Below are 57,671 nucleotides of genomic sequence, written 5' to 3' on the forward strand. Positions count from 1 at the left end.
CCAAGGATGGTAGACCGCTGCCGTTTCACGTGAAACGTGGCCAGGTTGGCCGTTTCGTGCGGGGGAGAGAGACGCCAATGCCGGCGGCCGCCGGCCGTCCATCTCGGCTCTAACGCGGTCTCCGGTCTCCGGTCTCCGGTCTCCGGTCTCCGGTCTCCGGTTGCACAGCAGGCAGCGAACCTCTGTCAGGGCCGCAGCCGCCGTCGTCGCATTTTCCGGCGGCCTGAGCCCGGTGATGGTTGCCCTGAACGATCTCGGGTTTATCTGCGACGGCCTGTCGACATCGTCGCTGTTGCCATCGCCCCGCAAGGGCATGCCTTGGCTCGAGCGGGGAATGCCAGCCAGGCGCCTGGGCGCTGCCAGGCAGAGCTGGCATGTTCGGTCAGGCCGAAGGCTTCAAGCCTCCGTCCGTGTTCGCGCACGTGGCGTGAGAGGCCGGGTGGCGTGGCACGGCGCGGTGCTGGGGTTCTCAGCCGCGCCTCGCGGTACGGAAGAGTCAAAGGGAAGGCGGTCCGTGTGCTCCACTGAGGGAGCGGACCGCACGGCTGGCTAAGCGTTTCGAACTTGTACGGCAGCTCGCCATAGTGACCGCCCAGCCCCAGCTAGCGCTGCCGGAGCGGCTTGGCCGGGTGTCACCCGGACATGAACGCAGCTGGAGGCTCTTACCTCGCTGAGAGCGGCACCTCCTACGACATGAGACCTGATTCGGGCGGGCCTCAAGACCTTCAACACAGTTGACCGCGCTAGCCGATTTCCAATCGTTGCGAGCCCATCCGCCCCCATCCTGAGCCACCTTGGTTACGCGGGGCCCAGCCTGGTGGCCGCTGTAGGTGGTTCTAGGTCGTCGGGCGGCGGACCGCCCAGCACCGGGCGTCGGTTCCACGTGAAACGCGACAGAGGTGGATCGCAAGCAAAGCGGCCTGTTGGCTTACGGGCGCAGAAGCCGGTCTGCCGTCAGTCGGCGGCGCTAGCAATGGTGCGTTGCCGTTCATGCGGCTCACTTGCTCACTGAACCTGCATACGGCACCTCCTCCCGTCATGTCTCGGTTCGAACCAGCCTTAGGCCTGGCGCGCGGTACTTCGATTCCGGCCAGTATGCGTTTCACGTGGAACGCTCTCCGCTCAGGAAGGGCGTCGTCCCATGCCGACCGCTTAGGCGCGATGAAGGAATCCGCCGACCTTGGCCGGTCCTCATGCAATGGCAGCCGCAGCATCTGCAAACCTGCTTCCCGCCCAGTCGGTTGGGCCCTCCCGCCCGCGCACTCATAGGAGAAGAAGGGACCGCAAAGGGCAACACCTTCACGGCAACGGAAAATCGGGGCCGGGTATCTTGCCGCGCAAAAACGGCGAAGAGTCTTGGGCGGTTATAAACCTACGTACCTACATAGGGACGTAGCTAAAAGGGGCATTTTTAGCGTTCGGATTGCCTGGAGGTGCGGGACGCGGGGCGGGCGAAATCTCAGGAGAATGGCTCTGACAGAACCGGTTGTGGTGCTGAGGCGGGCACAAAAAAGGCCGGATCGCGCGATCGCTGTCGCGCAACCCGGCCTCCTCGGCTCGGGGGGCTACTCTTCCCCGCCGGAGCCTTCCTCGTCTACGCCGATCATTCCTACGATTCGTTCCAAGTCGTCGACTGTGGCGAACTCGATCGTGATCTTGCCTTTGTTGCGGCCGATGTCGACCTTTACTCGGGTGTCGAAGCGGTCGCTCAAACGGTCGGCCAGATCGTTGAGGGCCGGCGCGTGCACCTTCGGCCGGCGGGTGGGGGCGGCCTTCTTCGCCGGGCCGTCGGCGATCGCCAGGGACACGAGCTCCTCGGTGGCCCGTACCGACAAGCCCTCGGCCACGATGCGCAGCGCCAGCTTCTCCTGGGCCTCCGTGTCGTCCAGTCCCAGGAGCGCCCGCGCGTGTCCGGCCGACAGCACCCCGGCCGCCACTCGGCGCTGTACCGGGGTCGGCAGGTTCAGCAGACGGATCGTGTTGGAGATCTGCGGGCGACTGCGGCCGATCCGCTTGGCTAGCTCCTCGTGCGTCGCCCCGAACTCTTCGAGCAGCTGCTGGTAAGCGGCCGCCTCTTCCAGAGGGTTCAGGTTCGCCCGGTGGATGTTCTCGAGCAGCGCGTCCCGCAGCATTGCGTCGTCGCGCGTCTCACGAACGATCGCCGGGATGGTGTCGCGTCCGATGGCTTGGGCGGCCCGCCAACGCCGCTCGCCCATCACCAGTTCGTAGCGGTTGTCGCCGAGTTCGCGTACGACAATTGGCTGAAGGAAGCCGACCTCCTGGATGGAGGTCTTCAGCTCGTCCAGCGCCTCATCGTCGAAGACGTGTCGCGGCTGCTTGGCGTTCGGCTCGATCGCGCCGACCGGGAGCTCCGTGAAGCGCGCACCCGGCACAGGCGCCAGTTGCTCCTCGGCCGGGGCGACAGCGGCCGGGGCGGTAGCGGTAGCGGCCGGGGCGACAGTGGTCGGCTCCGGCGCGACCACATGCGCCGGCGGGTCCACAGGCACAGACGGCGGAGGCGCGGTGTCGACCGCTGACGGCGCCGGCTCGGCGGCCGGAGCCGTCGGAATCAGGGCGCCCAGGCCGCGGCCCAGCCCGCCCCGCGGACGGTTCTTCATGCCGTGCCTCCCGTATTGACGCCACGCATCGCGATCTCCAGGGCGGCCTCAAAGTAGCTGGTAGCGCCCCTTGATCCCGGATCGTAGGTCATCACGGACTGGCCGTAGCTAGGAGCCTCCGACACGCGCACGTTTCGGGGAATGACGGCGTTGAGCACCTTGCTGCCGAAGTGGTTCCGAACGTCCTGCTCCACCGCGTCGGCCAGCCGGGTACGGCGGTCGTACATGGTCAGCAGGATCGTGGACACGTCGAGCGTCGGGTTCAGGTGCTGGCGCACGAGATTAATGTTGTTGATCAGCTGGTTCAGCCCCTCCAGCGCGTAGTACTCGCACTGAATCGGGATCAAAACCTCCTGCGCCGCACACAGCGCGTTGACGGTCAGCAGACCAAGCGACGGCGGGCAGTCGATGAAGACGTAGTCGAACTTCTCCGGGTGAGCTGCGATGGCACGGGCCAGCCGCGATTCACGCGCCACGACGGACACCAGCTCGATCTCGGCGCCGGCCAGGTCGATGGTCGCCGGCACGCACCACAGATTCGGAATGCCCTCGACACCCTGCGCCACCTCCGACAGCGGCACATTGTCGATCAGACAGTCATAGACGTCGGGCACGCCGGCGTGGTGCGGGACATTGAGACCCGTCGAGGCATTGCCCTGCGGGTCGAGGTCGACGACGAGAACGCGGTTGCCATGCAACGCCAGGGCCACCGCGAGGTTCACGGTGGTGGTGGTCTTACCGACGCCACCCTTCTGGTTCGCGACGCAGAGCACCCTCGGGTGGTCCGGGCGCGGCATGGTGATCTCGCCGCTCGGGTTGAGGATCTGCACAGCTCGCAACGCTTCCATGGCTAGTGGCGGATCGTCCTCATCCCGGCTCGGCGTTTCACGTGAAACATGCTCGTCCGGCGCTGCGGGTACGCCCGCAGAAGGGGCAGCAGCCACCGGAGAGGACGAAACGGGCGCCGCAGAGACGGGAGACGCTGAAACGGGGGCAGCGGAAACAGGCACCGGCGACGACGCGACGGCGGGCGGCTCGGACCGGGGGGCCGGCGCCGGAGGGCGCGGCTCTTCCGGCTGCGGCGAGGACGGGTTCCCGTAGATCTGCCCGGGATACCCACCGCCGGCACGCGGAGCGGGGACGCCATCAGAGGTGTTGTATGCGCCACGCTGACTCATGTCGGACGTACGCTCGCGATCGAGAGATGACTCGGTTTCACGTGAAACACCGTACTCATGCACCGTTTTATCCCTGTTAGTGAGGAACGGGTCGAGCGGCGACACGCGCGTTCCGGCGGCAGAAGACCGGCACACACTATCGACGCCCGGCCAGCCTACGGCCGTCGGGCGAGCCTCGCCACGGCCATCCGTCCGATGAGGCACGACTGACGCCGACGCCACCTCACTCTCCGGGGCCGCATAGACCATCCTCCCGGGCACGAGCCGCAATGCCGCCCCCGCCTCACCTCTACCTTGGCGATCAACTACCGCCGCTTCGCCGCCTCTTTCCCCCACCGCTTCAACGGTTTCGCCACCGCCTTGCGCTTCTCCCAGGCCCTTGATTTCTTGGGTACGCCGGGAAGTCCGACCCACGCTCAGCTGTTCCGCGCCCGTAGTGCCATCAGCGAACGCACTGGACGCCGAATCTGACACCCCTACAGTGCCCGCAGTCGGGTCTTCGGGTCCCACCCCGACCTCGGCGACACCGGCAGTCCCCGCAGCCGCAGGGGGCCCACTCAGCCCGCTAAGCACCACGAAGGCGGCCGGCGACGAGACCGCCCCATCGGTCGGACCGATCGACAACGAGACGAGCAGCCCTCCGACAGAGACCGTGGACTCGTCGCCGAACCCGACAACCGGCCTTGAGATCCCGTCAGCGGCGGGCGACGGCACGACATGAGGGGCGTCGTCAACGCGCTCCTGGCCCTGCCTATCCGGCGACGATGACGCAGAAGGCTGGACCCCGCCCCTCTTCCCGCGCCGACGGCTCCGACGATCGGAAGAACCCGACTCGCCCCGAGATGCGGGGATCGCCCCTGTGGCCGACGTACGCCCCGGCGAAGGGACCGGCGGCATCTCCACACCACCCTTCTCGCCGTCCGTGGACCGCACCCTCAACTCACGAGCGGCCACCAAGGACAGCGATGGCAAGGCAGTAGACGTAGTCGTCGACACCCGGGCAGGTGCCGATCTCGGCGACGTCGGACAGGAAACCGAGCCCCCAGGTACGGCGGCGAGGGAATCAATAGCGGCAGCGGAACCCGGGACGGCCGAAGAGCGCGGCGCGGCAGGCACACCCGGAATGACAGAGGAGCCAGGAACGACACCGGAACTCGAAACGGCACGAGAGCCCGCAACGCCAGGAGAGCTTGAGCTATCAGGAGAGCTCGGAGCGGAAGCCGAACGCAAGGAGCGAGCGGGCGCGAAGCCCGGAGCGGGATCGGAAGCGGAGCTCGAACCAAGATGGGAGCTCGCAGCGGAACCAGAGCCGGGAGCGGTGGGATCACCGCCCCCGGCGGCTCCGGGGGAGAGCTGGTCGGGACGCTTCTCTTTCGCGTGTCGTTTGCGTGCGCCCCGCCTGGACATCTATCCCCTCCGTGGTCTCCCACGCCCGGCGTTGCGGCTGTTCGAACGGCCGCGTGCCGGGCTTGCCGCCCGGCTGGGCGGCTTCGGCCTGGACTGCACGACGACCTCCACGACCGTGGTGGGCGGGTCGATCAGGCCCTCCCCGCACAGATGGATCACCGGGTCGGCTCCGCCCAGGTCGGCGAGGGCCTTCCGGTGCTCCGCGGCCTCCTCGGCGGCCGAGGCGCCCTTGAGCGCCAGCAACCTGCCGCCGACACGGGCCAGCGGAAGGCACCAGCCGGCCAGGCGGTCGAGCGGGGCGACCGCCCGCGCGGTGACGACGTCGGCGCCGGCGGGGGGCCCGTCGACGACGTCTTCGGCGCGGCCCCGAACGACCGTGACGGCCGCGTCGAGACCCAGTGCGGTCACCGCCTCCGACAGGAACGCGGTGCGTCGTGCCAGCGGCTCGACCAGGGTGATGCGCAGGTCCGGCCGGGCCACTGCCAGCACGATACCGGGCAAACCGGCACCAGACCCCACGTCAACCACCGAAGCGCCGATAGGGATGATCTCGGACACAACGGCACAATTCACTAAGTGCCGCTCCCAAATTCGCGGCGCCTCCCGGGGCCCGATCAGCCCGCGTACGACCCCGTCGGTCACCAGCAGCCGCGCATAGGCCTCAGCCAGCCCGAGGCGATCCCCGAAAACCCGAGCCGCCACCTCAGCAATCTCCGCCGGGGGGTCGCCAGAAGGCAGCGATGAAGAGGGTTTCGTCGAAGAAGACGAGGAGGGCGCAGTCGGCAAAGAGAGCGAAGGCGCGTCCGGCAAAGCGGGCGAAGGCGCGTCCGGCAAGGCGGGCGAGGAAGAGGAAGGCACCGCGGCCGGCGAAGACGAAGACGAGGGTGAAACCGAGACGGGAGAGGTCTCAGAAGAACGGGCACCCGAGCTACCCGAAGAGGCACGCTTGCCGGGAAAGGCCAGCGGCCGCCGAGGGCCACGGCGTACTCCCGAAGGCTCCGGGAACGAAACCGGCCCGGGCGATCCCTCGCCCGGGCCGGCGTCCCCCGCGCTCGCGCGTGGGTCAGTCATCGTCAGTCCGCCACACGCACCACGATGCGACGGTTGGGCTCCACGCCCTCGGACTCGCTCTGCACGCCCGAGATGGCGTTCACCACGTCGTGCACGCACTTGCGCTCGAAGGCCGACATCGGCTCGAGCCGGACCGGGTCGCCGTGCTCCTTCACCTTTTCCACAGCGTTGCGGGCCACCGCCGCCAGCTCCTTGCGGCGCGACGCCCGGTAGCCGCCGATGTCGAGCAACAGGCGCGACGGTGAACCGGTCGCCCGGAAGATCGCCAGCCGGGTCAGCTCCTGAAGGGCTTCCAGCGTGGCGCCGCGCTGGCCGACGAGCGGCTGCAGCCGGCCGCCCACCACCTCGACCATCGGGCGCCCGGCCGACACGAGCTCGTCGATGTCGCCGTCGTAGTCGAGGATGTCCAACAGTCCCTCGACGTAGTCGGCGGCAATCTCGCTCTGGCGGAACAGGTCGCCGTCCGAGGCCACGCTCTCCGACGTTTTCGTCTCCTCGGCTGGGGACGCGGAGACTGACGATTCGGGCGTGCTGGTGTCGGTCACGGTCTCATCTCCGTACTCAATCGGGCCGGACCTGCTCGGTCCGCTGCTTCCGCGGCGAGTAGGTGGTGCCGCGGGGAGGTCTCAGTAGGGGCGCGCTCGGGCACCGCCGAAGCAGTGCCCGAGCCGCGATCATCCCTTGGGTTTGCTCGCCGGTCTGGCGCCCTTCTTCGGATTCACCGGTTTGGCGCCCGGCTTCGGGGCCAGCGCCTTGGTGTCCACCACCGGCGGCTGCGGCTCCGGCTGGTTCTTCTTGCCGAACAGGCCGCCGCTGCGGCCGGTCTGGACCGGGCTCTTCGGGGCGGTCGTGCCACCGGCGGGTTTCTTGGCCGGCGGGCCGGACGGGCGCGCCGGCGCCGAGGCGTTCTTCTTGGCCATCTGCGGCGGCGGGAACTTGCGCAGCACCCACTGCTGCTGGGCCAGAGTGAACAGGTTGTTCGTGACCCAGTAGATGATCACACCGATGGGGAACAGCGAACCGGAGACGAGCAGGGAGAGCGGGATGCCGTAGAGCATCAGCCGCTGGATCATCTTCTGCTGCGGGTCCTCGGCCCAACCGGTCTTGAGGATCATCTGACGGCTGGTGAGGTACGTCGTCGTCATCATGATCAGCACCAGGATGCCGGCGATGATCTTGACGGTGGTGCCGTTGGCGTCGAGCGCCGCGAGCTCGGTCGCGCTGGAGCCGAACTTGGCCGGGAGCGGCGCCGTGAACAGCGACGCGTGGGTCGCGCTCTCGAACTGCTCGACCGTCCACCCGTACAGCGTCTTGCCCTGGTTGTCGGGATTGAGTCGCCGCAGGACGTGGAAGAGGCCCAGGAAGACGGGGATCTGCAAGAACATCGGAAGGCAGCCCATGAGCGGGTTGGCCTTCTCGGTCTTGTACAGCTCCATCATTTCTTTCTGGAGCGTTTCCCGGTCACCCTTGTGCTTCTCCTGCAGCTCCTTGACCTTGGGCTGCAGTGCCTGCATCGCCCGCTGGCTCTTGATCTGCTTGACGAAGACCGGGAAGAGGATGACCCGGACCGTCACCACCAGGAAGACGATGGACAGCACCCAGGACCAGTTGGTGCCCAGGACCTTGCTGTCCGGGATTCCGATGAAGTCCCAGAGGTCATGCCAGCGCAGGAGGATCCACGAGATGGCGTAGTAGATCCAGTCGAGACTCAATTCAGGCTCCAGTCACATCGGCAGGACGGTGACGGATCGGGTCAGGTACCGGGTCGTACCCGCCAGGGTGGAAGGGGTGGCAGCGCAGGAGCCGCCAGACCGTCAACCCCGTCCCGCGCACAGCACCGTGCTTATGCAGTGCCTCCAGGGAGTACGCACTGCACGAGGGATAGAACCGACAGCGGGCCGGCAGCACCGGACTCACATAACGACGGTACGCGACGACCAGCGCGGTCAGCACACGGGCGAGCACGCTCATCGCGGCCTCCGCGGCCTGCGGGCCGCCGCCAGGGCGCCGTCGAGGTCATCGGCCAGAGTGTCGAAGGACGCTTCGGCGGACGGGGGCAGAGCCCTCACCACCAGCGTCGATCCACCGGGCAGACCGTCCAATCGAGGCCGGACCAGATGCCGGAGCCGGCGGCGGACCCTGTTACGGACCACCGCGTTGCCGACAGCTTTGGATACGACGAAGCCGGCGCGCGCCGCAGAGGCTTGCACCGGCTCCTCGATAAGCAGATGAACGACAACCGTCCCGCGACCGGCCCGGCGGCCACCGCGAATCGCAGCGGCGAAGTCAGAGCTACGCCGCAGACGCTGAGTCGCGGCCAGCACGACTACCTGGCCAATTTCCGGGCCGACAGGCGTGTCGGCTCAGGCCGACAGCTTGTCGCGGCCCTTGCCACGGCGAGCAGCGAGAATGGCACGCCCGGCACGGGTGCGCATGCGCAGCCGGAAGCCGTGGGTCTTGGCACGCCGGCGGTTGTTCGGCTGGTAGGTGCGCTTGCTCACGTCAAAACTCCGTCTTCGTACAACATCCAGGGGGCATCAAAGCTGCAAGACGCCACTTTAGCAGAACGCGGCGGAGCAACCGCTCGACCCTACGCAGGGCGGCCGCGCCGGTCAACCATATCCTGAATCGGCACGCCGACCACGAGATCACGGCACCGCGCGGAGGATGGGAGTCTGCGCGCGTTGTGAATCTTTTCCTGCCGTCGGGCGCTTGCTCGCCGATACGAGAGCGACACGAGAGTTGATGCTGCGGCGACCTCGCTGTTAGCGTGCCCGTTTGCTGGTCATCAGCGGTGTACGCGTACCACGACGAGTCGGCCAAAACCAGACAAGCAGGTGAATCGTTCGGCACGGTGAGCCTGCGAAACCGCGCCGTTTCAGGCTCCGGGGTCTGCCGACCATCCGGCCGGGGAAGCGACCACCGACACGTACACAGGGCTTGTGGATAACCTGTGGACAGCCGGTGGCGCCGAGCGTCTTCAGCACGTTAAATGTTGTGCTGGGTTGGGGGAGACGTCGAGTGCCTGGAGGGCAGCGACGAGCGGTAGAGCCGGACAAGGTCCACCGGGGGTCGGTGGCGATGGGGGTGGCGCGGCGGTGGCCGATCAGGTCGACCTGAGCGGTGTGTGGAAGGCGACGCTGGACGAACTGGCCGACGAGATCTCGTCGCGTCAGCAGCGTGCCTATCTGCAGCTGACCCAGCTGCGCGCCATCGTCGAGGACACCGCGCTGCTGGCCGTCCCGGACGCCTTCACCCGCGACGTCATCGAGTCCCGTCTGCGCCCCGCGATCACCGAGGCGCTGAGCCGCCGCCTCAACCGGCCGATCCAGGTCGCCGTGACCGTCAAGCCTCCGGAGGACGGCACCGGTCTACCCGGAAAGGTGTACGGCACCCCGGTCGAGGCCCAGCCGGCGGAGCCCGAGCCGCAACCGCGCCACTACGCCGACCCGCCCCGCCAGCCGGAGCCGCCGGCCTACGACCCGTACCCACCGCCCGGCTCGGCTCAGCGTCCGCCGGCCGGCGGTTACCCCCGTAACGTTCCCGCCGCCCGTGGCGGGCAGGAAGCCCTGTTCGGCGACCCACTGCCCCCACCGCCGCCGATGCCGGAGAAGCCGGAATCGAACGAGCCGCCGGCCCGCCGGATGGCCGCCGACCAGTCGCAGCTGCGCGAGAACCAGTCCGCCTTCGGCCCCGACCGCGACGACACGCTGCAGATGCGCGGCGGCGACAACGGGCCCGGCCGCGCCCAGCCCGACATCCGCCCGTCGAGCAACCCGCGCGGCACGAACGACGGCAACCGCCTCAACCCGAAGTACATGTTCGAGACGTTCGTCATCGGCTCGTCCAACCGCTTCGCACACGCGGCCGCCGTCGCCGTCGCCGAGTCGCCGGCAAAGGCGTACAACCCGCTCTTCATCTATGGCAGTTCCGGTCTCGGAAAGACCCACCTGCTGCACGCCATCGGTCATTACGCGACGACACTCGGTCACGCGAGAAGCGTCCGCTACGTCTCGACCGAGGAATTCACCAACGACTTCATCAACAGCCTGCGCGACGACAAGACCCAGGCGTTCCAGCGGCGCTACCGCGACGTCGACATCCTGCTGATCGACGACATCCAGTTCCTGGAAAACCGCGAGCGTACGCAGGAAGAGTTCTTCCACACGTTCAACACGTTGCACAACGCCAACAAGCAGATCGTCATCAGCTCCGACCGTTCGCCGCGCCAGCTGGCGACGCTCGAGGACCGCATGCGCACCCGCTTCGAGTGGGGCCTGCTCGCCGACATTCAGCCGCCCGACCTGGAAACGCGCATCGCGATCCTCCAGAAGAAGGCCGCACAGGAACGCATGTACGCGCCCGCCGACGTCCTCGAGTTCATCGCCTCACGCGTCTCCAACTCGATTCGCGAGCTCGAGGGCGCCCTCATCCGGGTGACTGCCTTCGCCAGCCTCACCCGAAGCCCGGTCCAGCTCGCCCTGGCCGAAGAGGTCCTCCGCGACTTCATGCCCGACGGCGCCGGCCCGGAAATCACCGCCGACCAGATCATGGTCTCCACCGCCGACTATTTCGGCGTCAGCCTCGAGGACCTGCGCGGCCATTCCCGCAGCCGCGTCCTGGTCAACGCACGCCAGGTCGCCATGTACCTCTGCCGCGAACTGACCGACCTCTCACTTCCACGAATCGGACAGGCCTTCGGCGGCCGCGACCACACCACGGTCATGCACGCCGACCGCAAAATCCGCCAGCACATGGCCGAGCGGCGCTCCCTCTACAACCAGATCGCCGAACTGACCAACCGCATCAAACAAAACACCTGATTCCCGCGACGCCCGCTGCTTCCTCTTTGGCAGTACGCATCCGCCTGTCCACAACCACAGGCACACCGCCCCGTCCGTAATAGCCCGGCCAGTCGGTGGTCACGCCCGCGAGGCGCCGCCGGGCTGAGCTGCCGTACCCCAGCTCATTTCCCCACAGCCCCGGCCCCCTCCACTCACCCAGGTCGAGCAGGCTTCCCACCACCTCAGCCACCCGGACCCGCCCGCCACGCCGGCCAACTCCGTCCACCGCGCGTCCCCCACGACGATCGCGTCCGCACCGCCGTCCCGCCCAGTTCCACCCGTCACGTCGCACAGCGTCTGTCCCGCTTGACCGCGGCTGCCACGCCTCTGCGCCTGTAGCGTTCCGCAGCGCCGTCGAGCCTTCCAGCGTCCGCCGCGTCCCCAACGCCGTCGAGCCCTCGCTACGCCTCTCGGGCCCCGCTACGCCCGTCGCGCCCCGCAGCGACTGCCGCACGCCGCAGCGTCTGCGGCACCTTGCTGCGACTGCCGCACATTGCTGCGACTGTCGGGCCTCGCAGCGACTGCCGCTACCCGCAGCACCTGCCGCACCCGCGACGCCTGCCGCGCCCCGCAGCACCTGTGGCAGGACCCTGCGTCCATCGCACCTAGGCACGCCCCACCGCACCTCGCCGCGCCGCGCCGCGTCCACCGCCGCCTTGCTGTGTCCACCGCACCCCGCTGGGTACGCCCCGGGCCAGCCAGCGGCCGTCCACCGTGTGAAGCAGCTGCCGTCCACCGCACAACGCTGTGTCCACAACTTCGCCAGCTCACAGAGCATGTCGTACCAAGCAGCGGCCGCCGCCCCTCGCCGGTGCCCCGGGTCGTCACCGAGCCGAGCAGGTCCGGAGGCGTCACCGACGCCGAGCAGGTTCTCGAGGCGTCACCAAGCACGCAGCATCCGGAGGCGTCACCGAGCCGACCAGCATCCCGGGCCGTCACCGAGCCGAGCGGGCACAGAGGCGTCACCGAGGCGCCCAGCTCTCGAAGGCGTCACCGACGCCGAGCAGGTTCTCGAGGCGTCACCAAGGCACGCAGCATCCGGAGGCGTCACCGAGCCGATCAGCTTCCTGGGGCGTCATCCAGGCGCGCAATTCCGCACCGCACAGGGCGTCCACCTGGGAAGTTGCGCCTGTCCACAAGCCGGCGCGTCGGTCAGGACCGGCAGTCGCCGAAGGCCACGCCCCTGTGGACAAAGCCGCCAACCCCAGCGCCCGGCCCGCGTCGGCAGTCGGGCTCCGATCGGATTCGGCGAACGCCTCGAGGACCGCCCTCCCCGAGATCATCCCCACACGAACGGGGTTATCCACACCCGATCGTGTCGCTCAGAGGGGCGATTTCCCCGTATTCCTCAGCCTTTGTCCCCAGCCTGTGCATAACTCCAGCGCCGAAATCACGGAGTTCTCCACAGGCCGGCGCAAGATCCCCCGGGCGGACCACGGGCAAACCACCGCGTCTCTCACCCATCCCCGGGGCCACTTTGTCAACGCCGGAACGGAACCGTTTCGTGCCAACGTTGTCCACACTAATCCACAGGCATCCACAGAAGTTTTCCCCAGCGGTGGAGAACTAGCCGAGCCGTTCTCCACAGATGTGGACCAAGCCTGGGGAAATCGATGTGGACAGACACAGAGCGTCACAGTTGATCTCACAGCCTGTGGAGGACTGTGGATTTCCTGTTGAAGGTTCTGGGGACGACGAGCCGGTAGCGTTGCTACGCCGTCCACAGGGCGGGGGATAAAACCCGTGGATATCCGGTGGATAAGCGGTGGACAGCGGTGGACAACCGGCCGTCGGGTCCGCGACTGTGGATGACGACCGGGGTTTGTACCCTGGTTTCCCACATGTGAATCACCGGTGGATAACTCGCTGACCTGCGAATACGCGAGTTTTCCACACTATGCACAGGCCCTATGAAGACGACTAGATATTTCTCTAAGACAACAAAAAGCAATCAACGGCGTTGTGGATGTTGTGGGTGAGCCGCTTCGAGCCGTTGCTCCACAGCTTGATCAAGCAAAACCAGCACCGGGGCCGGAGCGACAGCGCTCCGCTGCCCGCAATAAGGTTCGTGGGGGTCGAAGCTCCACTACGAAGCCCACACGAACCCCACGACATGGTCGAAGCCCCACCAACATGAGGAAGCGACGCGGAGGACAGCATGAAGTTCCGGGTGGAGCGAGACGCACTCGCCGACGCCGTGGCCTGGACCGCCAAGAGCCTGCCCAGCCGTCCGTCGGTGCCGGTTCTGGCCGGCGTCATGCTGCGCGTCACCGACAGCAGGCTCCAGGTCTCCGGCTTCGACTACGAGGTGTCCAGTCAGGTGACCGTCGAGGTGCAGGCCGACGCCGACGGCGCCGCCCTGGTCTCCGGCCGCCTGCTCGCTGAGATCACCAAGGCGCTGCCGGCCAAGCCGGTCGACATCGCCGCCGTCGGCGCCCATCTCGAGCTCGTCTGCGGCAGTGCCCGGTTCACGCTGCCGACGATGCCTGTCGAGGACTACCCGAGCCTGCCCGAGATGCCCTCCAGCGCCGGCACCGTCGACGCGGCCGCCTTCGCCGCCGCCGTCGCCCAGGTCGCCGTCGCCGCGGGCCGGGACGAGACGCTGCCGATGATGACCGGTGTGCGCATCGAGCTGAACGGCTCGACCATGGCCATGCTCGCCACCGACCGCTACCGCCTCGCCATGCGCGAGATGGAGTGGAACCCGGACGACCCCGAGATCAGCCTCAACTCGCTGGTGCCGGCGAAGACCCTCAACGACACGGCCAAGACGCTCGGCCCGCTCGGTGGCTCGGTCACCCTCGCGCTCGCGCAGGGCAACGCCGGCGAGGGCATGATCGGTTTCGCCGGTGGCACCCGGCGCACCACGAGCCGGCTGCTCGACGGGGCGAACTACCCGCCGGTGCGCTCACTGTTCCCGGCCAGCAGCAACGCGCAGGCCCAGATCAGCGTGCCCGGCCTGGTCGAGGTCGTGCGCCGGGTGGCCCTGGTCGCCGAGCGCACCACCCCGGTGCTGCTGAGCTTCAGCGAGGACGGTCTGGTGGTCGAGGCCGGTGGGACTGAGGAGGCCCGGGCCAGCGAGGCCATGGAGGCCACGTTCACCGGCGAGGCGCTGACGATCGGCTTCAACCCGCAGTATCTGATCGACGGTCTGCAGAACCTGGGCTCGTCGATCGCCGTGTTCTCGTTCGTCGACGCGTTCAAGCCCGCTGTGATCTCGCCCGCAACGGAAGAGGGCGAAATCATCCCCGGATACCGCTATCTGATCATGCCGATCAGGGTAACCCGCTGATACTGGGCCTGAGAGAAACGCACGATCTAGGGGGAACACCATGCAGCTCGGCCTTATCGGTCTCGGCCGAATGGGTGGAAACATGCGCGATCGCCTTCGCGCAGCCGGTCACGAGGTTGTCGGCTACGACCACCACCCGGAGAACAGCGACGTCGCCAACCTGGCCGAACTGGTCGAGAAGCTCGCCTCGCCGCGAGTCATCTGGACGATGGTGCCCGCGGGGAAGATCACCGAGGACACCATCAACGAGCTCGCGGACCTGCTGTCCGAGGGCGACATCATCATCGACGGCGGCAACTCGAAGTTCACCGACGACGCCCCGCGCGCCGAGCGGCTGAAGCCGAAGGGCATCCACTACCTCGATGTCGGCGTGTCCGGCGGCATCTGGGGCAAGACCAACGGCTACGCGCTGATGGTCGGCGGCGACGAGGCCGACGTCCAGCACTGCCTGCCGATCTTCCAGGCGCTCAAGCCGGAGGGTGAGTTCGGCTTCGCGCACGCCGGCACGCACGGCGCCGGCCACTACGCCAAGATGATCCACAACGGCATCGAGTACGGCATGATGCAGGCGTACGGCGAGGGCTACGAGATCCTGATGGCCTCGGAGCTCGTCCACAACGTGCCGGCCGTCATCAAGAGCTGGCGCGAGGGCAGCGTCGTCAAGTCGTGGCTGCTCGACCTGCTCGACCGGGCGCTCGACGCGGACCCGGAGCTGGCGCAGATCAAGGGCTACGTCGAGGACACCGGCGAGGGCCGCTGGACGGTGGACGAGGCGGTCCGCCTGGCCGTTCCCGCCCACGTCCTGGCCGCTTCGATCTTCACTCGGTTCGAGTCCCGTCAGGACGACTCGCCCGCGATGAAGGCCGTGGCCGCGCTGCGCAACCAGTTCGGCGGTCACGCCGTGAAGTCCGTCTGAGCAAGCTGTGTACGTACGCCGGGTCGAGCTGACCAACTTCCGCTCGTACGAGCGGGTCGCGGTTGATCTCGAACCCGGCGTGTCCGTGCTGGTCGGCCAGAACGGCATGGGCAAGACCAACCTCATCGAGGCGCTGGGTTACGTGGCCACTCTGGACAGTCACCGGGTGGCCACGGATGCCCCGCTGGTCCGCGCCGGGTCCGCCAGCGCGGTGATCCGGTGCGCCGTCGTCCACGAAGGACGGGAACTCCTGGTCGAGCTGGAGATCGTTCCCGGCAAGGCGAACCGGGCCCGGCTCAACCGTTCCCCGGTACGCCGCCCGCGGGAGACTCTGGGCGCCCTGCGCATGGTGCTGTTCGCCCCGGAAGATCTCGAGCTGGTCCGCGGCGACCCGTCGGAGCGCCGCCGCTACCTCGACGATCTTCTCGTCGCCCGCCAGCCCCGGTACGCCGGCGTCCGCGCCGACTACGACCGGGTGATCAAGCAGCGCAACGCCCTGCTGCGTACGGCGTACCTGACCCGCAAGGTCGGCGGCAACCGCGGCCAGGACCTGTCCACCCTGGCCGTCTGGGACCAACACCTGGCCCATCACGGCGCCGAGTTGCTGGCCGGCCGGCTCGAGCTGGTCGCGGCTCTCGCCCCTCATCTCACCAAGGCGTACGACGCGGTCGCGGCCGGCCGGACGGCCGCCTCGATCACGTACGCGGCGAAACTCGGCGACGGGCTCACCCCCGACCGCCCCGCCCTCGAACGGGCCCTGCTCGAGTCGCTCCAGGAGCGCCGGACGGCCGAGATCGAGCGGGGCGTCACCCTGGTCGGCCCGCACCGCGACGATCTCGCCCTGAACCTGGGCGACCTGCCGGCCAAGGGCTACGCGAGCCACGGCGAGTCCTGGTCGTTCGCTCTGGCGCTGCGCCTGGCCGCGTACGACCTGCTGCGTTCCGACGGCATCGAGCCGGTCCTGGTCCTCGACGACGTCTTCGCCGAGCTCGACGGCGGCCGCCGTGACCGGCTCGCCGCCCTGGTCTCCGACGCCGCCCAGCTTCTGGTCACCTGCGCCGTCCCCGAGGACGTGCCGGCGGCCCTGCGCGGCGCCCGCTTCGACGTCACGACGGGATCGGTGAGCCGTGCCGGATGACCACCGCAACGACGATGACGACCCCACCCAGCGGGACGACCGGACCCGCCACGACGACCTGGTCCGCGAGCGGAGCCGGCACGACGACCTGCGCCGCGAGCACCGCCCGCCCGCGCACGGCGACCGTCCCCAGCCGCCGTCCACAGCCGAGCGGTTTTATCCACAGGCCCGTCCCGACGCGCTGACCCGGGAGGAGCTCGGTGTGGCCGACGACGGCTGGTACGCCGCCGAGACCGCGGCCACTTCCACCCCCGAACCAGCTCGGTGGCGCTCAGAAGGCGCGGAAGGCCCCGACGCTGGGTCCACCCAGGGTGAGGCGTCTTCCGGGGCGCAGGAGGGCACTGAGGGCGTTTCCGGCCCCGATCTCGCCCGGGCCGTGCTCGACGCCGCCCTCGCACGGCGCCGGGAGAACGCCGCCCGTAAGCCCCGGCGCGGCACGACCGGCGCCAAGGGCGAGAAACGGCTCCGCGGTTACTCCGGGTCCGGGCCCGACCCGCGGGACCCCGCACTCTTCGGTGACGTGCTCCAGCGGCTCATGAAAGCGCGGGGCTGGGAGCGCCCGAAAGCGGAGGCCACCGTCTTCGGCGCCTGGGAGAAGGTGGTCGGCCCGGAGATCGCCTCGCACAGCCGCCCGGTCAAGCTCGACGGCGGTGTGCTGACCGTCGAGGCCGAGTCGACGGCCTGGGCGACGCAGCTGCGCCTGCTCGCGGCCACTCTGCTGCGCAACATCGCCGGCGAGGTCGGCCACAACGTGGTCACCAAGCTCAACATCCACGGACCGGCCGCGCCGTCCTGGAGCAAGGGCCCCCGCCGCGTGCAAGGCAGGGGCCCCCGGGACACGTACGGCTGAACAAGGTTTTTTCAGTAGTCGGCGAAGACCGCGAAGCCGCGCTCGGCGCAGCGGCGGTAGAAGCCGGCCAGAATCGCCAGTTCGGAGCGGGCGAAGCTCCAGTGCGGCGCGTTGCCCGCCTCGTCGCGCAGGGCGGCCAGGCGCTGATCGAGCCAGCGCAGCTGCTGCTCGGCCAGCCGTCCGGCCGAGACCGCGTTGCGCATCACCTCGGCCACGCTGTCGAAGGTGACGAGGTCGCCGTACTTCTCGTGACCCTCGACGAACCGCTCCAGACCGCCGGCGATCCACGCGCAGCCGTCGGGGTCGATGACCGGGTCCTCGTCCTCGGCGGCGGCCTCGGTGGCGTACAGCACGCCGTTGAGACCGAGAAGCAGATCGACCAGCTCGGTGTACGCCGTGGCGCGCACCGTGCCGGTCTTGGCGATGTGCAGTGCCAGCGCTCCCGTGGGCGCGGCGATCTCGGGGGCGTCGGCGATCGCCCCGAAGTCGACGAACTCGGCGGGAGCTACCGGGTCGTAGTACTGGTTGGTCCGCGGCCAATGCACCGCGACGTTCTCCAGCCCCTTGTCGTGCGCCATTGGGGGCCCCATCCCTCCTAGACCATTCGCGGCCGTCCGGCCAAGCACCGGCCCGCGCGGGGAGGTTACGACACAAACCCTCGCCGCTGGGAGGCAGTGTGGCAGCGCGCGGCGGCGGGGGCCGGAAGGCGCGCCCCGGACAGCGGCGCCCGGATCACTTGCCGTTGCCGCCGGGTGCCGGTTCCGTGTAGGGGAGGACTTAGGAGGCGCCCCAAATCCGGCTACGGCAATCTGAGGCACCCGGAAGGGGTGCCGGACCCTCGCCAACTCGATTCAGCGGAGTAGAATCGACGGAGACCGGGAAAACATGTGTGGAAGGCTCGCGGACGGCCGATCAAGGCTGGCCGCTGTCACGCTACGCGGTTTTTCCAGCCGATCACGATCCGCGGGCCTGCCGCGGCGACCGGCGAGCATGGTTCCACCGGTGGTCCGCTTCTCCCCGCGGGTTGTCATCTGTGGCTCACCCTGCCCGTCGCCGCCCGCCGCGCGCCCGCCCTCCCCGTGTGGGACCTCACGGTCCCATCGCGAGAAAGTGGCCGAGGGTGACAGAGAACAACCAGGAATACGGTGCCGGTCAGATCACCGTTCTCGAGGGCCTCGAGGCGGTCCGCAAGCGCCCGGGCATGTACATCGGTTCCACCGGCGAGCGCGGTCTGCACCACCTGGTGTGGGAGGTTGTCGACAACGCGGTCGACGAGGCGATGGCCGGTTACTGCGACACGGTCGACGTGGTCCTGCTGGCCGACGGCGGCGTCTCGGTCACCGACAACGGCCGTGGTTTCCCGGTCGACCTGCACCCGAAGCTGAAGAAGCCCGGCGTCGAGGTCGCGCTGACGATCCTGCACGCCGGCGGCAAGTTCGAGGGCACCGCCTACAAGGTGTCCGGCGGTCTGCACGGCGTCGGCGTCTCGGTCGTGAACGCGCTCTCCACCAAGATGCACGTCGAGATCCACAAGGACGGCTTCGTCTGGCGGCAGGACTACACCGCGTCCAAGCCGAGCCCGCTGGAGAAGGGCGAGGCGACCTCGACCCACGGCTCGACCGTGCAGTTCTGGCCCGACCCGACGATCTTCGAGACGACCGAGTACGACTTCCAGACGATCTACCGTCGTCTCCAGGAGTACGCGTTCCTCAACAAGGCGCTCACGATCAACTTCACCGACGAGCGCACGGTCGACGACGACGGCAATCACCGCAAGGTCACCTTCATGTACGCGGACGGCATCTCCGACTTCGTCCGTCACCTCAACGCCACGAAGACCCCGATCCACAAGTCGGTCATCGACTTCAGCGCCGAGTCGGCCGAGGAGGGCATGGCCGTCGAGGTCGCCATGCAGTGGAACGAGTCGTACGGCGAGTCGGTCTACACCTTCGCCAACTCGATCAACACGCACGAGGGCGGCACGCACGAGGAGGGCTTCCGGGCGGCGCTGACCGGCCTCGTCAACCGGTACGGGGCCGAGAAGAAGTTCCTCAAGGCGGACGAGAAGCTTTCCGGCGAGGACATCCGCGAGGGCCTGGCCGCCATCATCTCGGTCAAGCTGCAGAACCCGCAGTTCGAGGGCCAGACCAAGACCAAGCTCGGCAACACCGACATGAAGAGCTTCGTCCAGCGTGTCGCCAACGAGCAGCTGGCCGACTGGTTCGACCGCAACCCGACCGACGCCAAGATCATCATCACCAAGGCGTCGCAGGCGGCGCGCGCCCGCATCGCCGCTCAGCAGGCCCGCAAGCTGGCCCGGCGCAAGTCGCTGCTGGAGTCCGGCTCGATGCCGGGCAAGCTGGCCGACTGTCAGTCGACCGACCCGCGCGAGTCCGAGCTGTTCATCGTCGAGGGCGACTCGGCCGGCGGCTCGGCCAAGCAGGGCCGCAACAGCCGTATCCAGGCCATCCTGCCGATCCGCGGCAAGATCCTGAACGTGGAGAAGGCCCGTATCGACCGGGTGCTGAAGAACAACGAGGTCCAGGCGCTGATCACCGCCATGGGCACCGGTATCCACGACGACTTCGACATCGCCAAGCTGCGCTACCACAAGATCGTGCTGATGGCCGACGCCGACGTCGACGGCCAGCACATCCAGACGCTGCTGCTCACCCTGCTGTTCCGCTTCATGCGGCCGCTGGTCGAGATGGGCCACGTCTACCTGGCCGCGCCGCCGCTGTACAAGATCAAGTGGAACAAGCGCGGCGACGACGCCCAGTACGCCTACTCCGACCGGGAGCGGGACGGCCTGATCGCGCTGCGCCAGCAGAAGAAGCCGAACGCCAAGCCGGACGACATCCAGCGGTTCAAGGGTCTCGGCGAGATGAACTTCCACGAGCTGTGGGACACGACCATGGACCCGGCGACGCGCACGCTGCGTCAGGTCACGCTCGACGACGCCGCGGTGGCCGACGAGCTGTTCAGCGTCCTGATGGGCGAGGACGTGGAGGCGCGGCGCTCGTTCATCCAGCGCAACGCCAAGGACGTGCGGTTCCTGGACATCTAGGTTGCCGAGTATCCACAGCGTCTCCCCACTTTCCACAACGTTATCCACAGCGATACGTGGGCGTTTGCCGTATATGTCTGGTTTCACCTTGAGTAAGGGTTAACAGTGACTGACACTCCCGAACCCCCCGGCGGCGACGAAGCCACGGAGCCGACCGGTGGCGTGACCCAGCGCGTCGAGCCCGTCGGCCTCGAGGTCGAGATGCAGCGCTCGTACCTCGACTACGCGATGAGCGTCATCGTCGGCCGAGCGCTGCCCGACGTCCGCGACGGCCTCAAGCCGGTACACCGCAAGATCCTCTACGCGATGTACGACTCCGGCTTCCGGCCCGACCGTGGGTACGTCAAGTGCGCGCGCGTCGTCGGCGACGTCATGGGCAACTACCACCCGCACGGCGACTCGTCGATCTACGACGCCCTGGTCCGGATGGGTCAGCCGTGGTCGCTGCGCTACCCGCTGATCGACGGCAACGGCAACTTCGGCTCGCCGGGCAACGACCCGCCGGCCGCCATGCGGTACACCGAGTCGAAGCTGTCGCCGCTGGCGATGGAGATGCTGCGTGACATCGACGAGGACACCGTCGACATGCAGGACAACTACGACGGGCGTACCCAGGAACCGACGATCCTGCCCGCGCGGTTCCCCAACCTGCTCGTCAACGGCTCCGAGGGCATCGCCGTCGGCATGGCGACCAAGATCCCGCCGCACAACCTGCGCGAGATCGCCGGCGCCGTGCAGTGGCAGCTCGACAACCCCGCGTCCGACGAGGCCACCGCGCTCGAGGCGATGCTCGAGATCGTCAAGGGTCCCGACTTCCCGACCCACGGCCTGATCGTCGGCCAGCAGGCCATTCAGGACGCCTACCGCACCGGTCGCGGCTCGATCCGGATGCGCGCGGTGGTCGAGGTCGAGGAGGACCCGCGCGGCCGGCCCTGCCTCGTCGTCACCGAACTGCCGTACCAGGTCAACCCGGACAACCTCGCCGAGCGGGTCGCCGAGCTGGTCAAGGAGGGCAAGCTCACCGGCATCGCGGACATCCGGGACGAGTCCTCCGGCCGTACGGGCATGCGCCTGATCCTGGTCCTCAAGCGCGACGCGGTCGCCAAGGTCGTGCTGAACAACCTCTACAAGCACACCCAGCTCCAGGAGACCTTCGGCGCGAACATGCTCGCCCTGGTCGACGGCGTGCCGCGCACGCTGAACCTGGCGCAGTTCATCCGCTACTACGTCGACCACCAGATCGAGGTCATCCGCCGGCGGACCGCGTTCCGCCTGCGCAAGGCCGAGGAGCGCGCGCACATCCTGCGCGGTCTGGTCAAGGCGCTCGACATGCTCGACGAGGTCATCGCCCTGATCCGGCGCTCGCCGACCGTCGAGGACTCCCGGCAGGGCCTCATGCAGTTGCTCGACGTCGACGAGGTGCAGGCCACCGCGATCCTCGACATGCAGCTGCGCCGCCTGGCCGCCCTCGAGCGCCAGCGCATCATCGACGAGCTCGGCAAGATCGAGATCGAGATCGCCGACCTCAAGGACATCCTCGCCAAGCCGGAGCGGCAGCGGGCCATCGTCTCCGACGAGCTCGGCGAGATCGTGCAGAAGTTCGGCGACGAGCGGCGCACGCAGATCATCCCGTTCGACGGTGAGGTCTCCATGGAGGATCTCATCGCGCGCGAGGACGTTGTGGTGACCATCACACGTACCGGTTACGCGAAGCGGACAAAGGTCGATCTGTACCGGTCGCAGAAGCGCGGTGGCAAGGGCGTCAGCGGCGCTACGCTGCGGCAGGACGACATCGTGTCGCACTTCTTCGTCATCTCGACGCACGACTGGATGCTGTTCTTCACCAACAAGGGCCGGGTCTACCGGGCCAAGGCGTACGAGCTGCCCGAGGCGGCCCGCGTGGCGAAGGGCCAGCACGTCGCCAACCTGCTTGCTTTCCAGCCCGACGAGCACATCGCGCAGGTCATCCAGATCCCGAATTACCAGGTCGCGCCCTACCTTGTGCTCGCCACTAAGAATGGCCTCGTGAAGAAGACCCGGCTCGAGGAATTTGACTCCAACCGCAGCGGTGGCATCATCGCCATCAACCTGCGGGAGGACGACGAGTTGGTGGGCGCGGCCCTGGCGGCATCGGAGAACGATCTGCTGCTGGTCTCCAAGAAGGCTCAGGCCATCCGGTTCAACGCCACCGACGAGGCGTTGCGCCCGATGGGCCGGGCCACCTCCGGCGTGATCGGGATGCGGTTCAGCGACAACGACGAGCTCCTCGCCATGGAAGTCGTGCGCGAGGGCATGGATGTGTTGGTCGCCACCAACGGTGGGTATGCGAAGCGCACGCCGATCGAGGAGTATCCCGTGCAGGGCCGAGGCGGCAAGGGCGTCCTCACCGCGAAGATCACGGAGCGCCGTGGTGGACTGGTGGGCGCCCTCGTGATCAGCCCGGAGGATGAACTATTTGCCATCACCAGCAATGGTGGTGTCATCCGGACTCCCGTGAAGCCTGTACGGCGCACGAGGGATCGGAACACAATGGGGGTCAAGCTGATGGACCTCCCAGAAGGTGTAACCATCGTGGCGCTTGCTCGCAATGCCGACGAGCCTGACGAACAGGACTAGTTGATGCCGGAGACACAGGCGAAGTCGGGGGCCACGGGGAGCTCAGCGACTCCGGACGAAGCGGCCAAGAAGGACGCCGCCAAGAACGGACGCGAGTCAGCCGCGGCTCGAACGGCGGCCCCCGCCGAAGCCCCGTCCCCGCCGAAGTTCACCCGGGCGCCGGGCATGGCCCCGCCCCCCGGTGAGCCCAACGCCGAAAGTGACGACACGAAACGCCCTGGCGGCATCGTGAAGGGCTCGGCCACTGTGCCGACAGTCACCAAGGGCAAGGGCGCTGCCCCCGGCAGCACCTCGGGGCGCGTCAGCGTGCCCGGTGCCGCCAAGCCAGGCGGCGCCACCGGCCCGCAGCAGCGCCCCGGTAGCGCCGCGGCGGCGCCGGCGCCCGGGCAGACCACCTCCGGCAAGGCCCGCCCGGCCGGCCCGCAGCAGCAGCCTCAGGGCGGCAACGCGGTCGGCGCGGCCCGGGTCACCGAGACGGTCCGCTCGGCCCGCGCCACGGTCACCTCGGCGGCCGCCCGCGGCCCTCGCCGTGCCCGGCTCAACCTCAAGCGGATCGACCCCTGGTCCGTGATGAAGTTCTCGTTCGCCGTCTCCGTCGTGCTCTTCATCGTCGTGGTGGTCGCCACATCGGTGCTGTACCTGGCCCTCGACGCCATGGGCGTCTGGGGCGAGGTGAACACGAGCCTGAAGGAGCTCGTCTCCGCCAGCGGCGGCGACGACGCCTCCGCCAGCGGCGGCTTCCAGATCACCGCCTGGGGCGTCATCGGCACGTCGATGCTGATCGGAGCCGTGAACGTCGTCCTGTTCACGGCCCTGGCCACCCTCGGCGCCTTCATCTACAACGTCTGCGCCGACCTGGTCGGCGGCGTAGAGCTGACCCTCGCCGAGAGGGACTGACGTAACCACGGAGGGTTTGGGGGCCACCCCCGTTTTGGCGGCCCCCACCCCCGTGCGGTAACCTTCGGTGTCGCTTCTGAGGGGCTATAGCTCAGTCGGTTAGAGCGCAGAGCTGATAACTCTGAGGTCGCTGGTTCGATTCCAGCTAGCCCCACGCGCGACAGGCGTCCTGTGTCCGCAGAAAGCGCGGACGCAGGTCGCTTGTCATATCTGCCTGGGGGGCGACCCCCCAGACCCCCACGTTACGGTGGGCGCGGTGAGTGCGTCGCTTGCGCTTTCTCAGTGGGGCTCAACTAGGGGGTTAGTGATGCTGAAGAAGCTCCTGATCGTGGCCGGGCTTGTGGGTGCGGCGGCTCTGGTGTTCAAGAAGGTCAAGGCGTCTAGCGATGAGCGGGCGCTGTGGCACGAGGCGACTACCACTCCTGATCTTCGGTAGAAGTCGGTAGCGTGGTCTAGGGGGCCCTAGCTCAACTGGCAGAGCACCGCCTTTGCAAGGCGGGGGTTAGGGGTTCAAGTCCCCTGGGCTCCACCAAACAGATATCGCAGGGCACAAGCTGGGGAACGACCCGGGTTGTGCCCTTTTGCTTTGTACGGGGCGGCGCTGTGGAACAGCGCCGCCCCGTCCTCATGTCAGGAGCCGATGGTGCACAGGTCGTCGATGGCCTGGCCGTCAGCGGTGATGCGCTGCATGGCGGCGTTGTCGGGGGCCTTGCCGGCCTTGGCGTCGGCCATGAGCTTGGTGTAGTCGTCGGCCAGGGTCTTCATGGCTTTACGGACGTCGTCGTTCTTGGCCTTGTCAGCGGCCGCGTTCAGTTCGGCGATCGCGGTGTCCAGCGTGGCCGGGGTGGCGTTCGCGTCGAGCTTGAAGATGGCGGCCTTACCGGCGGTGCAACCGGGGTCGATGACCGTCGACTTCGACAGCGAATAGATCACTGCGCCGGCCGAGGCCATGACGACGACCGACAGCACGACGCCGGTGATGGCCAGGCCACGTCCGCGCTTCTTGGTGGCGCCGGTCTGGAAAATGGCGATCAGGCTCAGGATGAAACCGACGAACGGCACAAAGATCGCCAGGATCACGCCGGCGATGGCGAGGCCGCTGAATCCCCGCGGCGGCGCGGCGGGCGCCGGCGCGGCTGGGTAGGACGGGGCGAAACCGGGCTGAGCGGGCTGCGGGGCAGGGGGTTGCGTCACTGCGACGGTCCTATCAGAAGATCAACATACTTGAGCGCACGCATGCTACGGGCAAAAGCGGGAGCTCGGGGGCAGAGCCCGCGGGGCCTTTCGTGATCTACTACCAGCCGTGCGCCGACGGAACCTCCTGGGACTAGCAGCCTTAGGGCTTCTGGCCGCGTGCAACAAGCACGATCCGAAACCGTCGGCGGCCGCCATCAGGCGGCAGGCCACGGCGGCCGACTACGCCTGGTTCGATGGGGTCACCGATCTCGACAAGGGCTACTGCTTCGTCTGGGTGGCCAACACCGGAACCGGGCAGGCGCTGGAGCGGCTCAAGGCCACGGAGCTGGAACGGGTCGCCTGGCAGCAGCTCGTGGGGGCCGGCGACGGTCAGCGGGTCAGCGGCGGCAAGTACTTCTTCGGCGTCGCCGGCATCGGCACCACGTCCCTGATCGTCGAGGACAACGGGACTCTCGGGCTGGCCGACCAGCTGCTCTCCGAGCTCTCCGTGGGCACGACAGTGGTCTGCGACTACCACGACCCCCGGGGGCGCAGCCGCTTCCTGGTCATGGCCGATCGGGTCGTCGAGCTGGAGTTCGATCCCACGGCGGACGGCCGGCGCCTGGGTACCCGGGCGGCGGAGCTGGCTTCGGTGATCAACGCGGTCGGCTTCACCGCGAAAAACCCGAAGACCTCGCAGGCGGCCGCTTTCGCGCTGGCGGAGCGGCTCACCGGCGTACCCCTGACCCTGGACCTTTTGAAGGAACGGACGTACCTGTTCAGCTCGACCCCGCGGTGAAAGAGTCGCGGTGAAAGAGTCATTGGCCGTTCGGTTGTTGCAGTCCCGGTTGCGGCGGGCCAATATCCACGTGTGACGATGCGCACACCGGAGTTCCTTTCGATCGGCGAGGCCGCGGTTCTCATGCGGTTTCCACGGTGGCGCGTGCTTGATCTGTGTGCGCGGGGCTTTCTTCCGTACGTCAATGTCGGTCCGCAGCGCCGGGTGCGCCGGTCCGATGTGGAGGCTCTGATTCACCCTGTGCTGACTCGGGAACAGACCGAGCAGCTGTGGTTGCATCGGGCGATCGCCGCGAAGCTGGCCGCCCATCCGCCGGCCGTCCTGGCGGCGGCGGCGATCAATCTGCGGCGGTTGCGGCAGCTGCACCCCGAGGGCGCGGAATGGACGTGGCTCGATCGCTGGGAGGCGCTGCTGGACGGTGGCGTGGCCGCGGTCATAGACGTGTTGACCTCTCCGGCGGAGCATGCGGTGAAGCTGCGCAGCACGTCGCCGTTCGCCGGCGTGCTGTCCGAGGCGGAGCGGCGGGCGGTGCTGTGGGCACTCGCCGAAAGCCGTCGTGACCAGGCAAGACCGATGCGCCTGGAAACGTTGGAGCGGGTCATGCGCGCAGTGTGAGTCGTCGATCACAAACTGCATCAGGACCTTATGTATCTCGCGGATCCGGGCAGATAGTGGAGATCGTCTGCACCCCCGGGGAGGTACCGATGCCGACGACCATTCCTTCTCTGAACACCGCCACGCGGCTCAAGGATCTGCTCGAATCGCTGTTACAGGCGCCGATGCCCGTACGGCTGCGAGCCTGGGACGGCTCCGAGGCCGGCCCCACCGACGCCCCGGTGCTGGTGATCCGCAACAAGCGGGCGCTGCGCCGGATCATCTGGCAGCCGAACGAGCTCGGGCTGGCCCGGGCGTACGTCTCGGGCGAGATCGACCTCGAGGGCGACCTGTACGAGGCGCTGACGCGGCTGGCCGCCCTGATCTGGCGCGCCCCCGATCTGCGGGACATCCCGATCCGCTCGGTCTTCGGCGACCTGGTGCGCCTCGGCCTGCTCGGCACCCAGCCGAAGCCGCCGGCGGAGGAGATGGTCGTCTCCGGCAACCGGCACAGCAAGCGGCGGGACCGGCAGGCGATCAGCCACCATTACGACGTCGGCAACGACTTCTACCGGATCGTGCTCGGGCCGAGCATGGTCTACTCCTGCGCCTACTGGACGTCCGACGAGCCGGGTTACGGGCTGGCCGACGCGCAGCGCGACAAGCTCGACCTGATCTGCCGCAAACTCGGCCTCGAGCCTGGCATGCGCCTGCTCGACGTCGGATGCGGCTGGGGCAGCCTGGCCATCCACGCCGCCCGCGAGTACGGCGTCCGGGTCCTCGGCATCACGCTCTCGACCGAGCAGGCCGAGTACGCCCGTAAGCAGGTCGCCGAGGCCGGCCTGACCGACCAGGTCGAGATCCGGGTGCAGGACTACCGCGACCTCGACGACGGGCCGTTCGACGCGATCTCCAGCGTCGGCATGGCCGAGCACGTCGGCACCGGGCCGTACAGGGAGTACGCGCAGATCCTCTACGGCCAGCTGAAGCCCGGCGGCCGCTTGCTCAACCACCAGATCTCCCGGTTGCGCCTGGCCGAGAAGCAGCCGCATCAGCAGCGTTCCTTCATCGACGCGTACGTCTTCCCGGACGGCGAGCTGGCGCCCATCGGCACCACGACCACGCTGCTGGAAGAAGCCGGTTTCGAGGTACGCGACGTGCACGCGCTCCGGGAGCACTACGGCCGCACCCTGCGGGCGTGGGTGGCGAACCTGGAGTCCGACTGGGCCGAGGCCATGGAGCTGACCAGTCCCGGTCGCGCCCGGGTGTGGCGGCTCTACATGGCGGCCTCGGCGCTCGCCTTCGAACAGGCACGAATCGGTGTGAACCAGGTCCTCGCGGTCAAGGAGCACCGGGACGGTACGAGCGATATGCCCGCTACCCGCAGTTCCTATTCGGTGTGATCGATCCCGTTACCGTCCACCAGTCCATTTCGGTCGGTGACGGTTCGACTACGTAGGAACGAATCCGGACGTTATCCACAGGTTTTTGCTCTGGTCGTGCGTGAACCCTCGGCATCCGGCTAGCCTGCGATCGTGGACGAACGAAAACGGGCCGCCGCCGTGATCGTGCGGGATGGGCGCGTGCTGATGGTGCACGAGCGCAGCCGGCGATCCGGTGGCGGCGAGTGGTGGACCCTGCCCGGCGGCGGTCTGGAGCCGGGCGAGACCGCCGAGCAGGCCGTCCGGCGGGAGGTGTTCGAGGAGACCGGCCTGGTGGTCGGCGAGGCCCGGCACATCCTCGAGATGCCGTACCCGTCGGGCATGACCTCGGTCTTCTCGGTGACCGTGGCCGACGGCGAGCCCCGGGTGGGCGCCGACGACGGCATCGGGCCGGAGCCGCTGGGGCTCGACTGGCTGCCCGCGCCGGAGCTGCCGATCGAGACGCACGGCGGGGTTCCGGTCCCGCCGATGATCGTCGTGCTGCCGGCGGCGTAAGAGCTATCGGGCCGCCCCGGCCCGATCGGGGGTGCGGCCGGAGGCCCGGGTTGAGGCCCGGTCTGGGGCGCCGTCCGGGGTGCGGTCGGGGGCGGACGCGGCGGCGGTGTGGTTCGAGGTCGCGGTCTGAAGGCGAGCGGCGGCGTGCACCATCCGGGTGACCGGAGCCGGCGTGGAGGATGGCGCCGCGGCGGCGGCCATCGCGGGACCCTGGGCCGGCCGGTTCCGCGCGGCGCGGCGGCGCTGAGTGACGAAGAAGGCGCAGGCGGCGCCGTAGGCGGCCGCCAGTCCCAGCCCCACGTACTGCTCGGCGCCGGTCTGCACGATGGCCATCATCAGGGCCAGCTCGGCCCACAGGCCGAGCAGCACCGCGTTCACCGTGTCGGACCGGCTCCAGCGGGCCGGAAACCCTCGGCGGGCCTGCCGCTTGATCTCCACGGCGAGCGAATGGGTCAGCCCGGCGGTCAGGACGATGAGCAGGAACGTGGCGAAGACGGAGTGGGTGCCCCCGCCGGAGGCGGCCGCTATCGCGGTACCGCCGGCCAGCAGAGCCAGGCCGCTGACGGTACCTACACGAGAGCTACGACGTTCCTCCACAGCCTCTGTAAGTCGGCACGATCGGTCCCGGCCTGAGGACTAGTTCACCCCGGGGTGGGAGGACTACCAGGCGAGCGGAGTATTGAGCGAGGATGGCGGACGTGATGGGAAGCCTGAAGCTCGAACCCGCCCAGTCCCGCCCCGATCTGCTGGCCGCGCCGGTCTCCAAGGCTCTGGCCGTCTGGCCCGAGGACGCGCCGGTCGACGCCGACCAGGTGCTGGTGGCCCCGATCGACCCCGAGCTGGCCGACACGGCGGCGTTCTGCGAGGCGTACGACGTGGGTCTGGACGTCTCGGCCAACTGTGTGATCGTCGCGGGTCGCCGCGGTGAGGTGACCCGCTACGCGGCCTGCATCGTCCTGGCCACCACCCGGGCCGACGTGAACGGCGTCGTCCGCCGCTACCTGGACGCGCGCAAGGCGAGCTTCGCCCCGATGGACGACGCGGTCCGCCTGACCGGGATGGAGTACGGCGGGATCACCCCGATCGGCCTGCCCGCGGACTGGCCGATCCTGGTCGACGCCCGGGTCGCGGCCGCGCCGCACGTGATCGTCGGATCGGGTGTCCGGCACAGCAAGATCGCTATCGCCGGACCGGCCCTCGGTGCCCTGCCGGGCGCCGAGGTGATCCCCGACCTGGCGAAGCCGATCGACTAACGTCAATGCCGTTTCACGTGGAACATCATCGACCGGCGTCGACGGCCTCGCGGCGGGCGATCTCCTCCAGGGCGGTCAGGATCGTGGCCGAGTCCTGGGCGCCCTGGATGGCGTACTTGCCGTCCACCACGAAGAACGGAACGCTGGAGATGCCGAGCTCGCGCGCCTCGGTCAGGTCGGTCTCGACCGCGCTCGTGCCGGCGTCGGTGTCGAGGTAGGCGGCCGCCGCCGTCTCGTCGAGGCCGATCGAGCCGGCCACACCGGCCAGCGCCTTGCGGGAGCCGACGTCGATGCCCTCGGCGAAGTGCGCCCGCTGAAGCGCGTCCAGCATCTCGGCCTGGCGGCCCTGGTTCGCGGCCCACGCGATCAGCCGGTGGCTGTCGAACGTGTTGGCCGCGACGGCCCGGTCGTAGTCGATCGTGATGCCCTCGCCGTCGGCGATCGAGGTCACGTGCCCGAGCATCTGGTCGACCCGCTCGGCGCCGCCGAACTTGGCCGTCATGGCTTGCTTGATAGGCAGTGGCTCCGGCACCGGGGCCGGGTCGAGCTGGAACGCGCGGTAGGTGACCGTGACGTCGCCCGGGTACTCCGCCAGGGCCTTGTCGAGGCGGTGCCGGCCGAGGTAGCACCAGGGGCAGACGACGTCGGACCAGACCTGAATATCCACGAGACGGAACCCTAACGTGCCGCGACCTGGGCGGCGATCTGCCGCTTGAGCCGGGCCAGAATCGCCGAGCCGCCACGGATGCGCAGCGGGCTGATCGCCTGGGCCAGGCCCATTCGCGCGTAGAGGTCGTCGGGGACGGCGAGGATCTCGGCGGTCGTCGCGCCGGCCAGGCCCTCGGCCAGGATGCCGGCGAAGGCCCGCGTGGTCGGCGCCTCGGGCGGGCAGTCGAACCAGGTGACCACGGTGTCGTCCGGCTGCACCGTGGCTTTGAGGAAGAACTGGGTCTGGCACTCGGGCACCTGCTCCATGCCGTCGTGCCCGGCCAGGTCGGCCGGGAGCGGCGGCATGGAGTCGGCGAACTCGAGCAACATCTCGAGCACCACGTCACGCGGCGCCGAGGCGAACTCGTCGACGATCTCGGCGAGTCTTACTGGCATGTCGGTCACAAAGTGACCCTACTCAGGCCGGACTCAGGCCGGCGCGGACGTCGGCAGGAGTGCCACATCGCTGAGGCTGATGATGCCGACCACCTTGCGGTCGGCGTCGCAGACCAGCAGCCGGCGGACGCCGCGCTCACGCATCGCCTGCACGGCCTCGTCCACGGTGGCCGACTGCTCCACCATGATGAGCTCGTGCGAGGTGACGTCGCCGAGCGACGTCGTCTTGACCGGCAGGTTCTCGGCGATGGCCCGCACCACGATGTCGCGGTCGGTGACCAGGCCGACCATCGTCGGCCCGCGGGTCACCACGACGTCGCCGATGGCGCGATCGCGCATCACCTGGGCCGCCTCGTCCAGCATGGTCGCCTCTGGCAGGTAGACCACCTGTCGGGTCATGACATCAGCGACCGATGGTCTCGCCATGCGCACACCTCCCATGTTGTGAATGGAGTTACCCGAGTGCCGACGTGATTACACGCGGTATGTCCGTGATCGGCACCTCTTCGCGGGCGCCTGTGCGGCGATCGCGAAATTCGGCGAATCCCTCGGCCAGTCGCCGGCCCACCACGACGGACCGGGCGACCCCGATGAGCTCGGCGTCGGTGAACTTCACGCCGGGTGACACGTTCGGCCGGTCGTCGACGAGAACCCGCAGTCCCGCGTCCCGCAGCGCGGCGCCGAGCGACAGCGCCGCCTGAATCTGGCCGTCCTTGCCGGCGGCCACGATGTGCACGTCGGCCGGAGCCACCTCGTCCGGCCACAGCAGTCCCCGCTCGTCGTGGTGCTGCTCGGCGATGGCGGCGACCGCGCGGGACACCCCGATGCCGTACGAGCCCATGGTCGGCCGCACCGGCTTGCCGTCCGCCCCCAGCACGTCCACCTTGAACGCCTCGGTGTAGCGGCGGCCGAGCTGGAAGATGTGCGCGATCTCGATGCCCCGGCGGATGGTGAGGGCGCCGTCCGCGCAGGCCGGGCAGGGATCGCCGGCGCGCACCTCGGCCGCCTCGATCGTGTCGTCGACGGTGAAGTCGCGGCCGGCGACCACGTTCACGGCGTGGCGGCCGGGCTCGTTGGCCCCGGTCAGCCAGGCCGTGCCCGGGGCCACCCGTGGGTCGGCCCGGTAGCGCACCTTGATGCCCTGCGGGCCGATGTAGCCCTTGACCAGGTCGGGCCGGGAGTCGAAGTCGTCGAAGAGGGTGGCGGTGGCCGGCGCCAGCGCGGCGTCGAGCCGCTTCAGGTCGACCTCACGGTCGCCGGGCACGCCGATCACCAGCAGCTCGTCCTCCGCGCCGGGGCGGTGCACGGTGACCACCACGTTCTTCAGCGTGTCGGCGGCCGTCCAGTCGGTGCGCCCGCCGAGGGCGCGGGCGTTGGCCAGGTCGACGAGCGAGGCGATCGTCGGTGTGCCGGGGGTGTCGTGCACGGAGAGGTGTTCGAGCTCACGAGCCGAAGGCGCCGGCGCGGGTGTGATGACCGCCTCGGTGTTCGCCGCGTACGAGCATGAGGTGCAGCCGACGTACGTGTCCTCACCCACCTCACTCTCGGCCAGGAACTCCTCGGAGGCGGAGCCGCCCATGGCGCCCGACACGGCCGAGACGATCGTGTGCTCGAGCCCGAGGCGGGCGAACGCGCGCTGGTAGGCCGCGCGCACCTCGCCGTAGGCCGACGTCAGCTCCTGGTCGGTGAGCGAGAACGAGTACGCGTCCTTCATCAGGAACTCGCGGCCGCGCAGCAGGCCGGCCCGGGAACGGGCCTCGTCGCGGTACTTCGTCTGGATCTGGAACAGCAGCAGCGGGAAGTCGCGGTAGGAGCTGGTCATGTCCTGCACGAGCAGGGTGAACATCTCCTCGTGGGTGGGCGCGAGCAGGTAATCGGCGCCGCGCCGGTCCTTGAGCGTGAAGATGTCGTCGCCGTACTCGGTCCAGCGGTTGGTCGCCTCGTAGGGCTCGCGCGGCAGCAGCGCCGGGAACGACACCTCCTGCGCGCCGATCGCCTCCATCTCGTCCCGGACGATCGCGGCGACCCGGTCGAGCACGAGCTTGCCGAGCGGCAGCCACGTATATCCACCCGGGGCGGCGCGGCGGATGTACCCGGCGCGCAGCAGCAGCCGATGACTCGGCACCTCAGCCTCGGCCGGCTCCTCACGAAGGGTGCGAAGCAGCAAGGTGGACATTCGCAGAAGCATGCGGAGCAGCGTAGATACCCTGCCGGGGGTGAGGCCACCGCTTTACTCCGTGTCGCCATCGTCACGCTACCGACGGCCTTGCTTCGGTGGAAACGTGTTCCCCACGAGCAAAAGTGAAAGCACGTTAAGGGGGGCCGCCGGATGGCCTGGAAAAGCTTCGTGGCAATGGGGGACAGCTTCACCGAGGGGCTGAACGACGCTTACCCGGACGGTAGTTTCCGGGGCTGGGCCGACCTGGTGGCCGCCCGCATGGCCGTCGACGCGGGACCCGACTTCGGATACGCGAACCTGGCGATCCGCGGCAAGCTGCTCGGCCAGATCGTCGACGAGCAGCTGGAGCCGGCGCTGGCCATGCGGCCGGGCCTGGTCAGCTTCGCGGCCGGCGGCAACGACTCGCTGCGGCCCCGCGTCGACCCGTACGCGCTGGTCGAGCGGATGGAATCGGTCGTTTCCCGGGTACGGGCCACGGGTGCCGACATGATCCTGTTCCGCTTCGCCGACGTCACGGTCAACCTGCCCGCGATGCTCGGGCGCCGGGCCGCGGTGCTCAACGACGGGGCCCGGGCGCTGGGGGAGAAGTACGGCGCGTACGTCGTCGACCTGTTCGCCGACGACGCCTTCCGCCACCCGCACATGTGGGCGCCCGACCGGCTGCACCTCTCGCCCGCCGGTCACCGCCGTGTCGCCGGCCACGTGCTGAACGCGCTCGGCGTCGGCTGCGACGACCAGTGGATGCTGGTGCCGCCGAACCCGGAGCCCACCCCGTGGCTGCTCGCCCGCGGCGCCGACCTGCGGTGGGCCCGGGAACACCTGGCACCCTGGGTCAGCCGGCATCTGCGTGGCCACTCGTCGGGCGAACACGTCGTGGCCAAGCGCCCGCAACTGGCCCCCGTGACGGGCGACATCGCGGCCTAGCGAAGGACTAGCGTGGCAACCATGTCCGTTGCGAACGATCCGGCGCCGGCGCTTCAGGCGTACGCCCATCCCGACAAGCTCGTCACCACCGAGTGGCTCGCCGCCAACCTCGACACCCCGGGCCTGGTGGTGGTCGAGTCGGACGAGGACGTGCTTCTCTACGACACCGGCCACATCCCGGGCGCCGTCAAGGTCGACTGGCATCTGGAGCTCAACGACCAGCTCACCCGCGACTACCTCGACCCGGCCGCGTTCGCCGCGCTGCTGTCGGCCAAGGGCATCGGCCGCGACGACACGATCGTCTTCTACGGCGACAACTTCAACTGGTGGGCCGCGTACGCCCTGTGGGTCTTCGAGCTCTTCGGCCACCGCGACGTCCGCCTGCTCGACGGCGGCCGCCAGAAGTGGGCGGCCGAGGGCCGCCCGCTGACCCGCGACCGCACCGAGCGGCCGGCCGCCGACTACCCGGTGCCGGTCCGCAACGACGCCGAGATCCGCGCCTTCCGCGACCAGGTCATGGCCCACATCAGCAGCGGCCGCCCGCTGGTCGACGTGCGCTCCCCGCAGGAGTACACGGGCGAGCTGACCCACATGGAGGCCTACCCGCAGGAGGGCGCGCTGCGCGGCGGGCACATCCCCGGCGCGGTCAGCAAGCCGTGGAAATCTGCGGCCAACGAGGACGGCACCTTCAAGCCGGCCGACGAGCTGACCAAGATCTACAGTGACGAGCTCGGGCTCGACTCGAGCGACGACATCATCGCGTACTGCCGGATCGGTGAGCGGTCGAGCCACACCTGGTTCGTGCTGCACCACCTGCTCGGCTACCCGCAGGTCCGCAACTACGACGGCTCGTGGACCGAGTGGGGCAACCTCGTGCGGGCACCCATCGCGAAGGGCACGGAGCCCGGCGGCCTGAGCTAGCCGGCGACGAACGGGGCGGCGTCGAAAACCGCCCCGTTCTTGTCGGTGGGTGGCGGTACCTTGTCCGCCGTGAGCAACACGTTCCAGGTCGATCTCCGGGGCATCGTCGACCTGCTGAGTCACCACCTCTACGCGAGCCCACGCGTCTACGTCCGCGAGCTGCTTCAAAACGCGGTCGATGCGATCACCGCCACCGGTGACCTCGCGTCCGGCTCGGTGACGATCACCACCGGCGACCACGGCCTGCGCGTCGACGACAACGGCATCGGGCTCACCGAGGCTCAGGTGCACGAGTTGCTGGCCACCATCGGCCGCAGCTCGAAACGCGACGAGCTCGGCTTCGCGCGACACGAGTTCCTCGGCCAGTTCGGCATCGGCCTGCTCTCGTGCTTCCTGGTCGCCGACGAGATCCGGGTACACACCCGCCGGGCCGGCGCCGAGCCCGTGTTGTGGACCGGTTACTCCGACGGCCGCTACGACGTTCGCGCCGGTGACGGCCGCGAGCCCGGGACGACGGTCACCCTGCTGCCGCGCCGCGGCTCGGAGCATTTGTTGAGCCGTACGACAGTTCGTGAGCTCGCCGAGCTTTACGGCTCGCTGCTGCCGGTGCGGGTCGAGGTCGACGGTGAGCGGGTGACCACCGGCGCGGTGCCGTGGGAACACCAGGACGCGGCCCTCACGGCGTACGGGGAAAAGGTCTTCGGTTTCCGGCCTTTCGACACCGTCGAGCTCGCCGTGCCCGAGGCGGGCCTGACCGGCGTCGCGTTCATCCTGCCGACACCGGTCAACCCGGCCACCCGCGGTGGTCACCGGGTCTATCTCAAGCGCATGCTGCTCTCCGAGGGCGTCGAGGGCCTGCTGCCGGAGTGGGCGTTCTTCGCCCGTTGCGTGGTCGACAGCACCGAGCTGCGGCCCACCGCGAGCCGCGAGGCGCTGTACGACGACGGCCTGCTGGCCGACACCCGGGAGGCGATCGCCGATCAGCTGCGCGGCTGGCTGGTCCGGCTCGCCGCCACCGATCCGCGCCGGCTGGCCCGCTTCCTCGAGGTCCACCACCTCGGGGTCAAGGCGCTCGCGCTGCACGACGACGAGATGCTGCGCCTGGTCGAGCAGTGGTTCGCGATGGAGACCAACATGGGCCGGCTGACGCTGGCCGAGTTCCGCGAGCGGTACGGCGTGATCCGCTACGCGGCCACCACCGACGAGTTCCGTCAGCTCGCCGCCGTGGCCGCGGCCCAGGAGGTGGCCCTGATCAACGGCGGCTACGTCTACGACGCCGACCTGATTCAGCGGCTGACCACAGTGGACTCCGACGTTCGGGTCGAAAGGCTCGAGCCGGCCGACCTGGCCACCCGGTTCACCGCCGTCGACACCGAGACCGAGCTGCGGCTGCGCCCGTTCCTCACCGCGGCCCAGCGCCGGCTCGACCGGCTCGGCTGCGAGGTCCAGGTCCGCGCGTTCGACCCGGCCAGCCTGCCCGCGCTCTACCTGGTGAGCCGGTCGGCCGCCTTCCACGAGGAGTTCACCGCCGGCCGTGACCGCGCCGACGACCTGTGGGGCGGCGTGCTCGACGCGCTCGCCCACACGGCGCCGCCCGACCGCCCGCAACTCGTGCTCAACCACCGCAATCCGTTGGTGCGCCGGGTGATCGCCATCGCCGACCCGGAGCTGATCGGCCTCGCCGTCGAGTCCCTCTACGGCCAGGCCCTGCTGCTCGGTCACCACCCGATCAAGCCGGCCGACGCCGCGTTGCTGACCACGTCGTTCCTGGGCCTCCTGGAGCGCGCCGTCCCCCAGGAGGACCGATGAAAACCGCCGAGGAGCTGCGGGACCTGCTGTCCCAGGCCGAGGACATGCCGTACGGTGCGGCTCGCACCGCCCTGGCCGAGCAGATCCTGCGCCACGTCGACGCGGCCGGCGACCCGTTCCTGTCCTTCATGGCGCGGCTGATCGCCACCAACAGCTTCGTCTACGGTGGTGAGCCGGCCAAGGGCTTCGTCACCTTCTCCTGGTGCGTCAGCGACTTCGACCGCAACCCCCAGCCCTACCACCAGCGCGCCCAGCACAATCTGCTCTGGCTGTTCAAGACCATGGTCAACGCGCTGACCAAGTTCCCCGAGGTGCCGCTGGCCCGGACGTACGCGGTTCTCGACGACATGGAGCGGCGCTACCGGGAGTACGGGCAGGGCCTGGGCGCGCTCTACAAATACCGCTACGTCGTGGCCGACCACGTCGGGCTGCGCGACGAGGCCGACTCCTGGTATGAGAAGTGGCAGGCCGCCCCGCGCGACAGCCTCTCCGACTGCGTCGGCTGCGATCCGACCGACGTCGCGGGCTATCTCGCCGCCCGCGGCCGGTTCGCCGAGGCCGTCGAGCATGCCCACCCGGTGCTCGAGGGCACGCTCAACTGCACCGAGCAGCCGCAGGCGATCCTCGAGGAGCTGATGGTTCCGTACCTGTTGACCGGCCGGGAGTCCGACGCCGCCGACGCACACCGCCGCTCGTACCGTCTTCAGCGGGCCAACCTGGCCGACATGGCCGACGTCGCCGGCCACATCACCTTCTGCGCGCGCACCGGCAACGAGCACCGCGGCCTGGAAATCCTGCAACGGCACATCGACTGGCTCGACAAGGCGCCGTCACCCGCGGCGGCGATGGAGTTCGCCGCGGCCGGCGGCCACCTGCTTCGCCGCGTCACCGACCTGGGCCACGGCGACGCGGTCGTGCGCCGCCTCGACCGCCCCGACATCACCGCGGCCGAGCTCGCCACCGAGCTCGCGACCCAGGCCACCGACCTGGCCGCCCGGTTCGACGCCCGCAACGGCACCACGGCCCAGAGCGCTCGCATCGCCGGCTGGCTGGCCCGCGAGCCCTTCGGTGTCGAGGTACCCCTGTCACCGACCCAGCGGGTCACACCGGCCCCACCGCCGTTCAAGGTGGACATTCCTGATATTTCCGAGGATCTGAGTGCGGCCGAACTGCTCGACCTGGCCGAGGAGCACGCCGGGGCCGATCGCGACGACGCCATGGTGGCGGCGCTGGCCGAGTTCGACCGGCGGTTCCCCGAGCCCGCCGGCGAGGAGGCCGGCCGGCGCGCCGCCCTCGAGGGCGCGGCCCTCGACTGGCGCGAGGACCCCGAGGCGGTCGAACGGACCTGGCGCCGCGCGTTCGACCTGCTGACCGAGGCCGGCTCGGCCGAGCGGGCGGCCGCGACCGGTGGTCGGCTCGGCGTCCTCTACTGCCTGACCGACCGGCCCGACGAGGGATTCGCCCTGGTGCGGGCCGAGGTGGCGCACATGACGGAGCACGGCGACGACCGCCGCCGGTCGAGTGCCTGGTCGCGCTTGGCCGTCGCCCAGTTCCTGGCCGGCGACTTCGCCGCCGCCGGTGACAGCCTCGACCGGGCCGACGAGTTCGCCGAGGCCGCCGGCCTGCCACGGCACCGCGCCGACAACGAGATCTGGCGCGTCCGCATCCTCATGGCCGCCGACGAATCGGCCGCCGACGAATCGGTCCCCGCCGAGTCGGCCGGCGGCGAATCGGCCGGCGGCGAATCGGTCCCCGCCGAATCGGCCTCGGAGGGGCTGGATCGGCGCGGGCGGGCTCTGGCCGCGGCGATGCGTGCGCGTGACTTCTACCGCGAGCACGGCCCGGCGTCCCGGCTGGCCGAGGCCGCGCTGATGGTCGCCGACCTCTCCACCGACGCCGAGCAGGTGGCCGAGGCCTTCGGCGAGGCGCTGGCCGGTGGCGGTTCCCAAGTGGCGCTGATGGCCCGGGCCGGGCGCGGGCGGGCGCTTCTCCACCTCGACCGGGCCGCCGAGGCCGTACCCGACCTGGTCGAGGCCGTTGCCCTCTGCGCCGAGCAGGGCGAAGAGCGGAACGGTGCCGTTGTTCGGCAGGAGCTCGCCATCGCGTACATGCGATCGGGCCGTCCGGTCGAGGCGGCCGAGGTCGCCGAGGAGGCACTGCTGCTCTTCGAACGACTCGAACTCGACGGTCCGGCCGACGACGTGCGGTTTCTGCTCGCCGGGCTCTACCGGGAGATCGGTGATCAGCACGGCGCCCTCACCATCTACCAGGCGCTGATCGAGCGTCTGGCCGACAACCCGGCCGGGCGGGGCCAGGTCGGTGAGCAGGCCGGGGCGCTGCTGTACGACCTCGACCGTGACGCCGAAGCGGCCCAGGTTTTCCAGGCCGCGGCCGAGGCGCTGCACGAGGCCGGTGACCTCATCGGCGAGCTGCGGCTCCTGCGCCGGCGGGTGAGTGCCCTGCACTTCGCCGACGACGCGCCCACCGGGCTGGCCGTCGCCGAGCAGGCCGAGAGGCTTTACGCCGAGCTTCCGCCCGAGCTGGCCGCCGAGCCGAACGCCATCTGGCAGCGCTCGATGGTCGCCCGCGAGGCCGCCGGCCTGCTGTTGGCCCGCGGACGGCATGCCGAAGCCGTGCCTCTTCTGGAGGGTTTGCCGGAGCGTTTGCGGGCAATCGGTGCCGAGGAGGATGCGGCCGCGATCGAGAACATGCTGGAAGAGGCGCGAAACCCTACTGATGAGTAGAATCCTTAACGCACGTTAAGCATTCGGCTTGACAGAGGGTTAGAGTGACCTCGTGACAACGGTTGATCAGCAGCAGCGCCCGGGGCCGCCCACGCCCCGGCGCCGGTCGCGCCGCGACGAGATCCTGGAGATCGCGGTAGGCCTGTTCGCGTCCCGTGGATATCACGGTGTCTCGATGGATGACATCGGGTCGGCGGCCGGGGTGACCGGCCCGGCGCTCTATCACCACTTCGCCGGCAAAGAGGCGATGCTCGTGGCGGCGCTCATCCCGGTGAGCGAGGGCCTGCTGCACGGCGGTGAGGCCCGCGTCGCGCTGCACCCCGACGACGCCAGCGCCGCGCTCGCCGACCTGATCGACTTCCACGTCGAGTTCGCCCTGGCCAACCCGGCCGTCATCGCGCTGCATCTGCACGAGCTCGACCGCCTGCCCGAGGAGCCGCGGCGTCAGATCCGCAAGCTTCAGCGGCTTTACGTCGAGGAGTGGGTGGGCGTGCTGGGCAAGCTGCGTCCCGAGCTCGACGCGGCCGAGGCCCGGGTGCTCGCGCACGCGGCGTTCGGTCTCATGAACTCGACACCGTTCCTCGGCGGTGAGGTCGACCGGCGCCGCCGGGCCGCGCTGCTGCGCGAGGCCGCCGTCCACGCGCTGACGGGGCGCTGAGGCCGATGATCGAGTCGCTGCTCGTCGCGAACCGGGGCGAGATCGCCCGGCGGATCATCCGGACCGCGCGCCGGCTCGGCATCCGCACGATCGCCGTGCACTCCGAGCCCGATGCCGGCCTGCCGTTCGTGCTCGAGGCCGACGAGGCGGTCTGCGTCGGCCCGGCCAACCCGGCTCAGAGCTACCGCAACGCCGAGGCCATCCTGGCCGCCGCGAAATCGACCGGCGCTCAGGCGATCCACCCCGGCTACGGCTTCCTCAGCGAGAACGCCGACTTCGCCCGGGCGGTCGAGGCCAACGGCCTGATCTGGGTCGGGCCGGGTCCCGAGGCCATCGCCGCGATGGGCGACAAGATCAACGCGCGCAACATCATGGCCGCGGCCGGTGTGCCGGTCGCGCCCGGCTCACACGATCCGGCGGCCACTGTGGACGCCGCTGTCGCGTCGGCCACCGAGATCGGCTACCCGGTGATGGTCAAGGCCGCCGCCGGCGGTGGCGGCATGGGCATGGCGGTCGCCGGCGACGAGCAGGCGCTGCGCGCCGAGTACGACAAGGTACGCGGCTTCGCCGAGCGCATGTTCGGCGACGGCTCGGTGCTGATCGAGCGCTACTTCCCCCGGGTACGCCACGTCGAGGTGCAGATTCTCGGCCTGGCCGACGGCCGGGTGATCGCCCTGTCCGAGCGCGAGTGTTCGGTGCAGCGCCGCAACCAGAAGCTGGTGGAGGAGACGCCCAGCCCGGCCGTGTCGCCCGAGCTGCGCGAGCGTTTCCTGGCCGCCGCGGTGCGGGCCGGCGAGGCGGTCGGGTACCGCAACGCCGGCACCGTCGAGTGCCTGCTCGACCCCACCACCGGCGAGTTCTTCTTCCTCGAGATGAACACGCGCCTCCAGGTGGAACACCCGATCACCGAGATCATCCACGGCATCGACCTGGTCGAGGAGCAGCTGCGGATCGCCTCGGGTGAGCCGGTGAACGTCACGACAGCGACCCGAGGCCACGCCATCGAGTTCCGCGTCAACGCCGAGGACCCGAAACGCTTCTTCCCCGGCCCCGGCCAGATCACCACGTGGGTCGAGCCGAGCGGCGAGGGCGTCCGCGTCGACTCCGGCTACGCCGAGGGCACGGCGGTCACCCAGCATTACGACTCGCTGATGGCCAAGCTGATCGTGGTCGGCGCCGACCGGGACGAGGCCCTGGCGCGGGCCCGGGACGCGGTCGCCGGTTTCCAGATCGCCGGCCCCAAGAACAACCTGCCCTTCTTCGCCGAGCTGCTGGAGAACCCGGAGTTCCTGTCCGGCGACTACGACACCGGCATCGTGTCCCGAATGAGGTGATCCCCCGATGACGTCCGTGAGCATCCGAGAGGTCGCGCCGCGGGACGGGTTGCAGAACGAGGAGCCCATCCCGACCGACGCCAAGGTCGCGCTGATCGACGCGCTGAGCGGGACGGGCGTACGGCGAATCGAGGCCGTCTCGTTCGTCCATCCCAAGGCGATCCCGCAGATGGCCGACGCCGACGAGGTCTGGTCACGGGCCGCGAAAAATCCGGAGATCCGTTATTCGGCGCTGATCCCGAACACCCGCGGCGCGCAGCGGGCCCTGGCGGCCGGCTTCCGCGAGATCGAGGTCGTCGTGTCCGCGTCGGACACTCACAACCGGCGCAACCTCAACCGCTCCACCGACGAGTCGCTCGACGACATCGCCTCGCTCGTCCCGCTGATCCACGAGGCCGGCGCGACGGTCGAGGTGATCGTCGCGACCAGTTTCGGCTGCCCGTTCGAGGGCGACATCGATCCCGACCGGGTCGCGGGGATCGTGGCCCGGGTCCGCGCCGACGGCGCCGACCGCATCGCCTTCGGCGACACGACCGGCATGGCGACTCCTCGCCGGGTCCGTGACCTGCTTTCCGCCGTCCGCCCCGACCTTCTTCATTTCCACAACACCAGGGGTACGGGGCTGGCCAACATCCTCACCGCGCTCGAGCTGGGGGTGACCGAGTTCGACGCGAGCGTCGGCGGTATCGGTGGCTGTCCTTACGCGCCCGGCGCCTCGGGGAACGTGGCCACCGAGGAGGTCGTCCACATGCTTCACGACATGGGCCTCGACACCGGGATCGACCTCGACCGTCTGATCGCCGTCGCCGGGGAGGCCGAGAAACTGCTCGGCCGTACCCTGCCGTCCGGTGTTCTACGCGCGGGGCCACGAACGAGATTGGTGTGATTTCCCCCGCAGCACGCTGCGATCATTTTTCCGATTCGTCCGCGTGACCGCTGTCCCGTCGTTTCGTTACCAATACCGAGTGGCCGATATCGCCGAATACGGCGGATCCGCCACCGGTTCGAGTCGAAACGACGAGGGGCGGAACATGACGGGACTGGGGGTCGGGCGTACGCGCACGGCGTACCCACTGCCGATCGTGCCGCCCGCCGGCGAATCCACGCCCGTGCCGCCTCACATCCAGGGGGCGGAGTGGCGTTCGGAGCGCCGCGCGCGCCGGCACACCGGATCCCGGTGGAGCCTGCGAGTCCTCGTCGTCGGCGGTCTGGCCGGTGCGGCCTGGCTGCTCACCGGTGCCGCCGCGCAGGCCGCGGACCGGGTCGACGGGCCGGACGGCTCGTTGCTCGGCTCCGTCATCGGCGCCGACACCACAGCTCCGGTCACCGGTCTCCTGCAGGCGGCTGTCCAGCCGCTGGAGTCGGAACAACCGGACCACCAGCGACACGTCGTGACCGACATCCTCGACGTTCCCCGGCGGGTTCTCTCCCATCCGGCGGAGACTGTCGACGAGGTCACCGACGACACCGACCCGGTGGACGCCGCCGTGAGCGACGTCGACCAGGTCCTGTCGGGTGTCACCGGCACAATCCGCCTCATCGGCGGCCCGGAGACCCCGCAGCGGCTCACCGCGGTGACCGACGCGGTCATCGAGACCGAGAGCCCGGCCGCCGAGCGGCCGGAGCCTTCGGAAGAGGAACGGCCACAGCCGGCCGGCGAGCCGGCCCACGCCGCCGCGATGAGTCCTGTCCCGATCACCAAGACCTTCCGCGCCCCGGTCGCCGGCCACCACGCCGCCATGCCGGTCAAGCGCGACAAGGTCTCCTCCGCACCGCCGGCCCACCGGCACCACCACCACGCCCGCGCCGCTCAGGCGGCGAAGGTCGTGGCGCCGGAGCGGGCCGGGGAGGAAAGCACGCCCGGCGGTGACGAACCAGCCGCTCCTCTGCGGCTGCGTCTCGGGGACGTCAGCGGCACCCCGACCACTGGGTCGGGGACACCGACGGAAGGTGGCTCCGCGGCCTTCCTGCCGGCTGCGATCGCCGGCAGCGCGATGGCCAGCCATCTCGCCGCGATCGCGTCCGATGTCGAGGCCCGGCAGCACGACGCCGAGGCACCGACCGTCTCACCTGACTGAGTGATGGCGCTCGGCGGTCCGCCCGACCGCCGACGACCGGCCGGCACCGGCTTCGGTGACCGCGGTCGGGCCCGATTCCCGAACCGCTTGCGAACAAGCGGCGAATCGCAGACGCCTGAATCACACGCACCGCACCGAAGCGCCTTGTGGGCGCACGTCGACAAGCGGAGTCAGGGCAGAAAGAAACGAGCCAGGGCACCGCTGCGCCCGAAACACATCGCCCCAATTGAATACGCATGCATTTTTGCCGAAACATTCTTGAAAGGCATTTCTTTCCTCATGAAGACTTGGGTTCGTAAGACTCTGAGCGTCGGCGTCCTGGCCGCTGGCGCCCTGCTGTTCGCCCCGGCCGCGGCGCAGGCCGACGTCATCCAGTCGAACGGCGACAACAACGGGATCCTCAACGGCACCCAGCTCGCCGTCCCGGTCCGCGTCCCGGTCAACGTCGTCGGCACCTCGGTCGGCATCCTCGGTGTGGCCGACTCCCGCGGCGCCGGTGTCAACCACCTCGAGAGCGGTCGCCGCGGCGTCCAGTCCAACGGGGACAACAACGGCATCCTGAACGGCACCCAGGCGTACCTGCCGGTGAACGTTCCGGTGAACGTCGTCGGCACGGCGGCCGCTGTCGCCGGCCACGCGCAGGCCTCCGGCGTCGGCGCCAACAAGCTCGAGAGCGGCCGGACCACCGAGCACGGCTGGCGTGACCGTGACGGCGACATCCAGTCGAACGGCGACAACAACGGGATCCTGAACGGGACCCAGCTGTACGCGCCCATCGACGTCCCGATCAACGTCTGCGGCACCTCGATCGCGCTGCTCGGTGCGGCCGACAGCCGCGCGCTGTGCGTGAACGACCTGGAGAGCGGCTCGGTCAAGGGCAAGTCCCGGGGCAAGGAGAGCGCCTGGCAGAGCAACGGCGACAACAACGGGATCGCCAACGGCACCCAGCTGTACGCGCCGATCAGCCTGCCGGTGAACCTGTCGGGCACCTCGGTCGCCGTCCTCGGCGCCTCGAGCTCCCGCGCCGTCTCCGTCAACAAGCTGGAGAAGGGCACCGGTCACCACGACGATGACTTCATCCAGAGCAACGGCGACAACAACGGCATCCTGAACGGCACCCAGATCGGTGTCCCGATCAACGTGCCGATCAACGTCTGCGGCACCTCGATCGGCATCCTGGGCGCGGCCCAGTCGTCGGCGGCGTGCGTCAACGACCTCAGCGACGACCGTGACGGCCGGGTCCGTGGCGGCTTCTGGGGCGGCGGCAACGACTGGGACGGCGACTGGGACGGTCACCACGGCCACGGCCGGCCGGGTCACCACCACGGCGACGACGACGACGACTTCGGTGGCGCCCAGGGCGAGGACCCGGACGACTACAAGGGCAACGGCGGCGTCAAGGGTGACGACAACGTTCGCGGCGACGACGACAAGGGCTACGGCGCGCAGCAGGGCGAGGAGCCCGCGGCCGAGGAGCCCATGGACGAGGAGCCGACCAAGGGCTACACCAAGCCGGCCGCTACCGGTTCGGACAGCAAGGCCACCGGTGGCCGCAAGGCCATGACCGAGGGTTCGCCGGTGACCGACCTGGCCGGGACCGTCGGCGACGCCACGGGCCTGGGCCTGCTGAACACGCTGCGCTGAGCACCCGCATAGACCGGGTCGCGCCGGTCCCGGGTGCGACCCGACGACGCCAGGAGGCGTCGAGCAGTACCCGGTGTCCCTCCACGGCACCGGAGCAGTGAAAACGGACGGGAGTCTCCGCAGCCGGCGGGGGCTCCCGTCCGTCGTTGCCGTGACCTTGACAGGTGAGCTACCCTAACGGTCGTTAAGCCTAACGATCGTTCAGGGGAGCTTCTGGTGGACGACCTCGCGCAGACACGCAAACGCGTGCTGGCCGGCGGCGCCGAGCGCTACCACGCGGCCAACGCGGCGAAAGGCAAGCTCTTCGCCCGCGAGCGCATCGCGTTGCTGGTCGACGAGGGCTCCTTCGTTGAGGACGGCCTGTTCGCCAACAGCCTGGCCGACGGGCTGCCGGCCGACGGCGTGATCACCGGAGTCGCCCGGCTCGACGGCCGCGACGTCTGCCTGATGGCCAACGACTCGACAGTCAAGGCCGGCTCCTGGGGCGCCCGCACGGTCGAAAAAATCATCCGCATCATCGAGCGGGCCGTGGAGTACGGCGTACCGATGATCTACCTGGTCGACTCGGCCGGCGCCCGCATCACCGACCAGGTCGACCTCTTCCCGGGCCGCCGCGGCGCCGGGAAGATCTTCCACACCCAGGTGCGCGCGTCCGGCGCCATCCCGCAGGCCTGCGCGCTGTTCGGCCCGTCGGCGGCCGGTGGTGCCTACATGCCGGCCTTCTGCGACGTCGTGGCCATGGTCGAGGGCAACGCCAGCATGTACCTGGGCTCCGACCGCATGGTCGAGATGGTCACCGGGGAGAAGACGACGCTCGAGGCGATGGGCGGGGCCAAGGTCCACTGCACCGAGTCCGGCGTCGGCCACTTCCTCTGCAAGACCGAGCAGGACGCGCTCGACGTCGTACGGACGTACCTCTCCTTCATGCCCTCGAACTGGGAGCAGCGCCCGCCCGCGGCCGAGTCGCGCGCGAGCAACGGCGCCGATCTCGCGGCCATGGTCCCGGTCAGCGAGCGTCAGGCCTTCGACATGCGGCGGTACGTCAAGGGCCTGGTCGACGAGGGTTCGTTCTTCGAGATCCAGGCCCTGTGGGCCAAGGAGCTCACGATCGGGTTCGCCCGGCTCGACGGCGAGGTGATCGGCGTCGTCGGCAACAACTCGATGTTCAAGGGCGGCGTGCTCTTCCCCGACTCGGCCGACAAGGCCAGCCGCTTCGTGCAGCTCTGCGACGCCTTCAACGTTCCGCTGCTGTTCCTCTGCGACGTGCCCGGCTTCATGGTCGGGTCGGCGGTGGAGAAACAGGGGATCATCCGGCACGGCGCCAAGATGGTCACCGCGATCTCCGAGGCCACGGTGCCGAAGATCTGCGTGGTGGTCCGCAAGGCGTACGGAGCCGGGCTGTACGCGATGGCCGGTCCCGGTTTCGACCCCGAGGCCACCATCGCCCTGCCCACCGCCAAGATCGCGGTGATGGGGGCGGAGGCCGCTGTCAACGCCGTCTACGCCAACAAGATCGCCGCCCTGCCGACCGACGAGGAACGGGCCGCCTTCGTGGCCGAGCGCCGCGCCGAGTACGAGCAGGACATCGACATCATGCGGCTGGCCAGCGAGCTGGTCGTGGACACCGTCGTCGAGCCGGGAGACCTACGCGACGAGCTGATCCGCCGTTACCGCGCCGCGCGGGGCAAAGATCGCGGCTTCGCCCGGCGCCGGCACGGCGTCACGCCCGTCTGACCTTCAAGGAGCACGTCATGGTGGACTTCCGGCTCGGCGAGGAGCAGGAGGCGCTGCGCGCCAGCGTCCGGGACTTCGCCGTGGAACAGGTCGCGCCGGTGATCGCCGATCACTACGAGCACAAGACCTTCCCGTACGACCTGGTTCGGCAGATGGGCAAGATGGGCCTGTTCGGCCTGCCCTTCCCCGAGGAGTTCGGCGGGATGGGCGGCGACTACTTCGCGCTCTGCGTCGCTCTCGAGGAGCTGGCCCGAGTGGACAGTTCGGTGGCGGTCACCCTCGAGGCGGCGGTGTCGCTCGGCGCCATGCCGATCTACCGATTCGGCACCCCCGAGCAGAAAGAGCAGTGGCTGCCCCGCCTGGCCACGGGCGAGGCGCTGGCCGGCTTCGGCCTCACCGAGCCCGGCACGGGCTCCGACGCGGCCGGCACGACCACCCGGGCCGTGCTCGACGAGACCACGAACGAATGGGTGATCAACGGGACCAAGGCGTTCATCACGAACTCCGGCACCGACATCACCTGCCTGGTCACCGTCATGGCGGCCACCGGCGTCAACCCGGACGGCTCGAAGGAGCTGTCCACGATCATCGTGCCCTCCGGTACTCCGGGCTTCACGGTGGCGCCCGGCTACTCCAAGGTCGGCTGGTGCGCGTCGGACACCCACGAGCTTTTCTTCGACGACGTACGCGTCCCCGCCGGCAACCTGCTCGGCGAGCGCGGCCGCGGTTTCGCCCAGTTCCTGCGCATCCTCGACGAGGGACGGATCGCGATCGCCGCGCTGTCGGTCGGGCTGGCCCAGGGCTGTGTCGACGAGTCGGTGAAGTACGCCAGCCAGCGCACCGCCTTCGGTAAGACGATCGGCAACTACCAGGCCGTCCAGTTCATGATCGCCGACATGGAGATGCGCGCCCACACGGCCCGTCTCGGCTACTACGACGCCGCCGCCCGCATGTTGGCCGGCGCCGACTTCAAGCGGTACGCGGCGATCGCCAAGCTGAACGCCAGCAACGCCGCCATGGAGAACAGCCGGTGGGCCACCCAGGTGCACGGCGGCTACGGCTTCATGAACGAGTCGGCCGTCGGCCGCTTCTACCGCGACGCGAAGATCCTGGAGATCGGCGAGGGCACGTCGGAGGTCCAGCGCATGCTGATCGCCCGCGGACTGGGGCTTTAGGGCCCATCCGGGCGTCCGCTTTCCGACAAGAGCGGATCTCTGCTCGCGGGTGACGTCCGCCCTGCATAGGTTCGGTCTCATGGCGGCTGACGAGGTGGACGACCGGGCGGGTTCCGGCTTCGCCCTCGTGCTGCGCCGCCACCGGCTCACCGCCAGGCTGACCCAGGAGGAACTGGCCGCCCGGGCCGCCATCGGCGTCCGGACCGTTCGCGATCTGGAACGCGGCCGGGCGTCCCGCCCTCAGCGCACGACGGCCGAGTTGCTGGCGGCCGCGCTGAGTCTGGCCGGCGCCGAGCGGGAGGCGTTCCTGGCCGCGGCCCGAGGCCAGTCCACTGAGGAACCGGCGCCGCCGTCCACCGGCTTCCTCCGGGTTCTGCAGACCGTCGAGCTGATCGGCCGCGACGACGACATCGCCGAGCTCGACACCCTGCTGACCGATCCCGACGGCCCGCGCGGGCTCACCCTGGTCGGCATCGCCGGGGTCGGCAAGACCAGCCTCGCCTTCGTGGTCGCGCGCCGGGTCGCCCGCACCTACCCCGGCGGCGTGGCCGGCGTGGTGATCACCGATGGCAGCACGGTCGGCGAGATGCTCGGCAGCATCGCCGCCGAATTCGGTGTGGGCGGCCCCGACGACCTGCGGGAACGGCTCGGTGGCCGGGCTGCCCTGCTCTTCGTCGACGCGGTCGAGCGCTCACCCGAGGCCGCCGCCGAGAGCCTGGCCCGCCTCCTCGAACGCCTGCCCGAGCTGCGGTTCCTCGCCACCGGGCGGCACCCGGTCGGCCTGCGGGCGGAAAGAGTGTGGCCGGTCGCCCCGCTCACCGCACCGCCCTCCGAGACCACGAACGCCCGGCCGGACGTGGCGGCGTACCCCGCGGTCGGTCTTTTCCTCCAGCGTCTGGGCCGTGAGCTCGAGCCCGACGAGGTGACACCCCTGGCCGCGCTCGTCCGGCGGCTCGGCGGGCTGCCGCTCGCCATCGAACTGGCCGCCGCGCGCGGGCGCGTGCTGACCGTTCCCGAGATCCTCGACCGGTACGGGGACCGGGTGCTCGACCTCGACCGTCCCGGTTCCGGGCTGCCCGCCCGCGAGACCGTGGTGTCGCTGCGCGAGGCGGTGGCGGCGAGCTACCGGCTGCTCGACGACGGCGAGCAGCGGGCCCTGCGCCGGCTCGCCATGTTCCGGTACCGCTGGTCGCTCGAGCTGGCCGAGCAGCTGATCGGCGACGACCACGCCGACGTGGTGCACCTGCTCGACCGGCTGCTCGAGCTGGGCCTGCTCAGCGTGCGCGGCCGCCGGGCCTTCCGGTTCCGGCTGCTCGACGTGGTGCGCGACTTCGCGGCCGAACGGGCCGCGGCCGAGGGCGAGCTGACCGAGGCGCGGCGGCGGCACGCGCTGGCCCTGGCCGATCTCGCCCAGCGCACAGCGCCCGACCTGATCGGCGTCCGGCTGGCCGAGGCGGCCGACCGCCTCGACAGCGTCGCCGGCGACCTGGGCGCGGCGCTGGCGTTCGCGGCGCGGGAGGACCCGCACACCGCGCTGCGGATAGCGGCCGCGCTGCCGCGCTGGTGGCGGTTCCGCGGGCGCGACGTCACGGGGCGGCAGTGGTTGCGCCGGCTCGTCGACGATCCCCGTACCGCCGACGCCGACCCGGCCGTCCGGGCCTGGGCACGTATCGGCCTGGCCCAGCTCGCGCTCGAACACGGCGCCGGTGCCGAGGAGATCGGCTCGGCGACCGCGGCGCTGGCCGAGTTCGAATGGCTCGGCTCGGCGGCCGGCCAGCTCACCGCGCACACCCAGCTCGCGTCCCTGTGGATGACCACCGGCGGGTTCGGCGAGGCACGGCGACACGGCGAGGCGGCGTTGCTCCTGGCCCGCCGCGGTGGCCGTACGCGGGACATGGCCATCGCCGAGAACAACCTGACCTGGCACGAGATCAGGGAGGGCGACCTGCCGGCCGCGCGGCGCCGCCTGGCCGCGGTGGACGAGCTGGCCGGCGCGTGCGGCGAGCTCCGGCTGCGCGCGGTGGCGCTGGCCAACCTGGCCGAGGTGGCGCGCCTGGACGGGCATCCCGAGGAGGCCGAGCGGCTGGGGCGCAGCGCGATGACCGAGCTGAGCGAGGTCGGCGACCCGAATCATCGGCGGCGGCTGCTGGCCACGATCGGCCAGGCGCTGGCCGAGTCGGGCCGCGTCGCCGAGGCGAGCGCGGTGCGGAACCAGCTCCGCCCCGAGGGCGATCAACCGCCGGACGGCCCGGCCGCGATCGTGGAGGCGGCGATCGCGCTGCGCCGGGGCGAGAACAAGAGGGCGGCCGAGTGCTTCTCGGCGGCTGTCGACGCGTACGAGGGAAGCCATGATCCTCGAGACACGGTCGAGGCTCTGGTCGGCCTGATCGTCAGCACGCCCAACGCCGAGGAGCGCGAGGCGGCCGAGCAGCGGCTGCGGGAGCTCTGCCGGACCGGCGGGATCACCCTGCTGCCGCGAGATCGCGCGAGGCTCGGCGACCTGTTCTGACGGCCTTGTCTAGGCGGCCTTGTCTAGGCGGCCTTGTCTAGGCGGCGCTGTCTTGACGGCGCTTTCTTGGCGGAGGAGGGGCGGCGACGGCCGGCGATCGTGCCCCCCACGCGCCGGCCGTCGCAACGCCCCACCAGTTACGCGGCGAGAACGAAGCTCCCCCGTCAGCCCCGCACGCGCCTCGGTCGCGCCGCATCCCCCTGCGCGATCACAGTAGCCGCGCAGGGCCGGGAAAACGGGGAGATTTGTCCCTTTTGGTCACCGCGTCGCCCGATCCTGCCGGTACTTCTGCCGGTTGTGGCCCGGCGGCGCCACCGGCCGTGATCAGGCGGCTGCGGCGGGTTCCTCGGCGTCGGTGCTGCCGGCCGTCGCGCACGGGTTGACGGCGTCCCGAATGCGGCGGAGCGAGGTCATCATCCCGTCCAGCTCGGCCGGGCTGAGCTGGCCGATGAACCACTGCTGAAGCAGCTCGAGATGCCCCGGCAGCACCTCGTCGAGCCGCTGCCGGCCGTCATCGGTGATCACCGCATACGAGCTGCGGCGGTCGGTGGCACAGGCCTCGCGGCGGACCAGGCCGTCGCGGTCCATCCGGTCGACGACACGGGTGACACCACTAGTGGACAAAGAGGTCTGACCGGCGAGGTCGGTCATGCGGAGCCGGTGACCAGGGGAGCGGGCGAGCCTCATCAGCACCTCGAACTCGACGGCTGAGAGGCGGTGTTCCTCGAACTGGGCGGCGAAACGATTGGTCAGCCCCGTGAACGCTTCGGTGAACAGCCCGATGGCGGTGAAGCGGGGGTCATCCAGGTTCGTACTCACATGACCATCCTACACCGGCCCTTGACACGTGGAATATTGCTTGGCATATAGTTGCTGTGTCAGACAAACACCGACCGTCCCGTGCTTCGAGAGAAGGAATTGTCATGACCGAGTCCGTCGCCACCACTCGCGCCTTCGAGGGTCTGCAGATCCCGGCCGCCGGCACCTACGACCTGGATGCCGCGCACAAGCGCGTCGGGTTCGTGGCGCGACACCTAATGGTCAGCAAGGTCCGCGGCCAGTTCGCCGAGGCCAGCGCCGTGATCACCATCGCTGAGGACCCGCTGCAGTCCTCGGTCACCGCGTCGATCAACGCCGCCAGCATCGAGACCGGCCAGGTCGACCGCGACAACCACCTCCGCAGCGGCGACTTCTTCGAGTCCGAGAAGTACCCGACCCTCGAGTTCCGCAGCACCGGCATCAAGAGCCACTCCGGCGCCGAGTTCGTCCTCGACGGTGAGCTCACCATCAAGGGCGTGACCAAGCCGGTCGAGCTGGTCGTCGAGTTCGAGGGTGCCGGCACCAGCCCGTACGGCCAGTCGGTCTTCGGTTTCAGCGCGCACACCGAGATCGACCGCGAGGACTGGGGCCTGACCTGGAACATGGCCCTCGAGAGCGGTGGCGTCATGGTCAGCAAGAAGATCAAGATCGAGATCGAGGGCGAGGCCGTACGCCGCGCCTGAGGCCTGACGCTCTACTTCGGAGCCGCCGTCCGCATGTCGGACGGCGGCTCTTCGTTTACTGGTGTTACCGCCCGCCGGGATGGCAAGGTGGACCGGGCGTAAAGGTTCGCTCACAGAGTGGTGATCGACGTCCGTTTCGTCCCTGGCCGTGCCGGGAGGGCAAGTGGGTTTCGCACCCGAAGATCGCGTGCAGTACAGACACAAAGTGCGGCATTGCCTCGACGCATTCGCTCAGATGCTCGACCAGGGCGCCTTCGCCTCGCGTGACGGCATGACCGGCCTCGAGATCGAGATCAACCTGATCGACGCCGACGCCCGGCCGGCCATGCGCAACGCCGAAGTCCTGGCCCGCCTCGACGACCCGTCGTTCCAGACCGAGCTCGGCCAGTTCAACCTCGAACTGAACGTCCCGCCGCGCCCCATCACCGGCCGCGGCCTCGCCGACTATGAACACGCGCTGCGCGACAGCCTGGACCGGGCCGCCGCCAAAGCCGACTGCCGGCTCGTGACGATCGGCATGCTGCCCACCCTCACCCCCGGCGACCTGGTGCTCGAAAGCCTCTCCGCCAACGAGCGCTACCGCCTGCTCAACGACGAGATGGCCGGCGCGCGCGGCGAACAGTTCCGCGTCGACATCCACGGCGTCGAACGACTGCAGAGCGCCAGCGACTCGATCACGCCGGAGGCGGCCTGCACCAGCGTGCAGTTCCACCTTCAGGTGCCGCCGGACCGCTTCCACCGATTCTGGAACGCGTCCCAGGCGATCGCCGGCCCCCAGGTGGCGATAGGGGCAAATTCGCCTTTCCTGTACGGACGCCGGCTGTGGGCGGAAACTCGGATCGCCCTGTTCGAGCAGGCCACCGACACGCGCCCGGACGAGCTCAAGGCGCAGGGCGTACGCCCACGGGTGTGGTTCGGCGAACGGTGGATCACGTCCGTCTTCGACCTCTTCGAGGAGAACGTCACATTCTTTCCGCCGCTGCTGCCGATCCTGGACCGCGAAGATCCGTTCGAGGTCCTGCGGGCGGGCGGAGTGCCCCACCTGGGGGAACTGCGCCTGCACAACGGCACGGTCTACCGGTGGAACCGGCCCGTCTACGACGTCACGGAGGACCGCCCCCACCTGCGGGTGGAGAACCGGGTGCTGCCGTCCGGGCCGACCCTGACCGACCTGCTGGCCAACGCGGCCTTCTACTACGGCGTGGTGCGCCAACTGGCCGAGGAGGAACGGCCGATCTGGTCCCGCCTGCCCTTCGCCGCGGCCCGCGCCAACTTCCACGCCGGCGCCCGCGGCGGCATCGAGGCGACGATGACCTGGCCCGGCCGGGGCGAGATAGCGGTCACCGACCTGGTGCGCTCGGTGCTGCTGCCGAAGGCGTACGCCGGCCTGGACCTCTACGGCGTCGACCCTTCCCTGCGCGACCGCCTGCTCGCGGTCATCGACGAACGGTGCCGGCTAGCCCGCAACGGCGCCACCTGGCAGACCGATTTCGTACGCCACGCCGAACACCACCGGGGCCTGACCCGTCCGGCCGCCCTCCGCGAGATGCTGCTCCGCTACTGGTCTCTGCAACAGACCGACGAGCCGGTCCACACCTGGCCCAGTGCTTAGTCCCGCTGCTGCGGGGGTTTCGGGTTGATTTGCGCAATGGTCGGAGTGGACGGCGGCGGAGTGACCGTCGACTTCGGAGCCGCCTTCTTCGCCGGCCGGCCCCGCGTAGGACGGGCAGCGGCCGCAATCTCCGGGTCGACAACCGGCGCGTTGCCGATGGGCTTGATCTCGGCGGTCTTCTCGGAGCTCCACCCAGATTCGCCGGCGACCCGCCCGGACGTGTCGGCGGCCCGATCGGGTGCGCCGGCGATCCGCTCGGACGCGTCGGCGATCCGCTCGGGCTTGTCGCTGACTCGTCCGGGCTTGTCGCTGACTCGTCCGGGCTGGTCGACGACCCGCCCACGCTGGTCGCTGAGCTGCTCGGGTGCGCCGCTGACCAATCCGAGGTCGTCGCTGGATTGCTCCGGCTTTCTGGTCGATCGCTTGGGCTTGTCGCCGACGCGGGAGGTGGCTTGTGCGGCGTTCCGGCTGGCGGCCGCGGGAACAGCCTTGGCTGCGGGAACCGCCTTGGCCGGGGGAACGGTCTTGGTCTCGGGAACAGCCCTGGCCGCGGGAACGGTGTTGGCTGCGGGAGCGGTGTTAGCTGTGGGGACGGTTTCGGCCACGGGAACGGCCTTGACTGCGGAGGCGTCCCTGGCTGCGGCGGCGTCCCTGGCTGTGGAGACGTCCCTGGCTGCGGAGGCGTCCCTGGCTGTGGAGACGTCCCTGGCTGCGGCGGCGTCCGTGGCTGCGAGGGGGGCCTTGGCTATGGGAACGGCCGCGATTTCGGGAGTGTCCGCAGTCGAGCGGTCCCGTGCCAGCGGCGATTCGTCCGTTTGTGCGGCACCTGGCGGGACGGGAACTTTCGAGCGGCCGAATAGTCCGCGTTTCACCTTGGCGGGTTTTGCGGACGCGGTTTCAGCGGTCGGCGCAGGACCCGAGAAGGGCTTGGGCGATGCCTCGGCCGGTGCGGGCGAAGCCGAAGGCGTGGGCGGCGCGGTCGCGATGGGTGACGGAGAGGCTGTCGAGACGGGTGACGCCGAGGGTGCTGGCCGCGGAGAGGGCGTAGGTGCTGGTACCGCCGCGGGTGGGGTGTGGGCGGAACGAGAAGTGAGAGGCACCGCGGCGGTGGTGTCGTCGGTGCCGGAGGAAGAGGAGGAGAAGGAGGCGCCGGCGGAAGAGGAGGCAGCGGCGGAGGAGGAGAAGGAGGCGCCGGCGGTGGAAGAGGAGGCGGCGGCGGTGGAAGAGGAGGCGGCGGCGGAGCGGGCGGCTCGGCGGGTGATGGTGGAGCGGGTGGCGGTGACGGTCAAGGCGGAGCCGGCCAGGCCGGTGAGGACGGCGTAGGGGGCGATCAAGTAGGCGGACTCGATCGGGCCCAGGGCGCCGGTCAGGCGTGGGGCCAGGGCCAGGAAGGCGAAGGCGACCAGCAGCGGGCCGGCCGCGCCCGAGGTGGCGGCGGCGGCGCTGAGGTCGCCTCGGCGGGCGGCGGGGGCGACGGTGATGGCGCCGACCAGGAAGGCGGCGGCCAAGGTCAGCAGGGCGCTCGGCCAGTAGATGGCTCCGTAGCGGCCGCTCGAGGCGACCTCGACGAACTGCCAGCTTGTCAGGTACGTGGCTGACGTTCGGTTGGTGGCCAGCTCGACGATGATGGCGGCGATCGCCAAGGCCCAGAGCCATCCGGTGGTGGCGATCAGGTTGGCCGCCACTGGGGTCGAGGAGACGGCCCAGAAGGCGACTATCAAACCCAGGAGCAGGCCGATCGCGGCGTAGCCGCCGGCGATCACCTGGGGTGTGAACGTGTCCGGGCGTACGGCCGAACGAGCCGGAAGAGCGATCAGCGCGACCGTCACCAGGGCGCCCAGGGCCGCGCAGGCGGCCAGGGCGAAGCGCCAAGCGGCCGTTGACCGAGGACCCGGACCACCGCGGACCCGGCTGCCGACGACGGCGCCGAAGACCGTGGCGCTGGCCGCTATCCACGTGGCCCAGCCGAGACTGCCGAGCCAGACGCTGTCGTCCGGCGTCGTGGCGCTCGGCCACGCCACCACGCCCAGGCCGTAGCCCAGGCCCAGCTGGGCGGCGCCGGCGCCCGCCGCCACTCCGGCGGCGGTGGCCACCCGCACGATCCAGCCATCGTCGGCCTTGTTGCCGGCCCGTTTGTCGGCCATGCCGGGCACTGTAGCGGTAAGCGCCGATGCCTGCTAATCCGTCGGTAACCGCACGGATGGCCGTTTCACCCGGGCTCACCTGGTGTGTTTGTCCTGCGGAGGCCAGACACGTCCCCCAAGATTCGATACGTTGACCCATGCGGGTGACCTAGCCGGAGGAGTGGCTGATGTCCGACGAGAAGCGGCCCGGCGAGCCCGCGGCGGAGGACTCGACCGGGCCCGACAAGCCTGCCGCCGGCCCGGGCAAGCCCGACGCCGCCGGGCCCGACAAGGCCGGCGACGCGACCCGGCTCGACCTGCCCGCCGTCGCCGACGAGACGAAGGCCGTACCCGCCGCCGACGAGACGAAGGCCGTACCCGCCGCCGACGACGAGACGGATGACGAGACCAAGGTCGAGCCGGCGAAGGCGCCGCCGCCGTCGGACGAGGACACGCTGTCGGGCGGCGCCCGGACTGACGACACGCTTGACGACGTACGCACGGTGCCGGCCTACAAAGACACGCCGGTCAAAGACGCGCCGACCGCCGTCATGCCGGTCGACGACTGGGCGCCGAGCCGGGCCAACCCGGCCTGGTCGGGGCGGGCCGAGGTGCGCGCGCCGCAGCCGGGCCGGGGGTATCCCGAGGTCGACTGGGCCGCGGCCGACGCCGAGCCGCCCGGGCGCGACCGCTGGTGGATGCCGATCGTGGTCGGCGTCATCGCGCTCGTTCTGCTCGGGGTCCTGGGCTGGGCGATCTATCTGATCGTGCAGGACGACGACAGCGACGACACGCCGACGCCGGCGGTGACGATGTCGTCGGCGGCCGCACCGACGCGGACGGCCACCACGGCCACGAGCGCGACCACGGAGACCACCGCGCCCAGCACGGCGCCGCCGACGACGACCACCGCGCCGACTCCGACCACCACCGACCCGACGGACACGGAGGTCACCGTGCCCGCGCTGCGCGGCTTGGCGCTAGCGGCGGCGGAATCGGCGCTGAACGAGACCGGCCTGAACTATCGGATCAAATACCGTGCGGTGAACGCGCCGGCGGGGACCGTGGTCGACAGTGATCCGGCGGAGGGGCAGGAAGTACCACCGGACACTGTCGTCACGCTCGTGGTCGCCGCTGATGCCGCGACGACCGTACCGACGACCGCGACCACCGGCGCCACGCCGGGCGCCGACACGGACGGTCAGTGACGCCTCAGCGGTTGGCGCGTGCGGCGCGGTTCTGGACGACACCGCTGCCCAGGCCCGGCTGCCGGCCGTTGCGCGCCCGGGGGTCGGGCGCCTTGCCGACGGCACGTAGACCGCTGACCTGGACGAAGATCGATCGTCGCTCGACCGCGTCTCCCGTGGGGTTGAGCTCGTAACCGTCCAGCCAGATCCAGCCCTCGTAGGTGGGCCAGTCATGGACCCGGATGACACGGAAGAGCATCGGCGCCGCGAACTGGACGCTGGCCGCCTTTGTCACGTGTATGACATCACCGGACCGAGGTAACACGTCAACTCCTGCCCTGTAATCGTCTCGGGGTGAACCTTGACACGGAAGCAACAAGTGTGCACGGCAGAAACGCCATTGCAAGCATCCGATGATGCCAATCACCGAAAGCGTTGCGGAACGTCACCATGACCGATCCTGCTCGAGGATCCCTAGTGGATCAGTCCAATTCGGACGTGGTGAGGATCGGCACCGTGCAATCGGCGCCGTATCGGTGCACTGAGCCGCGCTTGGTCGCATCCTCCAAGTTGACAGAGTGATACGAGCCATACCGAAAAGATTGCACCACGAGTCGGATCGATGCAAGTTGCATGTCAGCCATCCGTGATTGTTGGTCTTGGCGGCCGTCAACTTGAATCATTAAATGATCGACAGGAGACTGGTGCTTGTGAATCAGCATCGCAGTCCCACCATTCGCCGTCGCCGGCTCGGGGTCGAGTTGCGCCGGCACCGGGAGGC

The 57,671-nt window shown here is 69.5% G+C and carries 48 protein-coding genes and 2 tRNA genes (1 of these 50 running past the window's edge); 32 read left to right on the forward strand and 18 right to left on the reverse strand.

All coding sequences use genetic code 11. The features are described from left to right. Positions 1-1,565: 1,565 nt before the first annotated feature. The 8 genes from AB0C26_RS17660 to rpmH all read right to left on the reverse strand — a co-directional run bounded on the left by AB0C26_RS17660 (position 1,566) and on the right by rpmH (position 8,775). Positions 1,566-2,618 (reverse strand): ParB/RepB/Spo0J family partition protein, encoded by a 1,053-nt coding sequence (locus AB0C26_RS17660; protein ID WP_360247943.1) that lies wholly within the window; start codon positions 2,616-2,618, stop codon positions 1,566-1,568. After that, entirely contained in the window at positions 2,615-3,628 is a 1,014-nt protein-coding gene (locus tag AB0C26_RS17665; protein WP_360248309.1) for a ParA family protein, read from the reverse strand. The genes AB0C26_RS17660 and AB0C26_RS17665 overlap by 4 nt, the downstream gene beginning before the upstream one ends. A gap of 1,575 nt (positions 3,629-5,203) precedes the next feature. Next, entirely contained in the window at positions 5,204-5,941 is a 738-nt protein-coding gene (gene rsmG / locus AB0C26_RS17670; protein WP_360248311.1) for a 16S rRNA (guanine(527)-N(7))-methyltransferase RsmG, read from the reverse strand. 335 nt (positions 5,942-6,276) lie between these two features. Further along, a complete protein-coding gene (locus AB0C26_RS17675) occupies positions 6,277-6,819 on the reverse strand; it encodes a R3H domain-containing nucleic acid-binding protein (RefSeq protein WP_360247945.1) in 543 nt (180 codons plus the stop codon). Positions 6,820-6,948: 129 nt separating this feature from the next. Then, positions 6,949-7,986: a membrane protein insertase YidC gene (gene yidC / locus AB0C26_RS17680; protein ID WP_360247947.1), complete on the reverse strand. Its 1,038-nt coding sequence runs from the start codon at positions 7,984-7,986 to the stop codon at positions 6,949-6,951. Between the two features lies 1 nt (position 7,987). Beyond that, positions 7,988-8,245 (reverse strand): membrane protein insertion efficiency factor YidD, encoded by a 258-nt coding sequence (gene yidD, locus AB0C26_RS17685; protein WP_097329387.1) that lies wholly within the window; start codon positions 8,243-8,245, stop codon positions 7,988-7,990. Further along, entirely contained in the window at positions 8,242-8,598 is a 357-nt protein-coding gene (gene rnpA / locus AB0C26_RS17690) for a ribonuclease P protein component (protein ID WP_360247949.1), read from the reverse strand. Before rnpA ends, yidD begins: the two co-directional genes overlap by 4 nt. Before the next feature lie 39 nt (positions 8,599-8,637). Then, positions 8,638-8,775: a 50S ribosomal protein L34 gene (gene rpmH, locus AB0C26_RS17695; RefSeq protein WP_097329385.1), complete on the reverse strand. Its 138-nt coding sequence runs from the start codon at positions 8,773-8,775 to the stop codon at positions 8,638-8,640. A gap of 597 nt (positions 8,776-9,372) precedes the next feature. Here rpmH and dnaA point away from each other — a divergent pair. The 5 genes from dnaA (at position 9,373) to AB0C26_RS17720 (ending at position 17,314) form a co-directional block, all read left to right on the forward strand. Next, on the forward strand, positions 9,373-11,097 hold the full coding sequence (gene dnaA, locus AB0C26_RS17700) for a chromosomal replication initiator protein DnaA (RefSeq protein ID WP_360247952.1): 1,725 nt from the start codon (positions 9,373-9,375) through the stop codon (positions 11,095-11,097). Positions 11,098-13,276: 2,179 nt separating this feature from the next. Then, positions 13,277-14,410, forward strand: a complete 1,134-nt coding sequence (dnaN, locus tag AB0C26_RS17705) for a DNA polymerase III subunit beta (protein WP_360247954.1) — start codon at positions 13,277-13,279, stop codon at positions 14,408-14,410. A gap of 40 nt (positions 14,411-14,450) precedes the next feature. Beyond that, a complete protein-coding gene (gene gnd / locus AB0C26_RS17710; protein ID WP_360247956.1) occupies positions 14,451-15,326 on the forward strand; it encodes a phosphogluconate dehydrogenase (NAD(+)-dependent, decarboxylating) in 876 nt (291 codons plus the stop codon). Between the two features lie 7 nt (positions 15,327-15,333). Next, a complete protein-coding gene (gene recF / locus AB0C26_RS17715; protein ID WP_360247958.1) occupies positions 15,334-16,464 on the forward strand; it encodes a DNA replication/repair protein RecF in 1,131 nt (376 codons plus the stop codon). A 376-nt stretch (positions 16,465-16,840) separates the two neighbouring features. Continuing rightward, the gene (locus AB0C26_RS17720; protein ID WP_360248313.1) at positions 16,841-17,314 is read left to right on the forward strand and encodes a DciA family protein; all 474 of its coding nucleotides are present in this window, start codon (positions 16,841-16,843) and stop codon (positions 17,312-17,314) included. Positions 17,315-17,325: 11 nt separating this feature from the next. Here the strand turns inward: AB0C26_RS17720 and AB0C26_RS17725 are convergent, their stop codons facing one another. Beyond that, a complete protein-coding gene (locus AB0C26_RS17725) occupies positions 17,326-17,892 on the reverse strand; it encodes a hypothetical protein (protein ID WP_360247960.1) in 567 nt (188 codons plus the stop codon). 542 nt (positions 17,893-18,434) lie between these two features. Here AB0C26_RS17725 and gyrB point away from each other — a divergent pair. From gyrB to AB0C26_RS17755, 6 genes are all read left to right on the forward strand, one after another. Continuing rightward, a complete protein-coding gene (gene gyrB / locus AB0C26_RS17730; RefSeq protein ID WP_360247962.1) occupies positions 18,435-20,381 on the forward strand; it encodes a DNA topoisomerase (ATP-hydrolyzing) subunit B in 1,947 nt (648 codons plus the stop codon). A 201-nt stretch (positions 20,382-20,582) separates the two neighbouring features. Next, positions 20,583-22,997 carry a DNA gyrase subunit A gene (gene gyrA / locus AB0C26_RS17735; RefSeq protein WP_360248315.1) on the forward strand — a complete coding sequence of 805 codons (2,415 nt, stop codon included), beginning with the start codon at positions 20,583-20,585 and terminating at the stop codon, positions 22,995-22,997. A gap of 3 nt (positions 22,998-23,000) precedes the next feature. Then, positions 23,001-23,894, forward strand: a complete 894-nt coding sequence (locus tag AB0C26_RS17740; RefSeq protein ID WP_360247964.1) for a DUF3566 domain-containing protein — start codon at positions 23,001-23,003, stop codon at positions 23,892-23,894. Positions 23,895-23,974: 80 nt separating this feature from the next. After that, positions 23,975-24,048, forward strand: a tRNA-Ile gene (locus tag AB0C26_RS17745). A 153-nt stretch (positions 24,049-24,201) separates the two neighbouring features. Beyond that, entirely contained in the window at positions 24,202-24,330 is a 129-nt protein-coding gene (locus tag AB0C26_RS17750) for a DLW-39 family protein (protein WP_360247966.1), read from the forward strand. A 20-nt stretch (positions 24,331-24,350) separates the two neighbouring features. Further along, a tRNA-Ala gene (locus AB0C26_RS17755) sits at positions 24,351-24,426 on the forward strand. Between the two features lie 98 nt (positions 24,427-24,524). On the opposite strand, the gene AB0C26_RS17760 is transcribed toward AB0C26_RS17755, so the two are convergent. Then, positions 24,525-25,088 (reverse strand): DUF4190 domain-containing protein, encoded by a 564-nt coding sequence (locus AB0C26_RS17760; protein ID WP_360247968.1) that lies wholly within the window; start codon positions 25,086-25,088, stop codon positions 24,525-24,527. 109 nt (positions 25,089-25,197) lie between these two features. On the opposite strand from AB0C26_RS17760, the gene AB0C26_RS17765 reads away from it, so the two are divergent. The 4 genes from AB0C26_RS17765 (at position 25,198) to AB0C26_RS17780 (ending at position 28,400) form a co-directional block, all read left to right on the forward strand. Next, positions 25,198-25,869, forward strand: coding sequence for a DUF6461 domain-containing protein (locus tag AB0C26_RS17765; RefSeq protein WP_360247970.1), 672 nt, complete (start codon positions 25,198-25,200; stop codon positions 25,867-25,869). Between the two features lie 78 nt (positions 25,870-25,947). Beyond that, positions 25,948-26,484 (forward strand): helix-turn-helix domain-containing protein, encoded by a 537-nt coding sequence (locus tag AB0C26_RS17770; protein WP_360248317.1) that lies wholly within the window; start codon positions 25,948-25,950, stop codon positions 26,482-26,484. Between the two features lie 89 nt (positions 26,485-26,573). Then, entirely contained in the window at positions 26,574-27,866 is a 1,293-nt protein-coding gene (locus AB0C26_RS17775; RefSeq protein WP_360247972.1) for a cyclopropane-fatty-acyl-phospholipid synthase family protein, read from the forward strand. Between the two features lie 132 nt (positions 27,867-27,998). Further along, entirely contained in the window at positions 27,999-28,400 is a 402-nt protein-coding gene (locus AB0C26_RS17780; protein ID WP_360247974.1) for an NUDIX domain-containing protein, read from the forward strand. A 3-nt stretch (positions 28,401-28,403) separates the two neighbouring features. Here the strand turns inward: AB0C26_RS17780 and AB0C26_RS17785 are convergent, their stop codons facing one another. Further along, complete coding sequence (locus tag AB0C26_RS17785; RefSeq protein ID WP_360247976.1) at positions 28,404-28,997, reverse strand: hypothetical protein; 594 nt, start codon at positions 28,995-28,997, stop codon at positions 28,404-28,406. A gap of 104 nt (positions 28,998-29,101) precedes the next feature. Here AB0C26_RS17785 and AB0C26_RS17790 point away from each other — a divergent pair, with 104 nt between their 5' ends. After that, complete coding sequence (locus AB0C26_RS17790; protein ID WP_360248319.1) at positions 29,102-29,653, forward strand: YbaK/EbsC family protein; 552 nt, start codon at positions 29,102-29,104, stop codon at positions 29,651-29,653. Between the two features lie 25 nt (positions 29,654-29,678). Here AB0C26_RS17790 and AB0C26_RS17795 read toward each other — a convergent pair whose 3' ends face one another. The 4 genes from AB0C26_RS17795 to AB0C26_RS17810 are packed head-to-tail and all read right to left on the reverse strand — an operon-like array spanning position 29,679 to position 32,945. Next, entirely contained in the window at positions 29,679-30,320 is a 642-nt protein-coding gene (locus AB0C26_RS17795; protein ID WP_360247978.1) for a DsbA family oxidoreductase, read from the reverse strand. 11 nt (positions 30,321-30,331) lie between these two features. Next, entirely contained in the window at positions 30,332-30,766 is a 435-nt protein-coding gene (locus AB0C26_RS17800; protein WP_360247980.1) for a SufE family protein, read from the reverse strand. 24 nt (positions 30,767-30,790) lie between these two features. Then, the gene (locus AB0C26_RS17805; RefSeq protein ID WP_360247982.1) at positions 30,791-31,183 is read right to left on the reverse strand and encodes a CBS domain-containing protein; all 393 of its coding nucleotides are present in this window, start codon (positions 31,181-31,183) and stop codon (positions 30,791-30,793) included. A gap of 28 nt (positions 31,184-31,211) precedes the next feature. Continuing rightward, on the reverse strand, positions 31,212-32,945 hold the full coding sequence (locus tag AB0C26_RS17810) for a proline--tRNA ligase (RefSeq protein WP_360247984.1): 1,734 nt from the start codon (positions 32,943-32,945) through the stop codon (positions 31,212-31,214). Positions 32,946-33,086: 141 nt separating this feature from the next. On the opposite strand from AB0C26_RS17810, the gene AB0C26_RS17815 reads away from it, so the two are divergent. The 12 genes from AB0C26_RS17815 to AB0C26_RS17870 all read left to right on the forward strand — a co-directional run bounded on the left by AB0C26_RS17815 (position 33,087) and on the right by AB0C26_RS17870 (position 50,466). Continuing rightward, positions 33,087-33,860, forward strand: coding sequence for an SGNH/GDSL hydrolase family protein (locus AB0C26_RS17815; RefSeq protein ID WP_360247986.1), 774 nt, complete (start codon positions 33,087-33,089; stop codon positions 33,858-33,860). A 21-nt stretch (positions 33,861-33,881) separates the two neighbouring features. After that, the gene (locus tag AB0C26_RS17820; RefSeq protein WP_360247988.1) at positions 33,882-34,781 is read left to right on the forward strand and encodes a sulfurtransferase; all 900 of its coding nucleotides are present in this window, start codon (positions 33,882-33,884) and stop codon (positions 34,779-34,781) included. Positions 34,782-34,850: 69 nt separating this feature from the next. Further along, a complete protein-coding gene (locus tag AB0C26_RS17825) occupies positions 34,851-36,590 on the forward strand; it encodes an HSP90 family protein (protein WP_360247990.1) in 1,740 nt (579 codons plus the stop codon). After that, a complete protein-coding gene (locus tag AB0C26_RS17830; RefSeq protein ID WP_360247992.1) occupies positions 36,587-39,334 on the forward strand; it encodes a tetratricopeptide repeat protein in 2,748 nt (915 codons plus the stop codon). The genes AB0C26_RS17825 and AB0C26_RS17830 overlap by 4 nt, the downstream gene beginning before the upstream one ends. Before the next feature lie 52 nt (positions 39,335-39,386). After that, positions 39,387-39,992, forward strand: coding sequence for a TetR/AcrR family transcriptional regulator (locus AB0C26_RS17835; RefSeq protein ID WP_360247994.1), 606 nt, complete (start codon positions 39,387-39,389; stop codon positions 39,990-39,992). Positions 39,993-39,997: 5 nt separating this feature from the next. Then, entirely contained in the window at positions 39,998-41,326 is a 1,329-nt protein-coding gene (locus AB0C26_RS17840) for a biotin carboxylase N-terminal domain-containing protein (RefSeq protein ID WP_360247996.1), read from the forward strand. Between the two features lie 7 nt (positions 41,327-41,333). Next, entirely contained in the window at positions 41,334-42,212 is an 879-nt protein-coding gene (locus tag AB0C26_RS17845) for a hydroxymethylglutaryl-CoA lyase (RefSeq protein ID WP_360247998.1), read from the forward strand. Positions 42,213-42,357: 145 nt separating this feature from the next. Continuing rightward, positions 42,358-43,404, forward strand: a complete 1,047-nt coding sequence (locus AB0C26_RS17850) for a hypothetical protein (protein WP_360248000.1) — start codon at positions 42,358-42,360, stop codon at positions 43,402-43,404. A gap of 279 nt (positions 43,405-43,683) precedes the next feature. Continuing rightward, the gene (locus tag AB0C26_RS17855; protein WP_360248002.1) at positions 43,684-45,048 is read left to right on the forward strand and encodes a chaplin family protein; all 1,365 of its coding nucleotides are present in this window, start codon (positions 43,684-43,686) and stop codon (positions 45,046-45,048) included. A 213-nt stretch (positions 45,049-45,261) separates the two neighbouring features. After that, a complete protein-coding gene (locus AB0C26_RS17860; protein WP_360248321.1) occupies positions 45,262-46,782 on the forward strand; it encodes an acyl-CoA carboxylase subunit beta in 1,521 nt (506 codons plus the stop codon). Between the two features lie 20 nt (positions 46,783-46,802). Then, on the forward strand, positions 46,803-47,957 hold the full coding sequence (locus tag AB0C26_RS17865; protein WP_360248323.1) for an acyl-CoA dehydrogenase family protein: 1,155 nt from the start codon (positions 46,803-46,805) through the stop codon (positions 47,955-47,957). A gap of 79 nt (positions 47,958-48,036) precedes the next feature. Continuing rightward, entirely contained in the window at positions 48,037-50,466 is a 2,430-nt protein-coding gene (locus AB0C26_RS17870) for a helix-turn-helix domain-containing protein (RefSeq protein ID WP_360248004.1), read from the forward strand. Between the two features lie 324 nt (positions 50,467-50,790). Here the strand turns inward: AB0C26_RS17870 and AB0C26_RS17875 are convergent, their stop codons facing one another. Further along, positions 50,791-51,285, reverse strand: coding sequence for a MarR family transcriptional regulator (locus AB0C26_RS17875; RefSeq protein ID WP_360248006.1), 495 nt, complete (start codon positions 51,283-51,285; stop codon positions 50,791-50,793). 104 nt (positions 51,286-51,389) lie between these two features. Between AB0C26_RS17875 and AB0C26_RS17880 the strand changes: the two genes are divergently transcribed. Together AB0C26_RS17880 and AB0C26_RS17885 are read left to right on the forward strand one after the other, a co-directional pair. Further along, entirely contained in the window at positions 51,390-51,968 is a 579-nt protein-coding gene (locus AB0C26_RS17880) for a YceI family protein (RefSeq protein ID WP_203774324.1), read from the forward strand. Between the two features lie 142 nt (positions 51,969-52,110). After that, positions 52,111-53,580 carry a glutamate--cysteine ligase gene (locus AB0C26_RS17885; RefSeq protein ID WP_360248325.1) on the forward strand — a complete coding sequence of 490 codons (1,470 nt, stop codon included), beginning with the start codon at positions 52,111-52,113 and terminating at the stop codon, positions 53,578-53,580. On the opposite strand, the gene AB0C26_RS17890 is transcribed toward AB0C26_RS17885, so the two are convergent. After that, complete coding sequence (locus tag AB0C26_RS17890) at positions 53,577-55,724, reverse strand: hypothetical protein (RefSeq protein WP_360248009.1); 2,148 nt, start codon at positions 55,722-55,724, stop codon at positions 53,577-53,579. The genes AB0C26_RS17885 and AB0C26_RS17890 overlap by 4 nt on opposite strands. A 167-nt stretch (positions 55,725-55,891) precedes the next feature. Between AB0C26_RS17890 and AB0C26_RS17895 the strand changes: the two genes are divergently transcribed. Beyond that, a complete protein-coding gene (locus AB0C26_RS17895; protein ID WP_360248011.1) occupies positions 55,892-56,911 on the forward strand; it encodes a PASTA domain-containing protein in 1,020 nt (339 codons plus the stop codon). Between the two features lie 4 nt (positions 56,912-56,915). On the opposite strand, the gene AB0C26_RS17900 is transcribed toward AB0C26_RS17895, so the two are convergent. Beyond that, positions 56,916-57,215, reverse strand: coding sequence for a hypothetical protein (locus AB0C26_RS17900; RefSeq protein WP_360248013.1), 300 nt, complete (start codon positions 57,213-57,215; stop codon positions 56,916-56,918). Between the two features lie 385 nt (positions 57,216-57,600). Here AB0C26_RS17900 and AB0C26_RS17905 point away from each other — a divergent pair, with 385 nt between their 5' ends. Next, positions 57,601-57,671, forward strand: partial view of a helix-turn-helix transcriptional regulator gene (locus tag AB0C26_RS17905; RefSeq protein ID WP_360248327.1) — the 5' end (the start) only. Its footprint extends 811 nt past the window's final position; only the first 71 of its 882 coding nucleotides appear in the window; its start codon is at positions 57,601-57,603; its stop codon lies beyond the right edge, outside the window.

It is taken from the genome of Actinoplanes sp. NPDC048796 (genome assembly GCF_040650035.1).
Lineage (GTDB): Bacteria > Actinomycetota > Actinomycetes > Mycobacteriales > Micromonosporaceae > Actinoplanes.

What these genes read in the sequence shown, in the direction of transcription:
- AB0C26_RS17660 (WP_360247943.1), bottom strand. Translation starts at nt 2,618, where the DNA reads ATGAAGAACCGTCCGCGGGGCGGGCTGGGCCGCGGCCTGGGCGCCCTG.
- yidD (WP_097329387.1), bottom strand. Translation starts at nt 8,245, where the DNA reads ATGAGCGTGCTCGCCCGTGTGCTGACCGCGCTGGTCGTCGCGTACCGT.
- dnaN (WP_360247954.1), top strand. Translation starts at nt 13,277, where the DNA reads ATGAAGTTCCGGGTGGAGCGAGACGCACTCGCCGACGCCGTGGCCTGG.
- gnd (WP_360247956.1), top strand. Translation starts at nt 14,451, where the DNA reads ATGCAGCTCGGCCTTATCGGTCTCGGCCGAATGGGTGGAAACATGCGC.
- AB0C26_RS17725 (WP_360247960.1), bottom strand. Translation starts at nt 17,892, where the DNA reads ATGGCGCACGACAAGGGGCTGGAGAACGTCGCGGTGCATTGGCCGCGG.
- gyrA (WP_360248315.1), top strand. Translation starts at nt 20,583, where the DNA reads ATGCAGCGCTCGTACCTCGACTACGCGATGAGCGTCATCGTCGGCCGA.
- AB0C26_RS17740 (WP_360247964.1), top strand. Translation starts at nt 23,001, where the DNA reads ATGCCGGAGACACAGGCGAAGTCGGGGGCCACGGGGAGCTCAGCGACT.
- AB0C26_RS17750 (WP_360247966.1), top strand. Translation starts at nt 24,202, where the DNA reads ATGCTGAAGAAGCTCCTGATCGTGGCCGGGCTTGTGGGTGCGGCGGCT.
- AB0C26_RS17770 (WP_360248317.1), top strand. Translation starts at nt 25,948, where the DNA reads ATGCGCACACCGGAGTTCCTTTCGATCGGCGAGGCCGCGGTTCTCATG.
- AB0C26_RS17775 (WP_360247972.1), top strand. Translation starts at nt 26,574, where the DNA reads ATGCCGACGACCATTCCTTCTCTGAACACCGCCACGCGGCTCAAGGAT.
- AB0C26_RS17790 (WP_360248319.1), top strand. Translation starts at nt 29,102, where the DNA reads ATGGGAAGCCTGAAGCTCGAACCCGCCCAGTCCCGCCCCGATCTGCTG.
- AB0C26_RS17805 (WP_360247982.1), bottom strand. Translation starts at nt 31,183, where the DNA reads ATGGCGAGACCATCGGTCGCTGATGTCATGACCCGACAGGTGGTCTAC.
- AB0C26_RS17810 (WP_360247984.1), bottom strand. Translation starts at nt 32,945, where the DNA reads ATGCTTCTGCGAATGTCCACCTTGCTGCTTCGCACCCTTCGTGAGGAG.
- AB0C26_RS17815 (WP_360247986.1), top strand. Translation starts at nt 33,087, where the DNA reads ATGGCCTGGAAAAGCTTCGTGGCAATGGGGGACAGCTTCACCGAGGGG.
- AB0C26_RS17820 (WP_360247988.1), top strand. Translation starts at nt 33,882, where the DNA reads ATGTCCGTTGCGAACGATCCGGCGCCGGCGCTTCAGGCGTACGCCCAT.
- AB0C26_RS17830 (WP_360247992.1), top strand. Translation starts at nt 36,587, where the DNA reads ATGAAAACCGCCGAGGAGCTGCGGGACCTGCTGTCCCAGGCCGAGGAC.
- AB0C26_RS17840 (WP_360247996.1), top strand. Translation starts at nt 39,998, where the DNA reads ATGATCGAGTCGCTGCTCGTCGCGAACCGGGGCGAGATCGCCCGGCGG.
- AB0C26_RS17845 (WP_360247998.1), top strand. Translation starts at nt 41,334, where the DNA reads ATGACGTCCGTGAGCATCCGAGAGGTCGCGCCGCGGGACGGGTTGCAG.
- AB0C26_RS17850 (WP_360248000.1), top strand. Translation starts at nt 42,358, where the DNA reads ATGACGGGACTGGGGGTCGGGCGTACGCGCACGGCGTACCCACTGCCG.
- AB0C26_RS17855 (WP_360248002.1), top strand. Translation starts at nt 43,684, where the DNA reads ATGAAGACTTGGGTTCGTAAGACTCTGAGCGTCGGCGTCCTGGCCGCT.
- AB0C26_RS17870 (WP_360248004.1), top strand. Translation starts at nt 48,037, where the DNA reads ATGGCGGCTGACGAGGTGGACGACCGGGCGGGTTCCGGCTTCGCCCTC.
- AB0C26_RS17880 (WP_203774324.1), top strand. Translation starts at nt 51,390, where the DNA reads ATGACCGAGTCCGTCGCCACCACTCGCGCCTTCGAGGGTCTGCAGATC.
- AB0C26_RS17890 (WP_360248009.1), bottom strand. Translation starts at nt 55,724, where the DNA reads ATGGCCGACAAACGGGCCGGCAACAAGGCCGACGATGGCTGGATCGTG.
- AB0C26_RS17895 (WP_360248011.1), top strand. Translation starts at nt 55,892, where the DNA reads ATGTCCGACGAGAAGCGGCCCGGCGAGCCCGCGGCGGAGGACTCGACC.